The organism is Collinsella sp. TM06-3, assembly GCF_003436395.1.
Taxonomy (GTDB): Bacteria; Actinomycetota; Coriobacteriia; order Coriobacteriales; family Coriobacteriaceae; genus Collinsella.
Genome location: NZ_QSPG01000003.1, coordinates 57672 through 115342 on the forward strand (window position 1 = coordinate 57672; position 57671 = coordinate 115342).

At 60.9% G+C, this 57671-nt stretch carries 44 protein-coding genes (2 of these 44 cut by a window edge); 16 read left to right on the forward strand and 28 right to left on the reverse strand.

What is annotated here, in order from left to right; all coding sequences use genetic code 11:
- Together DXD56_RS02075 and DXD56_RS02080 are read right to left on the reverse strand one after the other, a co-directional pair.
- Window positions 1-112, reverse strand: partial view of an epoxyqueuosine reductase QueH gene (locus DXD56_RS02075; protein WP_117564473.1) — the 5' portion only. It extends 464 nt beyond the left edge of the window; the window shows 112 of its 576 coding nt (coding positions 1-112); its start codon is at window positions 110-112; the stop codon falls past the left edge of the window.
- Between the two features lie 67 nt (window positions 113-179).
- Window positions 180-749 (reverse strand): DUF3267 domain-containing protein, encoded by a 570-nt coding sequence (locus DXD56_RS02080; RefSeq protein WP_117564474.1) that lies wholly within the window; start codon window positions 747-749, stop codon window positions 180-182.
- Between the two features lie 133 nt (window positions 750-882).
- Between DXD56_RS02080 and DXD56_RS02085 the strand changes: the two genes are divergently transcribed.
- Both DXD56_RS02085 and DXD56_RS02090 read left to right on the forward strand, forming a co-directional pair.
- Complete coding sequence (locus DXD56_RS02085) at window positions 883-3033, forward strand: methionine--tRNA ligase (protein WP_089572112.1); 2151 nt, start codon at window positions 883-885, stop codon at window positions 3031-3033.
- Between the two features lie 37 nt (window positions 3034-3070).
- Window positions 3071-4174, forward strand: a complete 1104-nt coding sequence (locus DXD56_RS02090) for an RsmB/NOP family class I SAM-dependent RNA methyltransferase (protein WP_117639732.1) — start codon at window positions 3071-3073, stop codon at window positions 4172-4174.
- Window positions 4175-4198: 24 nt separating this feature from the next.
- Here DXD56_RS02090 and DXD56_RS10010 read toward each other — a convergent pair whose 3' ends face one another.
- The gene (locus DXD56_RS10010; RefSeq protein ID WP_158549278.1) at window positions 4199-4369 is read right to left on the reverse strand and encodes a hypothetical protein; all 171 of its coding nucleotides are present in this window, start codon (window positions 4367-4369) and stop codon (window positions 4199-4201) included.
- 190 nt (window positions 4370-4559) lie between these two features.
- On the opposite strand from DXD56_RS10010, the gene DXD56_RS02095 reads away from it, so the two are divergent.
- Window positions 4560-5651, forward strand: coding sequence for a hypothetical protein (locus DXD56_RS02095; RefSeq protein WP_117639734.1), 1092 nt, complete (start codon window positions 4560-4562; stop codon window positions 5649-5651).
- A gap of 80 nt (window positions 5652-5731) precedes the next feature.
- Here DXD56_RS02095 and DXD56_RS02100 read toward each other — a convergent pair whose 3' ends face one another.
- Window positions 5732-6622 (reverse strand): DegV family protein, encoded by an 891-nt coding sequence (locus tag DXD56_RS02100; RefSeq protein WP_117639736.1) that lies wholly within the window; start codon window positions 6620-6622, stop codon window positions 5732-5734.
- Window positions 6623-6940: 318 nt separating this feature from the next.
- On the opposite strand from DXD56_RS02100, the gene DXD56_RS02105 reads away from it, so the two are divergent.
- The 3 genes from DXD56_RS02105 to DXD56_RS02115 all read left to right on the forward strand — a co-directional run bounded on the left by DXD56_RS02105 (window position 6941) and on the right by DXD56_RS02115 (window position 9957).
- A complete protein-coding gene (locus tag DXD56_RS02105) occupies window positions 6941-8857 on the forward strand; it encodes a fructose-1,6-bisphosphatase (protein WP_117639738.1) in 1917 nt (638 codons plus the stop codon).
- A gap of 78 nt (window positions 8858-8935) precedes the next feature.
- On the forward strand, window positions 8936-9331 hold the full coding sequence (locus DXD56_RS02110) for a GtrA family protein (protein ID WP_006235398.1): 396 nt from the start codon (window positions 8936-8938) through the stop codon (window positions 9329-9331).
- Between the two features lie 218 nt (window positions 9332-9549).
- Entirely contained in the window at window positions 9550-9957 is a 408-nt protein-coding gene (locus tag DXD56_RS02115) for a GtrA family protein (protein WP_055250894.1), read from the forward strand.
- Between the two features lie 160 nt (window positions 9958-10117).
- Here DXD56_RS02115 and DXD56_RS02120 read toward each other — a convergent pair whose 3' ends face one another.
- The 7 genes from DXD56_RS02120 to DXD56_RS02150 all read right to left on the reverse strand — a co-directional run bounded on the left by DXD56_RS02120 (window position 10118) and on the right by DXD56_RS02150 (window position 20203).
- A complete protein-coding gene (locus DXD56_RS02120; protein ID WP_233504111.1) occupies window positions 10118-10993 on the reverse strand; it encodes a DUF4430 domain-containing protein in 876 nt (291 codons plus the stop codon).
- A gap of 9 nt (window positions 10994-11002) precedes the next feature.
- Window positions 11003-14116: an InlB B-repeat-containing protein gene (locus DXD56_RS02125; RefSeq protein ID WP_158549280.1), complete on the reverse strand. Its 3114-nt coding sequence runs from the start codon at window positions 14114-14116 to the stop codon at window positions 11003-11005.
- A 431-nt stretch (window positions 14117-14547) separates the two neighbouring features.
- Window positions 14548-16311: an AarF/ABC1/UbiB kinase family protein gene (locus DXD56_RS02130; RefSeq protein WP_117639742.1), complete on the reverse strand. Its 1764-nt coding sequence runs from the start codon at window positions 16309-16311 to the stop codon at window positions 14548-14550.
- An 8-nt stretch (window positions 16312-16319) separates the two neighbouring features.
- Window positions 16320-16736 (reverse strand): hypothetical protein, encoded by a 417-nt coding sequence (locus tag DXD56_RS02135; RefSeq protein WP_117639744.1) that lies wholly within the window; start codon window positions 16734-16736, stop codon window positions 16320-16322.
- A gap of 99 nt (window positions 16737-16835) precedes the next feature.
- The gene (locus DXD56_RS02140) at window positions 16836-18359 is read right to left on the reverse strand and encodes a C69 family dipeptidase (protein WP_117564483.1); all 1524 of its coding nucleotides are present in this window, start codon (window positions 18357-18359) and stop codon (window positions 16836-16838) included.
- A 354-nt stretch (window positions 18360-18713) separates the two neighbouring features.
- The gene (locus tag DXD56_RS02145; RefSeq protein ID WP_117639746.1) at window positions 18714-19568 is read right to left on the reverse strand and encodes a bifunctional 5,10-methylenetetrahydrofolate dehydrogenase/5,10-methenyltetrahydrofolate cyclohydrolase; all 855 of its coding nucleotides are present in this window, start codon (window positions 19566-19568) and stop codon (window positions 18714-18716) included.
- 2 nt (window positions 19569-19570) lie between these two features.
- Window positions 19571-20203 (reverse strand): cyclodeaminase/cyclohydrolase family protein, encoded by a 633-nt coding sequence (locus DXD56_RS02150; protein ID WP_158549281.1) that lies wholly within the window; start codon window positions 20201-20203, stop codon window positions 19571-19573.
- Window positions 20204-20579: 376 nt separating this feature from the next.
- Here DXD56_RS02150 and DXD56_RS02155 point away from each other — a divergent pair, with 376 nt between their 5' ends.
- The 3 genes from DXD56_RS02155 (at window position 20580) to DXD56_RS02165 (ending at window position 24820) form a co-directional block, all read left to right on the forward strand.
- A complete protein-coding gene (locus tag DXD56_RS02155; RefSeq protein ID WP_147325168.1) occupies window positions 20580-21179 on the forward strand; it encodes a hypothetical protein in 600 nt (199 codons plus the stop codon).
- A 243-nt stretch (window positions 21180-21422) separates the two neighbouring features.
- Window positions 21423-22016, forward strand: coding sequence for a hypothetical protein (locus DXD56_RS02160; protein ID WP_117639752.1), 594 nt, complete (start codon window positions 21423-21425; stop codon window positions 22014-22016).
- Window positions 22017-22321: 305 nt separating this feature from the next.
- Window positions 22322-24820: a phosphatidylinositol-specific phospholipase C gene (locus DXD56_RS02165; protein WP_117639755.1), complete on the forward strand. Its 2499-nt coding sequence runs from the start codon at window positions 22322-22324 to the stop codon at window positions 24818-24820.
- Between the two features lie 92 nt (window positions 24821-24912).
- On the opposite strand, the gene DXD56_RS02170 is transcribed toward DXD56_RS02165, so the two are convergent.
- On the reverse strand, window positions 24913-25182 hold the full coding sequence (locus tag DXD56_RS02170) for a hypothetical protein (protein ID WP_117639757.1): 270 nt from the start codon (window positions 25180-25182) through the stop codon (window positions 24913-24915).
- Between the two features lie 168 nt (window positions 25183-25350).
- Here DXD56_RS02170 and DXD56_RS02175 point away from each other — a divergent pair, with 168 nt between their 5' ends.
- The 3 genes from DXD56_RS02175 (at window position 25351) to DXD56_RS02185 (ending at window position 27509) form a co-directional block, all read left to right on the forward strand.
- Complete coding sequence (locus DXD56_RS02175) at window positions 25351-26400, forward strand: YhcG family protein (RefSeq protein WP_117639759.1); 1050 nt, start codon at window positions 25351-25353, stop codon at window positions 26398-26400.
- A gap of 63 nt (window positions 26401-26463) precedes the next feature.
- On the forward strand, window positions 26464-27252 hold the full coding sequence (locus tag DXD56_RS02180) for an ADP-ribosylglycohydrolase family protein (RefSeq protein ID WP_117639761.1): 789 nt from the start codon (window positions 26464-26466) through the stop codon (window positions 27250-27252).
- A 35-nt stretch (window positions 27253-27287) separates the two neighbouring features.
- Window positions 27288-27509, forward strand: a complete 222-nt coding sequence (locus DXD56_RS02185) for a hypothetical protein (RefSeq protein ID WP_117639763.1) — start codon at window positions 27288-27290, stop codon at window positions 27507-27509.
- Between the two features lie 509 nt (window positions 27510-28018).
- On the opposite strand, the gene DXD56_RS10285 is transcribed toward DXD56_RS02185, so the two are convergent.
- The 3 genes from DXD56_RS10285 to DXD56_RS10080 form a co-directional block, all read right to left on the reverse strand.
- Window positions 28019-28189, reverse strand: coding sequence for an SHOCT domain-containing protein (locus DXD56_RS10285; protein ID WP_089572150.1), 171 nt, complete (start codon window positions 28187-28189; stop codon window positions 28019-28021).
- Window positions 28116-28487: a DUF1499 domain-containing protein gene (locus DXD56_RS09945; RefSeq protein ID WP_147325169.1), complete on the reverse strand. Its 372-nt coding sequence runs from the start codon at window positions 28485-28487 to the stop codon at window positions 28116-28118. The genes DXD56_RS10285 and DXD56_RS09945 overlap by 74 nt, the downstream gene beginning before the upstream one ends.
- 116 nt (window positions 28488-28603) lie before the next feature.
- Window positions 28604-29941, reverse strand: a complete 1338-nt coding sequence (locus DXD56_RS10080; RefSeq protein WP_199411528.1) for a hypothetical protein — start codon at window positions 29939-29941, stop codon at window positions 28604-28606.
- A gap of 218 nt (window positions 29942-30159) precedes the next feature.
- Here DXD56_RS10080 and DXD56_RS02200 point away from each other — a divergent pair, with 218 nt between their 5' ends.
- On the forward strand, window positions 30160-31341 hold the full coding sequence (locus DXD56_RS02200; protein WP_089572153.1) for a cation diffusion facilitator family transporter: 1182 nt from the start codon (window positions 30160-30162) through the stop codon (window positions 31339-31341).
- 12 nt (window positions 31342-31353) lie between these two features.
- Here DXD56_RS02200 and DXD56_RS02205 read toward each other — a convergent pair whose 3' ends face one another.
- The 12 genes from DXD56_RS02205 to DXD56_RS02260 form a co-directional block, all read right to left on the reverse strand.
- Window positions 31354-32343 carry a hypothetical protein gene (locus DXD56_RS02205; protein WP_117639766.1) on the reverse strand — a complete coding sequence of 330 codons (990 nt, stop codon included), beginning with the start codon at window positions 32341-32343 and terminating at the stop codon, window positions 31354-31356.
- A 177-nt stretch (window positions 32344-32520) separates the two neighbouring features.
- Window positions 32521-34188: a formate--tetrahydrofolate ligase gene (locus tag DXD56_RS02210; RefSeq protein ID WP_117639768.1), complete on the reverse strand. Its 1668-nt coding sequence runs from the start codon at window positions 34186-34188 to the stop codon at window positions 32521-32523.
- Window positions 34189-34332: 144 nt separating this feature from the next.
- Window positions 34333-35400, reverse strand: coding sequence for a Holliday junction branch migration DNA helicase RuvB (ruvB, locus tag DXD56_RS02215; protein WP_117639770.1), 1068 nt, complete (start codon window positions 35398-35400; stop codon window positions 34333-34335).
- On the reverse strand, window positions 35400-36020 hold the full coding sequence (gene ruvA / locus DXD56_RS02220; protein WP_117639772.1) for a Holliday junction branch migration protein RuvA: 621 nt from the start codon (window positions 36018-36020) through the stop codon (window positions 35400-35402). The genes ruvB and ruvA overlap by 1 nt, the downstream gene beginning before the upstream one ends.
- A complete protein-coding gene (ruvC, locus tag DXD56_RS02225; protein WP_117639774.1) occupies window positions 36020-36541 on the reverse strand; it encodes a crossover junction endodeoxyribonuclease RuvC in 522 nt (173 codons plus the stop codon). Before ruvC ends, ruvA begins: the two co-directional genes overlap by 1 nt.
- 164 nt (window positions 36542-36705) lie before the next feature.
- Window positions 36706-38691 carry a hypothetical protein gene (locus DXD56_RS02230; RefSeq protein WP_117639776.1) on the reverse strand — a complete coding sequence of 662 codons (1986 nt, stop codon included), beginning with the start codon at window positions 38689-38691 and terminating at the stop codon, window positions 36706-36708.
- Window positions 38692-38808: 117 nt separating this feature from the next.
- Window positions 38809-39171: a desulfoferrodoxin family protein gene (locus DXD56_RS02235; protein WP_089572163.1), complete on the reverse strand. Its 363-nt coding sequence runs from the start codon at window positions 39169-39171 to the stop codon at window positions 38809-38811.
- Between the two features lie 150 nt (window positions 39172-39321).
- The gene (locus DXD56_RS02240) at window positions 39322-42786 is read right to left on the reverse strand and encodes an SNF2-related protein (RefSeq protein ID WP_117639778.1); all 3465 of its coding nucleotides are present in this window, start codon (window positions 42784-42786) and stop codon (window positions 39322-39324) included.
- Between the two features lie 38 nt (window positions 42787-42824).
- The gene (dnaE, locus tag DXD56_RS02245) at window positions 42825-46628 is read right to left on the reverse strand and encodes a DNA polymerase III subunit alpha (RefSeq protein WP_117639780.1); all 3804 of its coding nucleotides are present in this window, start codon (window positions 46626-46628) and stop codon (window positions 42825-42827) included.
- Between the two features lie 203 nt (window positions 46629-46831).
- Window positions 46832-50464, reverse strand: coding sequence for an exodeoxyribonuclease V subunit beta (locus DXD56_RS02250; RefSeq protein WP_117639782.1), 3633 nt, complete (start codon window positions 50462-50464; stop codon window positions 46832-46834).
- Between the two features lie 3 nt (window positions 50465-50467).
- Window positions 50468-53566 carry a PD-(D/E)XK nuclease family protein gene (locus DXD56_RS02255; RefSeq protein WP_117639784.1) on the reverse strand — a complete coding sequence of 1033 codons (3099 nt, stop codon included), beginning with the start codon at window positions 53564-53566 and terminating at the stop codon, window positions 50468-50470.
- A 157-nt stretch (window positions 53567-53723) separates the two neighbouring features.
- Window positions 53724-54023, reverse strand: coding sequence for a YerC/YecD family TrpR-related protein (locus DXD56_RS02260; protein ID WP_022094855.1), 300 nt, complete (start codon window positions 54021-54023; stop codon window positions 53724-53726).
- Between the two features lie 324 nt (window positions 54024-54347).
- Between DXD56_RS02260 and DXD56_RS02265 the strand changes: the two genes are divergently transcribed.
- On the forward strand, window positions 54348-54713 hold the full coding sequence (locus DXD56_RS02265; protein ID WP_055250947.1) for a phage holin family protein: 366 nt from the start codon (window positions 54348-54350) through the stop codon (window positions 54711-54713).
- Between the two features lie 140 nt (window positions 54714-54853).
- Here DXD56_RS02265 and DXD56_RS02270 read toward each other — a convergent pair whose 3' ends face one another.
- Window positions 54854-55282 carry an Rrf2 family transcriptional regulator gene (locus tag DXD56_RS02270; RefSeq protein ID WP_117564502.1) on the reverse strand — a complete coding sequence of 143 codons (429 nt, stop codon included), beginning with the start codon at window positions 55280-55282 and terminating at the stop codon, window positions 54854-54856.
- A gap of 253 nt (window positions 55283-55535) precedes the next feature.
- Between DXD56_RS02270 and cysK the strand changes: the two genes are divergently transcribed.
- Together cysK and mnmA are read left to right on the forward strand one after the other, a co-directional pair.
- On the forward strand, window positions 55536-56474 hold the full coding sequence (cysK, locus tag DXD56_RS02275; RefSeq protein ID WP_117639786.1) for a cysteine synthase A: 939 nt from the start codon (window positions 55536-55538) through the stop codon (window positions 56472-56474).
- A gap of 182 nt (window positions 56475-56656) precedes the next feature.
- A protein-coding gene (mnmA, locus tag DXD56_RS02280) for a tRNA 2-thiouridine(34) synthase MnmA (protein WP_117639788.1) crosses the window boundary here: on the forward strand, window positions 56657-57671 show its 5' portion. 86 nt of this gene lie beyond the right edge of the window; 1015 of the gene's 1101 nt are visible here — the first part of the coding sequence; the start codon lies at window positions 56657-56659; the stop codon falls past the right edge of the window.

Sequence of the window (57671 nt, forward strand, 5' to 3'; positions counted from 1 at the left end):
GAATATTGGGATTGGTCCAGCAAATCGTGGGCTCAAACCCCTCCTCGCGCAGCAGGCGAACCGGCTCAAGCGAGCATGGTGCACAGCACGCATGCAGCAACAACGACTTCATCGACATCCCCGTCCCAGAAAACTCACACCGACATCATGGCAGCTAAAATAGCCCCGTCCCAAAAAGACTACTTTGCGAAAAAGCGCACGCCAAAGGACGTATCCTCGCAGGCGACGATACGGCGGTCGCGCAGAATGGTCCGCACGTAATACCAATCACCCACACAGCCCGACAAGTGCAGACCAGCCGCCAGGTAGCACAGCAGCGGATAGTCCGAGAACGCAAACCCCAGGGCAAATGCTGTCGTCACAACAACCGTCGGCGCCAGGCAAACCGCCATGTACCGCCGGCGCGAATACACAACGCCCTCGGCGCAGGCATAGATCATCGCCGTCTCGCGATTCGCCCCAAAGGTCACCTGCGCGCCCGCAGGCGCCAGCAGCTTAAAAAACACCGCATGCACCAGCTCGTGCACGGCAAACGATGCCATTGAGACCGCAGCCAAGCCGACTATCCAGCCCACGACAGCCATCCAGCCGCCCGCCTCAGCCGCGTCCAAGTCCGCAGGCCCGCCCAACAGCATAAACACCGGCACCAGGCACACGGCAAACACCGCGATCACGGCCATCCCCCACACGAAGCAAGCGTGTAGAAAATCCTCGTCCTCAAACGCATGTATGTTGGAAATCTCATTCATAGCATCTTAGGATAGCGCCCCTGCCACGCACCCGCCCGCATGTGCGATAATGTCGAACGATATGCACGAATTGACCACCGCGCCGCCGAACCCCGTGCCCGGCCGCGCTCTTACCTATATGCGAAGGAGTCCCATGGCATCCAAATACTCCATGAACGACCGTCCCAGCTGGCCGCGCCGCGCCATCGTTACCGCCGGCGAGCCTTACGGCAACAAAGGCCTGCACTTTGGCCACGTCGGCGGCGTCTTTGTCCCGGCCGACTTCTTTGCCCGCTTCCTTCGCGACCGCCTGGGCCGCGAGAACGTCATCTTCACCTCGGGCACCGACTGCTACGGCTCGCCCATCATGGAGAGCTACCGCAAGCTCAAGGAGAATGAAGGCTACGATAAGTCCATCGGCGAGTATGTCGAGTCCAATCACTCCCGCCAGGCCGCGACCCTCAACAACTACAACATCAGCTGTGACATCTACGGCGGCTCGGGCCTTGAGCCGGCTGCGCAGATTCACAACGAGGTGACCGCGGAGATTATCGAGCGTCTGCACGAGCAGGGCACCATCTCCAAGCGCTCCACGCTGCAGTTCTACGATGCCAAGGCCGGCACGTTCCTCAACGGCCGCCAGGTCATCGGCCGCTGCCCCATCCAGGGCTGCAAGTCCGAGAAGGCTTATGCCGACGAGTGCGATCTGGGCCACCAGTTTGAGCCCGAGGAGCTCATCGCGCCCAAGAGCCAGCTCACCGGCGAGGTGCCCGAGCTGCGCCCGGTCGACAATCTCTACTTTGATCTGCCGGCCTACCTCGACTTTATGAAGACCTATACCGCCAAGCTCGCCCAGAACCCGCAGGTTCGCTCCGTGGTCTCCAAGACCATGGAGGAGTGGCTGCTGCCGGCTCAGCTCTACATCCAGAACAAGTTCCGCGAGGCCTTCGATGCCGTCGAGGACCAGCTCCCCGAGCACACCGTGCTGGAGCCCGAGGGCAACAAGAGCAGCTTTACCGTCACCTTCCCCAGCTGGAAGGAGCGCGACGACGCCCACGCGGTGCTCGCCAACGGCGGCGTGCGCTTCCGCAGCGGCAAGGCGCTCGTGCCCTTCCGCATCACCGGCAACATCGACTGGGGCGTTCCGGTGCCCGAGGTCGACGGCGTGACCGACGTCACCTGCTGGTGCTGGCCCGAGAGCCTGTGGGCGCCCATCAGCTACACTCGCACCGTGCTCGCACGCGATGCCAAGGCCGCCGGCGTGACCGAGGGCGTCGCCGCCCAGGATGCCGCCCTCATGGGCGAGCCCGCCGCCGATTCCACGCAGGTCCCCGCGCCCACCTACCAGCACAGCTCGCTCGACTGGCGCGACTGGTGGTGCTCTGACGACGCGCAGATCTACCAGTTCATCGGTCAGGACAACATCTATTTCTACTGCATCGCGCAAACCGCCATGTGGGAGGCCCTGGGTTGGGACCTTACGCAGAGCACCGTCAGCGCCTGCTACCACCTGCTCTACATGGGCAAAAAGGCCAGCTCGTCCTCGCAGACGCCTCCCCCGCCGGCAGACGACCTGCTCAACCACTACACCTGCGAGCAGATGCGCGCTCACTGGCTGTCGCTCGGCCTGTCCGAGAAGCCAGTGAGCTTTAGCCCCAAGGCATACGACACGCGTGTGACTGGCAAGGACAAGGACGGCAACGAGGTGCGCGCCTGCGACGACAAGCGCGTCATCGATCCGGCCCTTAAGGAGAGCGCCCTTTTGACCGGCGTGTTCAACCGTCTGGCCCGCAGCTGCTTCTACGGCGTCGCCGTCAAGGAGGGCGACGAGAGCCCCTACCGCAACGGCTGCATCCCCGCCGGTGCCGCTTCTGACACCGTGGTCGAAGCCGCCGAGCAGGCAGCTCTCGCCTTTGAGCAAGCCATGTACAAGTTCGAGACGCACCGCGCGCTCGCCGTGTGCGACGACTACCTGCGTGCCGCCAACAAGCGCTGGAGCGACGCCTCTAAGGCCGCCAACAAGCTCGAGGGCGAGCCGGCAAACGCCGCAATGACGCAGGCCCTCGTCGACGCCTTTACCGAGCTGCGCGTGGCGACCGTGCTCATGCACGGCATCGTCCCTGCCGGCTGCGAGCTCATCTGCGAGTACTTCGACGTTGACCCGGTCGCCTTCTTTAGCTGGGATAACATCTTCGCCTCCACGGATGAGTTTGTGGAGAGCCTGGGCGAGAAGCCCGGCGAGCACCGCGTGAAGCCGCTACCCCCGCGCTTCGACTTCTTCAGCAAGCACGAGAGCCAGTACTAAAACACTCGACATGTAATGGAATGGGAAGGAAAGACGGATGTCCAAGCCGCGTCGTCGTAAGCAGAAAAAGCAGGTCAAGGCCGAGCTCAAGCTCAGGCAGTTTGCCGCCACCGAGCTTTCCGACCAGCTTGCCGCCCAACACTCCGCCGCCGATCTGCCGCGCTTTATGGTCGACACGGTCGCCGGCGCCTATGCGCCCGCCGATGCCGAGCTCATGATCAAGGGCTTCGGCGCCGCGGTCACACGCCCGGTCACGCTGCGCGCCAACACGCTCAAGGCGACCGCCGAGGACATCGCCGCCGCGCTCGACGCCGCCGGCATCGCCCACCAAACCGTCGCCTGGTACCCGGACGCTTTCATCCTGCCCGAGGCCCAGGTTTCCGACCTGTGGGACCTCGACATCTACCGTGACGGCAAGATCTACTTGCAAAGTCTGTCGTCCATGATGCCGCCGCTGGTCCTGGGCGCACAGGCAGGCGAGGACATCCTGGACATGTGCGCAGCCCCCGGTGGCAAGACGACGCAGATCGCCGCCCTCACGCAGGGGCAGGCGCACCTTACCGCCTGCGAGATGAGCATTCCCCGCGCCGAGAAGCTCGAAGCCAACCTCCACCGCCAAGGCGCAAAAAACGTGCCCGTCATGCGCATCGACGCACGCGAGCTCGACGAGTTCTTCCGCTTTGACCGCATCCTGCTCGACGCCCCCTGCACCGGCACGGGCACCGTCATCAGCGGCAACGAGAAAAGCCTGCGCGGCCTGACCGAGCAGCTGCTGAGCAAGTGTGCCCGCTCGCAGCGAGCACTTCTGGACCGCGCCATGGGAGCCCTTAAACCGGGCGGCACGCTCGTCTATTCGACTTGTTCGATCTTGCCGCAGGAAAACGAGGACGCCCTGCAAGAGGCCCTCGACAAGCACATGGATTGCGAGCTTATCCCCCTCGACGGCACGCCGAGCGAAAGTGAAACGCGCCGTGCTCAGGAAGTTGGCGAAGAGCCACGCATCGAGTGCAACGCCCTCACCGAGGCCATCGCCGCCAGCCACGTCTCGTCCGTCGCCAACGGTATGCCCGGCACGCTGACCATTCCGCCTAGCCGCGACTTTGAGGGCTTCTACATTGCCCTGATCCGAAAACGCAGCTAGCGCACGGATCCAAAACTCAACAAGCTATCTCTGTGCGCGTTTGCCCTGCTGGTCGCGATGCTGTTTAAGCATCGCGCGCTCCTTGCGTTCGACCCTTTTGCCCTTAATGGCCGTGACCACAAAGTAGATGACCGCGGCGGCAACGATTGCGCCCACACACAGGCCAATCGAGCCCAACATTGCTGTCAATTCCATACCGCGTCACCTCTCTTTTAAACGGGACTTTCAAGATAGCACCTCGATCCCCGCCACCACAGCTCCTTCACGTTCGCCGCCCTTCGGTCTAACGGAGGACGCGGCGGGGAAAAATCAACTCGTCAAACGATTTAGCAAGCACAACGCTGCCGGTACCCTGCCGGCCGTCATCACATAGAATCGAGCCTCCATGGATACCCTCAACGATCTAAACGAGCGCGTCGACGCCTTCGTCGGCACCAGCTCCTTCGACACGCCTGCCGCGGCAAACGACCAAGCTCCCATCGATGTGCCCGCCGAGGTTCACGAAGACATCGTCGCCTCGGTCGATTTCTCCGAGGTCGAGCTCGCAGACGAGTTCACCGAGCCCCAGGTAGCCGTCACGCCCAACGGCCTGCTCCCTATGGAGCCCCTGCCCATCGACGGACGTCTGCGCAAGGCTGCCCTTCGCATGCCCGACGAGATCGAGGAGGCCAGCGGCTTCACGCTCTTCGGCCGCCGCATCAAGTCGCTCATTTACACCACCGATGTCGCGGTTATCCGCAACTCCAACGCCGATGCCGTCTTTGCCGTTTACCCCTTCACGCCGCAGCCGGCCATTACGCAGGCACTGTTGACCGTCGCCGAGTGCCCGGTCTTTGTAGGCGTGGGCGGCGGAACTACGACCGGTAAGCGCTCCGTTCAGATGGCAGCCGTCTCCGAGATGCAGGGCGCGGCGGGCTGTGTGGTCAACTCCCCCGCCACCGCCGAGATGGTCGAGCACATCACCAACATCGCCGACATCCCCGTCATCGCCACGGTCGTACGTTGCGACGACGATGCTCACGCAAAGGTGCGCGCCGGCGCCAAGATTCTTAACATCGCCGCTGGCAAAAACACGCCGCAGGTCCTGCGTGAACTGCGCGAGCACTATCCCAACCTGCCGCTCATCGCGCCGGGCGGCAAGACGCCCGAGAGCATCCGCGAGACCATCGCCGCCGGCGCCAACGCCATCATCTGGACGCCGCCTTCGGCACAGCAGCTACAGACCGACATGATGCAGCGTTATCGCAAGATGAAGGAAGACGCCACGCCCGTTATCTCGCGCGACGATGTGCCCATTATCGACCAGGTCGCCGCCGCCGAAGTCAGCCAGGTCGAGAACATGAATCCCGACGTGCCGATTCCCGACGAGGTCATCGAGCGCGTCGCTTCGATCCACGAGCGCGTCGAGGAGCGTCGCGCCAACCGCGGGCTCAAGCCCTCACTGCACGGCTTTTTCTTCCGAGGAAAGAAACGCTAGCAAAACATCTTGGCCCGCCCCACAAACGTGAGGCGGGCCGTTTTCGTTTGAGCAATCATGCAGCGATGTGATGGGGCAAATTAATCCACGCGCTTGTCGCCCATAAAGAAGAGCGCCACCGTACCAGGTCCGGTATGCGAGCCAATCAGAGTACCGATGTTATTGATCTCAATCTTGCCTTTAAGCTGCGGAACCTGTTCCTCAATCAGCGCCGCAACTGCTTCGGCATCCTCGCGGCACGCCGAGTGCGACATGATGCACTTACCCGAATAATCCGCACCGTCCTGCACGTGTGCCATCATGGTCTTAGCCATCTCGGAAATCGCGCGCTTCTTAGTGCGAATCTTCTCACGTGGCGACAGCTTGCCGTCGCAATCGACCGTCATAAGTGGGCAAATCTTAAGCGCCGTGCCGATGATCGCGCTCGCAGCCGAAATGCGACCGCCGCGCAGGTAGCTCGACAGATCGGTCGAGAAGAACCAGTGGTGCAGGTTGAGCTTATGCTCCTCGATCCAAGCGGCCGTCTCGTCGAGTGAAGCCCCGCTATCGCGCACGTCGGCGGCACATTCCGCCAGCAGGCCAAAGCCCGAAGACGCTGCCAGCGAATCGATGACGCGCACCTTGCCGCCCTGGGGATAGCGATCCGCGAGCATCTGCGCCGCAACGCAGGCCGATCCATACGTGCCCGAAATACCCGACGACAACGTCAGGTGCAGCACGTCTTTGCCCTCGGCAACAAGCGGCTCCCAAAACTCCTCGTACTCACCCACGCTCACCTGAGACGTCTTGGGCATGGCGCCCGCGGATATCTGGGCAAAAAACTCGTCCGGCGTAATCGACTGATACAGATCGTCCGCATAGACAACATCGTCGATCTCGTAATGAAAACACACGACAGGGATATTGCGCGATTCAAAGAACTCCCGAGTTCGATCGGCGGCGGATTCACAGGTCAGGACAAAATCACTCATATGAGGCTCCTTACGTATAGTTATAAAAATTATCGCACAGCAAGCATAAATACGGTACAAATGTCCACTATTTACCAAATAGAGCCAAAGGTGGTGAACATCTTTACCGTCATCATCTCTATCGATCCCGGAGGCATACGTCTGTAAAAGCGACCCTACGTCTCCACCCAACCGCCATATCTACCTCAACTAAATCGATTTACCAAACCGTTCGGCCAACAATTCGACCTCCCATCCCCAATCGAAACAAAAGCGGCGCATACTGATAAACGTTTGACGCTGTTTATCAGTTTTACCAGCTCCATCGGAAGGTGTTTCATGGTCGCATTCGATCGCAATCCGCAAGACTTCAAGTATCTGCGTCTGCTGTCGAGACAATTTCCCACCGAGCAATCCGCGTTTACCGAGATTATCAATCTCTCGGCCATTCTCAACCTGCCCAAAGGCACCGAGCATTTTATGAGCGACGTGCATGGCGAGTACGAAGCCTTTATGCACATCCTCAACAACTGCTCGGGCGTCGTGCGCGAACATGTCGACGAGATTTTTGGCGACACGCTTTCCTTTGACGAAAAGGGCGAGCTGTGCACGCTCATCTACTACCCGCGCGAGAAGATCGACCTGGTCCGCAGCCGGCGCGAAGACTCGCCCACCTGGTACAGGACGATGCTTGACCAGCTCATCATGGTCGCCCGCTCGCTTTCGAGCCGCTATACGCGCTCCAAGGTGCGTAAGGCCATCCCGCGCGATTACGCCTACATCATCGACGAGCTGCTGCACACGCATCCGGACGAGAACAACTATCGCGTGCGCTATCACGAGCGCATCGTGGAGTCCATTCTGGAGACCGCCAGCGCCGACGACTTTATCGAGTCGCTTGCCTCGCTCATCAAGCGCCTGGCCGTCGACCACCTGCACCTGGTGGGCGACATCTTCGACCGCGGCGGCGGCGCGGCCAAGATTATGGACCGCCTGCTCACCTACCATTCGCTCGACATCCAGTGGGGCAACCACGACCTGCTGTGGATGGGCGCCGCTGCCGGCGAGCCCGCCTGCATCGCCACGGTGCTGCGCAACAACCTACGCTACGACAACTACGAGATCCTGGAGAACGACTACGGCATCTCGCTGCGTGAGCTTGTCGCCTTTGCCGATGCCACCTACACCGACGGTGAGCCCATCACCCCGCTGATCAAGGCCATCAACGTGCTGCTCTTTAAGCTCGAGGGCCAGATTATCCAGCGCCACCCCGAGTTCGATATGACCGACCGCCTGTTACTCGACAAAATCGATCACGACACCGGCACGGTCACGCTCGCCGACGGCAGTGTGTGGCCGCTCACGACCAACGACTTCCCCACCGTCGACCCGGCGGACCCCTATACGCTCACGCCCCAGGAGCAGCACATCATCGACAAGCTCGTGTCCGAGTTTGTCACCGCCGATCACCTGCATCGCCATATCGATTTCCTCTTTTCCCATGGCTCGATGTACAAGGTCGCCAACGGCAATCTGCTCTTCCACGGCTGCGTACCGCTCAACGAAGACGGCACCTTTAGCAGCATGAACTGTCTGGGCACCTGGCACGCTGGCCGCGATTATCTCGATTTTTGCGACCACATCGCCCGCCGCGCCTGGCGCGTGGGCGACCGCGACGCCCTCGACTGGATGTGGTACCTGTGGATTGGCTTTAACTCACCCGCCAGCGGACGCCTGGTGCGTACCTTTGAGCGCGCCTATATCGCCGATAAGAGCACCTGGGTCGAGCCGATGGACCCGTACTTTACGCTTACCAAGTCGCCCTCGGTCTGCGATGACATCATGCGCGAGTTTGGCGTCGTGCCCATGGCATGTTCACCGACCGGCCACATCATCAACGGCCACACGCCCGTTAAAACCACCAAGGGTGAGCAGCCCATCCGCGCCGAGGGCAAACTGCTGGTCATCGATGGCGGCTTCTGCCGCGCTTACCATCCCAAGACGGGTATCGCCGGCTATACGCTCATCTCGAGCTCGCGCGGCTGCCGCCTCAAGTCGCACCGGGCCTTTACGACGGTTGCCGAGGCACTCACGCGCAACGTGGACATCGAAAGCGAGACCAACCGTTTTGACCAAGCAGACCGTCGCCGCATGGTGAGCGACACCGATACTGGCGCCAAGATTCGCAGCCAGATCCAGGATCTGCGCCAGCTGCTCGATGCATATAGAAACGGTGCTATCGAGGAGCGCGTCTAGCCCCACCCGCGGGGATTGGCTAAACTTGCTGAGTTTGTCATCCCCACGGCGCCCCGGCGCCACCATAAGGCAGGTACCATGCAAAAGCTCCTTGCGCAGATCATGAAGTTTGGCGTCGTCGGTGTCATTGCCACGGTCATCGACTTTGGCATTATGAATCTGCTCCACTACGGTCTGGGCCTCAACATCCTGATCGCCAATACCAGCGGCTTTATCATCTCACTCATCTTTAACTACCTCGCCAGCATGAAGTACGTGTTTGCACACAAGGAAGGCATGAGCCGCCGCCGCGAGTTCATTATCTTTGTCGTGCTGTCCGTGATCGGCCTGGCACTCAACGACGGTATCGTGTTGACACTCAACGCCGGTCTGGGACTCGAGGCCAATATCGCCAAGATCTGCGCCACCGCGCTTGTCATGGTCTACAACTTTGTGACCCGAAAGATCTTCCTGGAAGGCGACGAGACCAAGTAACTCGCAACCTTACAGCTTTACGATGCCCACGGATGACGCGCGTCGAGCGCTGTGTTGTTCGTGGGCTTTGCTCGTTTACGGGCAAATTTTCAACGTTTGCGGATTAGCTCTTGAAAATTTGGCGAGTTCGTATAGTTCTTGGCAAAGACCTTACGTTTCCCTTGCAAAAGCTCTAAAGTATCCTCTGCTCGATTCATCAACGCATTGGATGTGATTACGTGCGCAAGGCACTGGCACAACCTCATACCAAGCAGTTCCTCAAGTTCGCTGTCGTGGGTCTTATCTCCTTTGGCATCGACTGGGGTATGCTCATTGCGCTTGTCGAGCTGTTTCATCTCGACTTTTTGATGAGCACCACGGTCTCGTTTACCACGTCCGTCGTGGTCAACTACTGGCTCAGCATGAAGTATGTGTTCGACCACCGCGAGGGCATGAGCCGCAAGCGCGAGTTCACGATCTTCACCATCCTGTCGGTGATCGGCCTGGGCCTCAACGACCTATACATGTTTGTGGGCGTCACGTTTTTGAGCATCGGCTACCAGGCCATGAAGGCCATCGCCACGTTCCTCGTCACCTGGTACAACTACTTCAGCCGTCGCTTCTTTCTCGAGGGCGCACGGTCGTAGTCGATTCACTATTTGCTTGAATGTATAACCGGTTGGAATTCCCGTTCCAACCGGTTTTTTTGTTTGCCGAGAGACCCGGCGACCCAGTCCCATTCGCATGAAAAACGGGCGGCCCGGATGTTTGTCCGAACCGCCCGTCTGGCGCACTATGTCGAGGTCCCTAGCCTGTAACGTAATACCAGACCACGTTGTCGCCATTGGAGAGAACGTAGTTACTGCAGGCCGTCATGGGCGTTGTGCCGTTGACGGAGTACATCCAGCCGCTCGTGCCACCGTACTGTTTCTCGGCCAAACCACCAATCGCGGAGACATACGTGCCGTACGACGAGCCATGTGCGTTAACGGAAAGGCCCAGCGCGCACAGGGCATCATAGACGGTAGCGCCTTCGTTAAAGGTAAAGGTGCCACCAGAAGACACAGGATTGCCCACAGCGCTCGATGTGACCGAAACCGTCACTGTTACGTAGCTGGACTCCTGCGAGCCGCTCTGGCCGCCCGAGGAGGCGTTTCCACCATTAGAGGATGAGGCTCCATCAGACGACTGGCCACCGCCAGACGCATTGGAAGTATCACCGGCTCCCGTATTTTGGGCAGCGGATTTATCGCCAGACTTCTTGCCGTCCTGGTCCTCGGACTTCTTGTTATCCGAGTTCTTGTCCGATTCCTTGTTTGAAGACTCGGAATCGTCCTTGGACTTGGACTCATCTTTTGCGTCATTCGATGACTTGGAATCCTTGGAACTGGCCTCGCCCGAAGTCGTAGTCGAGCCAGACACCTTGGTGTCCTTGGTGACGACGCTCTCCCCCGTCACGGTCTGAATGATCCAGTCGATGGACCAGGCACCGCTCTCGGAAGGATGGACGAAACCCAGCGAGACGACGATCAGAATGGTGCACGCGGCAGTCAGGACGCCGAGGAGCGTCTTGCGACGAGGGGCGGACGCCGCCGAAGCGGCGCCCTGTTGCTTTGCTTCGTCGAACTGAATGAACGAGGAATCTGGTTGCTTGGGGTCAGCGTCCTTGGATTTATTGGACACAGCCCTCACCTACCGACGTTTGGTGAACACGAACACGCCGACGATGGCGAGACCGATGACGCCGGCGGCAACGCCAACAATGGCGAGCGGGTTGGTGCCAGTCTCCTGCTCGGAAGCACTAGAGGACTTCTTAGCAGTGGTCGTGGAAGCAGCACCCGTATCGGACTTGGAATCGGACTTGGAATCGGACTTCTTGTCGGACTTGTTGTCCTTCTTGTCAGACTTCTTGTCAGACTTCTTCTCGTCCTTCTTATCGGACTTATCGGTGTCCTTCTTGTCGGACTTGTTGTCCTTGGTCTCGGTCTTGGTCGACACCGTCGTCTTGGTCGTCGGCTTATGACCCGGGGCGATAGCGCCGCCGGCCTGCTGGCCCTTAGAGCCGGAGCCGGAACCCGTGCCAGTGCCAGCGCCAGCGCCGGAACCGTTGCCAGCGCCACCGTTGCCACCATTAGTGCCAGAACCGCCATTGCCGCCAGGGTTAACGGCATTCTTGGTCCACTTGGCATACAGTGTCAGATCGGCCGTCACTGGCGTACTGAAGTCATACGCCTGCGTGCAAGCCTCATCGGTGAACCAACCGCCGAAAGTGTAGCCCTTGCACTGTGGCTGAGTCGAGGGCTCCGTCGCCGCCTTGCCTTCCTTCACGCGTTGAGAATCGGGCATCGCCGCATCCTTACCGTTGGCGTCGAACGTCACGGTATAGCGTTTGACCCTTTGGCCATTACCCTTGACAGCAAACAGCTTGCCCGAGTCATTGACATAGTAGAGTGAACCATCGGATCCGACCGAAATAGAAGCCATGCAGTACTGCTGGTCGCCCGCCACGGGCGTATAAAGCAGTTCGGCCTCGTCATCGCCAATACGGTAACGATAGATGCCGCCCGGGTTGTTGTTGGACGTAAAGTAGACGTACGTCTCGCCATTCTGGACAGAAACGACCGGCTGCGACTTTACATCACCGCCGCCCGAAGCCCCCTGACGAATATAGCTACCGTCCGCCTTGCAAATGGAATAGTCCACGGAAAGCGTCTCGGCATCAATCACTGCAAGCTGACCGTAGTGATACGTGTACTTGTTCTGATAACCGCCCATAAAGGATTCGGTCGATGAGCCTCCGACCACAATCTTGCCGTTGGCCAGCACCGGCGTCGAGGTCGAGCTGCCACCAAACGTCACCTTGCCAAGCTCAGAAAGGGTTCCGTCCGTTCCAACCGAAAGCTTATGCAAAACGCCATCGGCGCTCACGACATAGGCAATCGATCCATCGACCAGCACCGTCGTGCGCACGCGCTCGGCAATCTTGAGCAACGCAACGGTCTTTCCAGTTTCGGGGTCGACCGTGCTCACCGTACCGGAATCATCTGCGATGACGCCATAATTGCCCGAGAACGCCAAGCCGGCCCAGTAATAGCCCTTGCTGTTCTCGTTCTTATGCTGCCACATAACCTTGCCATCGGAGATGCGCACGCAGAGCAGGTAGCCGTCGCTCGAGTCGGACCAGCTGGCCGATGCCGTCCCAAAGTAGGCAAAGCCGTCACGAACCGTAATGGACGCAAGAGACTGCTGAGCACCATCGGGGCCAGCAGGCAACTCATCGGTTACCCAAACCGTCGCCAGAGTATCAACCGTCAGCGCCTGCAGGCGACCGCTCGAAAGCGGCACGAGCATCACGCCGCCAGTGTATACCATACGCGAGGTCGAATCGATCTTTGCCGCCAAAGGCGATTCGGCAACGGTCTCACCCGTGTCGACATCTTTCTTGAGCAGCTTGGAACCAACGGCCACGTAGAGGTAGTCACCGACCAGCAACGGGTCGGAAATACCCTTGCTCCATTCGTTCGAGCCCTTGAGCTCGCTCACCCATTTTGCCTCAGCGTCTTTCGTGGGCACAGGAGCGTCGGTTACTTTGTCGGCGCTCGTATAACCAGGCCAATCGCTATCCCAGTTAGGACGTGCGGCACCCGGGTCAACAACAACACTGTCGACGCCGGGCACAGTATCGCCGGGAGCAAAAGCCCAGACGATTTTGTCGCCAGACTTGAGCACATAATCGCTATCGAGCTGAGACCCAGGAACGCCGTTGACAAAGAACGACCATGCACCCGACAGCTCGATGCCATCAAGCGGAGATACGAGACTATAGACGCCCCAATAGCCAAATTCGTCGTACATTTTTGACTTTATGCCAAGGGCATCGAAGTAAGCAGCGGAGGCATCCTTGATCGACGTGCCCTTAACAAACACCTGGATCGACGGGTTCGTCCAACGCTGAGCTATCCCGGTCTTTTTGCCAATAATCTCCATCGTGACGGAAACCTGCTCGGGCGCGGGGTCGCCGTACTTCGAGTAGCACCAGACGACGGAGTCGCCGTCCTTGAGCGTGTAGCCGCCCGCGCCGACCTCGGAGGCGCTGCCGTTGACGAACAGCTGCCAGTGCGCGCCGGTCGCCGAGTCGTAGCCGAGCTTGCGGTCCTTATCGAAGGGCGACGTGATCGTGTTGAGCGCCCAGCCCCAGGTGCCGTTGGGATCATAATCGGTGGTCAGGCCGGCCTGCTTGAAGAGCTGCTCGGAGAGGTCGGCCGCGGTCGAGCCCTCCTTCAGCGTGATCCGCTGCGCGGCGGCCCAGGTCTGCTGGGCGCCCTTGGCGTCGGTGCCGACGACGGAGCACGTGGCAGAGACATCCTGGCTCTCGGCCTTGGCAGGCTGAGTCTTGGCCTCTCCAGCGGCAGAGACAACGGCGGCGTCCTGCTTCGAGGCATCGGACGTCGATGCAACCGGCGCCTCATTGCCTGCAGCGCTATCGTCCTCAGTCTTGTCGGTAGGGCCCGAAGTTGTCGCGGCGGCATCTTGCTCGGCAGTGCCCCCATTCGCCACCACGCCGCTCGCATTGAGGTCGGCAGCGGGGCTTGTCGCGGACTCACCAGAGCCGTTCTCGGCAGGCGTCGCAGCCTGAGCCACAGCCCCGGCAATGCCCTCGGCGCCCTCGGCCCACAGCTGAGCCGGCGTGGTGCCAAAGGCCATCGCGAAGGCCAGGAATGCCACCAGGCCGCGCTTGGCTACGCCGCGCGCAATTGCGCCACGGCGATGCGAGACGCGCTGGCGCTCGTCCACAAACATATCCATTTGTCTCCCATTGTCTGTACTTGGAGCGTTGCCTTGAGGCTGCCCCACGTCATCGCGCATGTTGCGCTCGAGTTCCCCCATCGGGGTCCCCCTTCCCTCCAGAGCCCTATGCACACCGGCGGCATACGCCGCAGCCGCATGCAAGATGGGAGGCGATCCGACTTAACCTTAACGACTCGGGCACGTCGTCCGATCTGCGACGCGAACATCCCGAGCCAAGAGGAATTACGGTTACTGGTACAGCCGGGGACTTGCACCCCAATTCTCCCAAACGCGCAGGTAAACCGCGCATTCGTGCGTCTCCGCACCACCATCTAGGCCATCGATTATTACCGTCAAAATGGTATCACGCAAAAGGGCCTCGCACGCAGGCGAAGCCCAAGGTAAAAGCTATTGTTTGCGATAGGAAAATGCGGTGACGGTCGCGGCCTCTAGTGCTTGCCGCCGTGACTGTTGAGCCAGATATTGCGGCCCAGCATAAGCGCCAGCACCAGTGCGCTGACGTAGCCCATAAAGCCAATGACCGGGATACCAAACACAACCGGCTCGATGCGCGCGTAGTACACCACCGACGAACCGATAAACAGGCCAGCAATCACAATTGCCATCGACATACGGTCGATAATTCCGCCCAGCTGTCGCAGCGCTTTATCGCTGCTCATGATCTGCGTGTTCACCTTAAGCTGGCCGCGCGTGAGCATACGCGAAGCCAAGCCCAGATACTCGGCCGCCTCGAGCGAACCTTTTGCCGCGCGATAGCTGCTCGCGGCAAGATCGCGTCCCATATCACGCACGCGCGCATAGGTGCTTTTTTCGTTTTTGATGTGCGTCTGGATAATCTGGATCATGTTGACATTGGGCATATACTCGGTCAGCAGACCCTCGAGCGTCACCATGCCGCGGGCGAACATCGTCACCACGCTCGGCAGCTCAACGTCGTTTTTGCGCGCCAGGTTTAACAGCGAGGTCAAAAACTCGCCGATATCCAGATCCTTCAGGTCAAGGCCCGCAAAGTCAGCCACGATAAAGTCAAGATCGGACAAAAAGGCCGAATGATCGAGCTCAGCCGAGTCGCCACGCGTCACGGCGAAGCGCATGAGCGAATCCTTGAGCTTGGGCACGTCACCCTCGGCCACGGCGAAAATCATGTCCTTGACGATACCGCGATCGTGACTCGACATGCGTCCGACCATGCCCAAGTCGATAAAGTAAACGATGCCGTCCTTGAGAATAATGTTTCCCGCATGCGGGTCGGCATGGAAAAAGCCGTCGTCGAGCACCTGCGTCGAGTAGTCCTCGACAATCGCGGCACCGATCTTTTCCAAGTCATAGCCCTCGGCCACCAAGCGTTCAGGATCGGCGATCGAAATGCCGTCGACGTAGTCCATAACCACCACGTGCTCGGTGCACAGGTCCAGATAGGATTTAGGGCACGTCACGCCATGAACGCTCTTATGGAACTCGTAGAAGTCGTTGAGGTTTTTGGCCTCGGCCAAAAAGTTGGTCTCCTCGCGAAACGAAGTCCACAACTCCTCGACTACGCCGTGCAGATCAACGAATTGATCGGTGTTGACGAACTTGGAAACGATACGCACCACCGAGCGGATGATATCGATGTCCTGTGCCATAACCTGCTGCGCACCGGGGCGCTGCACCTTGACGGCCACGTCCTCGCCCGTCACCAGACGAGCGCGGTGCACCTGCGCGAGTGATGCGCTACCAAGCGGATTGGGGTCGATCGCATCGAACATCTCCCCCAGGCGCAGGCCGTATTCTTCTTCCAGACAACTGAGTACGACCTCGTACGGCACCGGCTCCACGTCGGACCGCAGACGACGCAGCTCGTCGCAAAAGCGTTGCGGCAGAATCTCGGACCGGTTAGCCAGAATCTGCCCCATCTTGACGAACATGGGGCCGAGCTCTTCGAGCAGGCGGCGCAGGCGCACCGGCGTGAGGTTATCCCACACACGATACTTTTTGACCAGGCGAACGATCTGACCGATGCGTTCGCGGCGACCTGCCGGTGTGAGCTGGTATTCCTCGTCCGGCGCCATCGCGTCGGGCTCCTCGGGGACCATATCGACAGCGCGCGGCTTCTTGCGAGCGCCCGAGACGGCGGCGTCGACCTCATCGACAACCGCCGCCTCGTCACCCAAGGGATCTAGATTGTTGTAATCGGTGGTGGAATCTGCCATCTGCGCTGCTACTCGGCCTCTTCGGTATCCTTCGCATCGTCGGGCTCAACGGACTCGACGGGCACCGAGGTCACGTTGTCCTCGACCGAATCGACGATGTCGCGCACATGGGCCAGGAAGGCCGTGCGCTCGGGGGCGGTCATGACGCGGACGCGGGCAAGGATGAGCTCGTCAAGCACGCGCTGGGCCGCGGTCTCGCCCTGCATGCCCAAGCGCTCGGTCAGATCGGAGATGGTACCGCCGGCCTGTTCGAACATGTCGGACACACTGCGGGCGATACCGGGGGCGCCTGCGTCCTTGCGCACCTGCTCGCCCTTGGTGTTAAGGTCGTCGAGAACCTTCTTGCTGCCCTCGACGGCAACGGCGGCGGCGCCGAAGCCCACGTTGATGGCGCCGTTAACAAGCTGATCGAGTTTCATAACCATGGTTGTCTCCAATCACAAACAACTGCATTGGCGTTCTTGTACCCAAGATTGAGTGAAAGCGACAAAGCGTTTAAGCGCTATTCGATCGACGGGAAATCCCTATCTCACGTTGTCGTTCATCGCGAAAGAGTTCTTCATGGCGCAGCTCGTGGTGTAGAGCACCTTGCCCAACAGGGCATCGGTCTCCACGCGCACGAGCTCGGCAAACTCCTCGTTGGCGCGTGCAAGCTCGGCAGGCACCTCGGCCTCGGGCAGAACGGCTACGGCAGCGTCGACGTCATGAATCTGCTTGTGGCCCATGCCGCCGACCTTCTCCTGATAATCCTCGACTGCGCGGCCGCACTCATGGAAGCGGACGTCGGCCAGCGCGCCGATCAGGCGGTTGGCCCAGTAGAAGTTTTCGGACGTCACGCGAGCCTGCGTGTCGGCAAAGTACTCGGGCATGGTCTCGACGTTGGCGTACAGCGGAACCAGCGCGTTAAACGAGTTGGAGCCAAAGGCCATCCACTGCACGGCGCGGTAGGCCGGATGCGCATAGGGGCGCAGCTGCAGCACAGCGAGCTGGCTGTTGCGGTTGATGCCGATGGGGCGATAGGCGCCACGCGTGGCGGGCGTGCCCTTGCTGCCGTAGCAGTCGTACTCCGTGCCCTGGTAGTGGCTCGAGAGTACGTACTTGATGTCCTCGATGGTCACCTTGCGCTCGGGCACGCGGCTCCAGGGAATATCGTCGCTCTCGGGCGTGTAGTCGGCCTCGGGACCGTCCCACACATCGCTGGGGTTAAGGCAGCGCTGCATATACCAGGCGCGCGGCGTGTTGTAGACGTGGTCGCTGTCGCTGTGCGAGCCAAAGGCCTCGCGCGGGTTGAAGACCGCGGCCGGACCGTCGCCCTCGACGCCCAGCGTCAGGTCCAGATGCCACTCGGCCATCCAAGCGCGCAGGTCGGCGGAGCACATGTGATCGGCCTGGGCGCCCTCGGCGTCATCCAGGTCAAAGCTGTCGATACCCAGCTGGTTGGGCATGGTCACATAGGCGTCGTCAGGCACGCGCTTGGCGATCCAGTGGTGACCGCCGATGGTCTCGAGCCACCAGATCTCGTCCACGTCGCTAAAGGCGATGCCGTTGTTCTCGTAGGTGCCATAACGCTCGAGCAGGTCACCCAGAATGCGTACGCCGTCGCGGGCGGATTTGGCATATGGCAGCACCAGGGTCACCATGTCCTCCTCGCCCAGACCGCCGGGCTGCGCCGGAACATAGCCGTCCTCGTCCTCGTTGCCCTTGGCGGGCACGTAGTCGACGAGCGGGTCGGCGCCGCGAACGCGCTCGTTGGTGGTGAGCGTCTCGGTTGCGGACATGCCCACATTGAGCTCGTTGAAACCGGCCTCGGCCCAGATGCCGTGGCCCGGGACAACATCGGGGACGCTCGTGTAGCGCATGGGGTTATCGGGCAGTTCAACGGTCAGGTGACTCAGGACGCTCGTATAGACGCGCGGCTGCTCGTCGGGATGCACCACACGCATACGCTTGGGCTCAAACACCCCGTTGGACGAATCCTCGTTGCGGGCGACCAACGTCGACCCGTCGTAGCTCGCGTTCTTACCAACCAAAATCGTTGTGCACGGCATGCGCATCCTCCTTGAGCGAAGAAATCAAACGATAACAGTGTATCGCTTCGGCGCAGAAAGGGCGAAACCACGGCGCTGGCAACCCCTGTGGTCAAAAAATGCCAAATATGAGTACTGTCACCAATTTAGTAACAGCAATTTTGCTACGTATGGGTGTCGAAAGTCTACATTTGTTCAAAAATTAGATGATGTAATTCCTCATAGGTCCAATAAAATAAGCTCTCTATCGATAATAAATATCGTTAGAGAGCCTATTTGACCTAAAATATATGTGACTATCTTGGCAACAGTACTCATATTTGGCATTTTTTGTCCACGGGGTATAGAACTAACCCCTCAAACAGCCCAAAACGCCTATTTCGATGCGCGCTCGGCCGCTTCGATCACGTGTTTGGCGAGGATCGCCGTCGTCACAGCGCCCACGCCGCCCGGCACGGGCGTGATGGCGTTAACGACCGGCTCCGCAGCATCAGAATCGACGTCACCCACCAGCTTGCCAGCGGCCTCGTCCCAATTAATGCCAACATCGATGATCGTCTGGCCCTCGCGAACCGCATCCACGCCAATCGTACGCGCGCGTCCAACGGCGGCAACCACAATGTCGGCAGCACGGCACTCGGCAGCAAGGTCGCGCGTATGCGTATGGCACGTCGTCACGGTCGCATTGCGCGCCGTAAGCATGGCGGCAACAGGACGCCCGATCACCAGCGAGCGCCCGACCACAGCAACCTTAGCTCCATCCAGCTCAACGCCGTAATGATCCAGCAAAGCAAGCACGGCTTCGGCTGTGCAGGGGGCAAAACCCTCGCCGCGCCCCGAAAGCGTGGTGAGCAGCGAAACCGGCGTCATGGAGTCAACGTCCTTGGCAGGATCGAGTGCCGCGGCAACCGCATCCTCGTCAAGGCCGGCGAGCAGCGGGCGGAACATCAGGCAGCCATGAACAGACGAATCGGTATTGATGTCCTCGATGGCCGCCAACAGCTCGTCCTGCGAAACATCGGCGGGAAGCAAAACGCGGCGAGCCTCAATGCCAACCTTTTCGCAGCGCTTGAGCGCACCGCGCTCGTAGGATAGGTCGTCCTCGCGTTCACCCACGCGCACGATAGCCAGCGTCGGCACAACGCCGCGCTCGCGCAAAGCCACGCAGCGAGCAGCAAGTTCCTCAGTCAAAGCGCGAGCAACGGGGGCACCCTTCAGCAGTTCAGCCATGGCTATCCCCTCTTCCTTGCGGCGTCGGCGGCGCGGCGCGCCAGCGCATCGGCGCGCGGCAACCACATGTCGAGCAACTCATCACACGCCGTCTCGAGCTCCTCAGCACGAGCGCGATCCTTCATAGACGTGGTGTTCGCAAAGAGCGTCAAGCTCGCGCCCTGCATAGCGGAACGGCAGAACACGGCGCCGCACGCCACATCGGACAGCAGCTGACGCGAACCCTTGTCGGCCATGTCCTCGAGCAGCGCCAGCGCGCGCCCGCAGGCATCCATAATGCGATACGGCGGCATAGCGGCCACATGCAGCGCATCCTGAATCGCGGTCGCTCGAGCCGGATCGTCACGCGGAATACCGTATGCCGCGGACACCTGCCCATAGGCACGAACGTCCTCGGCAACCAACTCGACAAGCTCCTGGGCCAGCTCATCAGCATGGGCAAACGCACGCGTCAGGTCATCCGCACGATCAGCAAGCGCGGGATTGGTCGCACCGTAGCGGGCAACCATTCCGCACAGCGAGGCGCCCAGCGCGCCCACAAAGGCGCTCGCGCTGCCACCGCCGGGAACCGGCTCGCGCGCGGCCAGCGCCTCGGCAAACCCGCGGCAGGTCTTGTCCATCATCTCTTGGCTCATGCACATGCACCTTCAAGTCATATACATCGGTCGGGTGGCAACCGCCGACCGACCGCATCGATCACGTAATGGTGCTAAGTCTAGCCCATAAGCACATGAGCGTCAGCGCACCTGGCCATCGCGGATTTCTATGGCACACGATAGGCGGCAGCGACACAAACATGGGACACATGGCCCACCTTTCGAGACTCCCGGGCAGCACAAGCTGGGGCATACATATAGGTAAGGAGCCCTATGTTGGGGCAAGCTCATCACGGCACCGGACGACGAATGGAAGAATAACCGCACAGTAAACAAAGACATCATGCGCATGCGTAACCGCCGCCCCAGCGATCCGCGGCACACGATGTCCCTGGCAGACAAGGAGGACGCCACCATGAAGAAAAAGACCCTATCGATCCTTTCCCTTTGCATCGCCCTCTTTGCCGCGTTTGCCCTTGTCGGCTGCGGCGGGAGCGCATCGGGCGGCGGTAGCGCCCCCAAGAGCGAGAGCAAGGAAAAGGCCCCCGTCGCCAAGAAGACCGACTTTATCTGGTTTAAGGTCGAGATGCCCGAGAACGTTGGCGTGAGCGACTCCGCCGGCAAGAATGCCGACAGGGTCCAGCTCACCTTCCCCGAGAACGAGAATGCCTCGCCCGATCGCTTTATCCCCGTTTGGAAAAAAGCGCTGACGGCCGAGGAGTCCCACGCCGACCAGGCAGAAAAGAAGGGGGATACGTTCCAGTGGAAGGATGGCGGGTCCGTCGAGTATAACGGCAGGACGTGGCTCGTCGGAACATACGAGGACAACAGCGGCATCTCAACCATGCTTTTTACCGACGTTGAGCCGGGAAGCGTCTGCGTCCTCATCTCGAACTTCGACCAGCACAAGAAAGAAGCCGAGACGCTCCTCAACTCCATCGAGTTCCCCGATGACATGGCAGAGGCAGTTTCCGAGGCGCGCGAAGTCGAGATTTCGAGCATCGAGCTCAAGTAACGGGACACCCGCACGCGCCTACGCGCACCTGCGCACATGCGCCCCATTAAAGCAACGGGCACCCAACCCCGGGGAGGGCCGACAGGCATCGGCCCTCCCCTCTTTTGGACCCGCGCATATTGCCACTTGTCGGCGCAAATCCGGCCCTCAGAATGGGACACATGGCCCACCCTAGCGAGCCGTCCACGCGTACAGTAAAGGCAGGTAATCCATGGGCGGTTACAGATCGAGGAGGACACGACCATGAAAAAGAAGGCCTTTGCGATTCTCACACTCTGCATCAGTCTCCTTGCCGCGGTTGCCCTGGTGGGTTGCGGCGGAAGCGGCGGCGCTACCGGCAGTGGCGGTGGCGGCGGCGCAGAAAAGCCAGCCGTGGATATGAGGACCGACTTCATTTGGTTTAAGGTCGAGGTGCCCGAGGGCGTCGAGATCACCGACGTTGCCGGCGACACCGCCGACAGGGCCCAGTTTAAGCTCACCGAGAGCGAGCACGCCAGCGATCGCTTCATCCCTGTCTTCGACTCTGACAAGAACGCTGACGAGCTGTTCGACTACGAGACCAAATGGAAGGCCAACTTTGAGTGGACCGAGAATGATCCCGTCAAGTACAACGGCAAGACCTGGCGCAGCGCCTACTTTACGCACTCGGGCGGCGTGACGACCGAGTACTTCACCGACGTTGACGGCGGCAGCGTGTACGTGCGTATCGACAACGTCGAAGAGCACAAGGACGCCGTCGAGACCATGATGAAGTCTCTGGAGTTTGCCGACGACATCGCCGAAGCCAAGACCGAAGCCATGGACGTCAAGCTCGACGATATCGAGATCAAGCGCTAAACGACTGGCGAGCGCAGCGGGAAACACGGGCACAGTGCAAACAAGCGACGATACCCGAGCGCTTCGCACCAAGGGAGGATCGGCTCGCCGGCCCTCCCTTTCTTATGCCGATAGCCGGCGAACGCGAGGGTGCCGGACGCCGGAACCGCCCCAAATGTGGCAACAGTACGAAAACGACAAACACCTCAACACGTCCGCCCACCGATTTATTGCGCCGCGCAGACAATTAAACCAGCATCTTTAAACATCTGGGCAGTATAGTGACCAAAACTATCGCATAACCGCACGCTGCGAATGGAGGAGTTATGACCGAACACCATGCCATCAGCCGCCGAGCATTTACGCTGGGCTTAGGTCTTGCGGCGCTGTCGCCGCTTGCAAGCCTGCCAGAAACCGCGGCACCGGGCATTCCCCTGCGAGCGGCATTTGCAGACGACACGCCCAAACCGGCGGAGCACCTCGGCAATTTCGTCATTCGCCTTCGCCCCGCGGGCTATTTTCGCACCGCGAGCGTCAACCAAGACGGCAACGTTCGCGGCAACGTCTGCCACTTGTTTAACGACGGCACGTCCAGCAAGCTCATCCTTGAGAACGTAACGACCAAGAATGACAATACAAACTGGTATGCCATCCGCACCTTGCTCAATTTCGAAGAGCATAAAAAGACGGGCTACAGCATTTGGTCGGTCGATGGCGACTCGGACAAAGATGGAAAGGTCATCCACGTATGGGGCGGCGAGTATGACAACAAGCCCAGCCGCGCTTTTGCGTTCGAGCGTCAATCAAACGGAACCTATATCATCCGAGACCGCACGGTCGAGAAAGAAACCGAGAAAAAAGACATTAAGTACCTGGCAATAGAATCGAACGGCAAAGACCAGGACAACAATAAGATCTGCCATAAGAGTAAGAGCATTCCGTGGGAGCTCGAACTTATCGGTTACGACATGAAAAAGAACGATGCCACGGTTAGCAGCCTCGACTGGATCACGTACAGCAGCTACGTCGATGGACCATGTTGGATGAAATACGTCAACGACAACAAGTTCCTCGACGAGCTGAGCATCCCGGGCACGCACGATTCGGGCACCTGCAGCGTGGACAACGACACTGAGCCCCAATCCTCGCAAGTAAAATGCCAGCAGGATTACATTCCCACGCAGTTGCTCGAGGGAATCCGCTATTTTGATATCCGACTCGGAAAGGGCGACGACCCCGGCATCGACCACGGGATTTTCTACCTACTCAAAAAAGACGGGAACTATCTGCATCTCTCCGATGTCATCGGGTACTTCAAAACGTTTTTGAACGAAAACCCGTCAGAAGCGCTCATCATGCTCGCATCGCGCGGCAACGATGAGGCTACCGACGAAAGCATAACAACGGCCTTCGCCAAGGTTATGGACGATAATCCCGATCTGTTCTACACGTCGAGCCATGTCCCCACGCTGGGCGAGGTTCGCGGAAAGATCGTTCTGCTGCGTCGATTTAGGCTCGCCGGCAACAGTGTAAGCGGCCATACGTGGGGCCTCAACCTTACCGAATGGGATGACAAGATCAAGGCTCACTCCGACAGCACCACTATGTGTCTCGTCCAAGACGCGCGGGGCTTTGAAGCCGCGGGGGGAACAGGCGACAAAGAGCCCTATTGCACCAAGGTATACGCCCAGGACAAGTACAAACTCACGGGAACCGACAAGCTCAGCTGGGTCGATAATGCGCTGAAGGAAACGACCGGGCGCACGCGCAACGAGGTAGATGTCGAGGACGATAACGGGGCCAAGGAGCAAGTCCTGGAGCGCTGCTGGTCTATCAACTACACCAGCTGCACGGGCTTGTCGCACGGAGGCAATCCTTTTACCTCGGCACGAGTAGTCAACGAGCATCTGTATAAGAGCCCGTACATCAACCCCAGCGGCACCGAGGATACAAAGTCAGATTACCTCAAGCACATTGGCATCATCGCATCCGACTTTGTTGATGCGGCGCTGGCCCGGAGCATCTACCAGCGCAATTACGATACGGAGCACAAGCAGACGGCTTCGTACTATCTCCCGTACTATCTCCCGACCCGCATGCGCATGACGTACGGCGACTCGCTGAGCGATGCCTCATTCCAGGATGGCAAGACCGTTGGCGAGGGTCATTTCCGCCTTGCCGACAGCAGCAACGCGCTCAACGCGACAGCTTCGGGCCATGCGTTTGCCATTGAATACGTGGATGTCGACGCCCTGGGCAACGAGACCGTTACGGGGCTGCAGGGCTCTGTGCCCATCGATATCGATCCACGCGCGCTGACGCCCCATTTTGAGGGACTCGAAGGCCTTAAGGCCGGCGAAGACGTGCGCGCCAAAATTGCGGCATCACTCGAGGGCAAGCTCGAAACCGATGCCTGCACGGCCCAGCTCGAGTTTGTGCACGACGCGAACGGCGCTCCGGGCACGGCAATGGCCGAGGGCGAAACATTTGCCGCAGGAACGTACTGGGTGCGCGTGAACGGTCTCTTGGGCGACGCGGCGCAGAACTACACGCTCGCCAGCGACGGAGCCGCAAGCTTTACCGTAGCGGCCTCGGGCAGTGCAGGCGGCACCGGCAGCGACACGGGTTCCAACGCAGGCGGCGCCGACAAGAACGGCAAGAGCAACAAGAGAGGCCAGGGCAAGAGCTCGGGCGGAAAGCTCGCCAACACGGGCGACGGCTCTGGCGTTGCCGCCGGGCTCGCTGCCGCCGCCGTGGCGACAACGGTCGCAGGTGCAGCAATGCTTGCCAGTGACCGCGACAATACCGAGGACGTTAACGAATAGGCAAGCCAGTCTTTTGGGCGCATTAACTCAATCGGGGCGCAGAATACCGTTCTGCGCCCCGATTTTTACCTTGGCCCGAACGCCGCTATCGGCTACATCACCATGTTCAGAGCTTTCACAAATTCCTGGGCCTTCGCACGGCTACTCAGGCTAAAGACGCAAGCGGTCAACAGCCTGTTACGCAGGGAAACGTCGCGACCCTTGATCCTGTTGACCCCCGTGATGTCCTTAAGGTAGACAATCTCGGTGTGCCTGTCGCCAAAAGTGCCCTTCTTGAGCACCTCGATACGATTGGGGTAGATCTTAACGTCTTTAAACCTACCCGAACCTTTGTCCTGGAATAGCAGCGTGTTGTTGTCCATACGCGTCACTCCCGTGGGGTTCGCTAAAACTGTCTCTATTGCCACATTTTAGTCACCGCAAGGCTCCCATGCGAAGGTGCCAGACAGCACAGCAATTCGTGTCCGCGCGAGGCTTTAAACTAGATGCGATAAAGATGCATTCCACAAGAGGAAAGTGGGGCGACAGTGATGGGCGAACTGGTAAACCGTGGAGAATCGGCAATCGTGCCCGAAGGTTTTTACAAGCAGGGTTCCTCGATTCTCAACGCCGCTCGCGACAAGGCCTATACCGCCGTTAACTTTGCGATGGTTGAGGCGTATTGGGAGATCGGCAAGAGCATAGTTGATGAGCAGGGCGGAGAGGAGCGCGCCAAGTATGGAGAGGCGCTGCTCAAGGCCCTCGCAATCAGACTTACCAAGGATTTTGGTAAAGGTTTTGGAGCAAGAGAGCTGCGCAAAATGCGTCAGTTCTATCTTGCATTTCCAATTCGGGACTCACTGCGTCCCGAATTGAGCTGGACACATTACCGCAGGTTAATACGCATTCCTGACCCCGAAGCTCGCACCTGGTACATGAACGAATGCGCCGACTCTCGCTGGAGCACGCGCCAGCTCGAACGCCAGATCAACACCATGTTCCGCGAGCGCCTACTTGCCAGCAAAGACAAGGAGGCTGTCACCCAAGAAATCCAAAAGAGCGCCCCAGCTCGTCGCCCCGAGGATATCATCCGCGATCCATATGTACTGGAGTTTTTAGGTTTCTCGGACGATACTGCGTTTCGCGAGAGCGATCTAGAGCAGGCGCTCATCACACATCTTCAGAAGTTCCTGCTGGAGCTTGGCCGTGGCTTCGCTTTCGAGGCGCGCCAAAAGCGCATCACCTTTGATGGGCGCCATTTCTATATTGACCTTGTTTTTTACAACTATCTGATGCGCTGCTTCGTGCTCATCGACCTTAAGACCGATGACCTTACGCATCAGGACCTGGGCCAGATGCAAATGTATGTGAACTACTACACGCGTGAGCTCATGAACGAAGGCGACAATCCGCCCATAGGCATCGTGCTCTGCGCGGACAAAAGCGATTCGATCGTCGAGTACACGCTGCCCGAAGACAACGACCAAGTGTTTGCCGCCAAATACCTGCCGTATCTTCCAAGCAAGGAAGAGCTGGCGCGCGAGCTGAGTGCCGAGTACCGCGCCATCAACGAAGCGACCAATGGCGAAACGCAAGGGTAGCAGCACGTTGCGACCGAAACGCCCGACGGCGCTCCACATCACCCGGGAAAAGAGGAGCTTTCCATGACACACAGACCGAAAACAACACTGCGCGACTGCATCTATGGGCTTGCCGTCGGTGACGCGCTGGGCGTTCCCTACGAGTTCAGACCTCGTGGCACGTTCGAATGCACCGACATGATCGGCTACGGCACGCACGAGCAGCCCGCCGGCACCTGGAGCGACGACACATCTATGACGCTCGCCACCTGCGACTCCATCAGAGAGCTCGGCCGCATTGACACCGAGGACATGCGCGACAAGTTCGTAGGCTGGATTGCCCGTAGCGAGTATACGATCGACGGCGTTTTCGATTACGGCGGTACGACCGCCCGCGCCCTGCACACCGGCAAAGGAGGCTCCGGCGAGCGCGACAACGGCAACGGATCGCTCATGCGCATCGCTCCCCTGGCGTTCACCGATGCGACAGACGAAGAGGTCAGCAAGGTCTCCGCGATTACGCACGCCCACAGAACGTCGACCGGTGCATGCGTCATATTTGTCGAGCTGATGAGAGATGTGATGAACGACGTGCTCCCCTCGTGGGCACTCCATCTGAAAGGCGTGCCTGAGCAGGAGATCAGGTCAGGTGGCTTCGTGCGCGACACGCTTAAGGCAGCCACCTGGTGTTTCGTCAACACTAACAGCTACAAAGATTGCGTGCTTGCCGCCGTCAACCTGGGCGACGACACCGACACCACCGCAGCCGTCGCCGGCGCCCTCGCAGGCACGGCATACGGTCTCAAAGCCATCCCGCAGGAGTGGGTCGACACCCTACGCGGAAAAGAGCTGATTGAGCAGTGTTTGTTTTAGGGCGCACTTACGATAGAAACTGACCAGGGGGCATCATGGAAAGAGAGGTCGCAAATATAGACGAGTTCCAAGTGGACGAAAACGGGATTCCGCTATTTCCAGTAGGACTGAAGGAAGAAGCCAGCCTCTATATCCTCCCCGACGGGCGTTACCTCCCCTGCGGGGTCTACAGGACCGCGGACGGCGGTTCGATCATTTATGAGCCATCCGAACTAAGCTTCTTCGGGCAGATGCTTGCTCAATTCAAAGAGTACTAGAGGTTTGATCGCCCGTTAGATCGACACTGCTCAAAACCAGGGGGCAGGCTATCCTCCACCGCGGCCCGTGAGGTAGAATTATGCCTGCCGCGGAATCCGCCTGCGGGCAACGCTCTAATCTCTGATTGGGGTGAAGCCTATGAACTTGTTTCTTGAAATCCTGCGCCTCTCGATGTATGTAACCGGCATCGTCCGGAACCTCTACTCGATCTGGCGGGAATATAAGCAGTAACGGATAGCGAAGGGAGTCATGCAAAGGGCCGGTTGCACCCGGCCCTTTAGACGATAATACCTGCGTTGCCCGCGCTTCCAAAGTTGACCGACTGAGGAGCGGGTTCCGCGGCACATCCTGATTTTACCCAGTGGCAAGGCTCTTTTACAGCCGTTCCACCGTTTATTTACATCTGCCAATCAAGACGAGACTACTACGCACCTTTATTACACACGATATTTTCAGCCTGGTATAACCAAGTTCAATAATAGAATGCAAATCCAACCACCGTGTCTGATTACAAAAAGATTTTTGCCTTTTCTGCAGCAAACTCTTCCTCGGTAAGCACTCCACTATCACGCAGCGTTGCAAGCCTCTCAAGCCTTGCAACTACATCAATCACTATCCGCCAGCGTCTCAATAGTCTGTGAAACCTGCGGATACCGCTCAAGCTCCTTCGATAGGGCATCGACTATCTCGGCAATGTTCTTTGCATTTTTGCCCCCGTTTAATACGTTTGCCCTGACCTTAGATGACGACTTGACAGTAACACCAGATCCGCCTTCAACTGGAACAACCGAAATACTGATATTTTCGCCCCAAGACCAAAGGCTCATACCAATCTCGGCTGCAACTGTTCTTGTTGCGGGCGATGCACTATCAACTTTTACTTTAGGCAGCTTTTCCATAGCTGCCTTCAAGGCATTAAACGTGTCGTCAGGAGAATACGGTACCTGAAGCTGAAGCTGCTGATCCGCAAAACCCATAATCTGGCCTCCGCTTCTTACAAGATTAAGGCTATCGGCAATGGTAGCACGTTCCCAGCAGTCTTAAATTCGTCTCATGACTTTGCGATGCAGCCCGACGCCCCGGCTCCGCTTCCCTACTTCCCAAAGATCGCAGCGAACAATCCCTTGCGCTTGGGTTTTTCTTCTCGGTAGGAACCCTCGGCAGCCGCTGCCACCTGACGTGGCTGCTCGTCGCCTCCACGGCGCACAATTTGGTACAGGAATGGCGATTTGATGTATTTGACCTCGACGGGCGTGGCGTGAACGGTGCTTTCGCCGGACAGATGCAGGCTCGGATTGAGCGGCGCCACAATATGCGTCTCGCGCTTGTCGCTAAACACCACCGCCGCCGCACGGCCCGTCTGGCCGTTCACGGCAATGCGCACCTGCTCGCCATTACGTCCATCCGACGCGGGACGATCGACAAAGTAGACCGGCACCATAACCAGGCCGTCCTTGTGCTTGCGGGCCTTGCGCGCCCAGGTGCGGATGCTCTTTTTATTGAGCCCCAGGAAAGTCTCGGCATCGTTGCCAACAATGTCGAGCGCCAGCTTGTCAATGACCACCTGGTCCTTGGTGGACGCATCGACGGAGACAACGCGGAAGTCGCCTTCCTGCATGGCCGGGTCGAACGACCCAACCTTGGCAAAGTCCCATGGCTCCAGAATGCCCATAAGGCGAACGTCCAGGTAGTTTGCCCTGGGATATGCCCAGTCGAGCACCTCGTAGTACACCAGGGTCTCCTTGCTCAGGCCCTTGCCCGGGAAGGACGCCATCATGCGCAGGTCCGCGAGCGCCATGGGGAAGTAGAAGAGCATCATGTCGTTTTGAATCGCGTCTTCCACATCGTGACCGGCAAAGGCGTCTAGATATCGGCGCACCAGCTCAAGCGCATTGGCGCGCGCCTGCTGCGGCGTTATCTCGCAGGGAATACCCTGCTCGGGCACATATTCCGCACCAACGCCCATGGTCAGGCGCTTGCTAAACGTCCCCGGCTTGAGCAGGTCGGCGACACCGATCTTATTGCCGCAGGACGGGCACTCAAACACGCGCTGGGTCGACTCGCCCTCAAAGGACGCTCCGCAGAAGGGACAGGGGATGCTCACGTGCGTGGCCTCTTGGAACTCCTGGGCCGTGCCGCGGTCTTCCCACAGCAGATGCTCCAGAACCGACTGATTGCGCCAGTGCTCATTAAAGAAATACCAGTCGGGGTCCACCGGGCGCTCGAGCTGCGACACATGCGTGAGCTTGAGCAGTCCATCCACCACCGTCAACGGCGTATGGCGAATGCCCAAAGCGCTCTTGGGCTCTCCGGCGTCCGCCTGCCACGGAATGACCGCACCGCAATAAGCGCACTCAAAGCTGCGCTTAGCTTGGTGCGAGTACATAGGGCCGCCGCAGTTTTGACATTTAATGGCAAACATCTCGTCCATGGAAACGTCCTCCTTTGCACAGGGGCTGTCGACATTGAGTATGTCGAGCAAACAGGCACATGCCCATACCCATGTGGCCCAAAATGGACCACCCAGGCAGACGAGAAGGCTCGCTCGTTAGCACCGGCAGACTATTGCTGCATTTTCTGAGCATCGGTGCACGGCGCCCCCGCGCGAGCTACACTATCCCCTTAAACATGATTGTGAGGACGACCGCTATGCTATTTGTAAATCGGCTGGTACATACGCTTGTTCCCGGCAGCGAGGGCGAGCCGGTCGATACCTCCCGCCGCACCAACGCGGGCTTCGCCGCAAGCCTCATCTGCATTGGCCTCAACATCACCTTGTGCCTGGCCAAGGGCATCGCGGGCCTGCTCGCTGGCTCCGTCTCCCTCATCGCCGACGCTTTCAACAACCTCTCCGATGCCTCGAGCAACATCGTGAGCCTGCTCGGGTTCCGCCTCGCCAGCCGCCCGGCAGACGAAGGCCACCCCTATGGCCACGGCCGCTACGAGTACCTCGCCGGCTTGTTTGTCGCCGTCCTGGTTTGCGCCGTCGGCATCAACCTGATCCTCGAGTCGGTCACCAAGATCATCAAGCCTTCCCCCACCGCTTACACGCTCGTTTCCCTTGCGGCACTGGCTACATCCATGCTCGTTAAGCTCTGGATGGCCGCATTCAACCGCGCGCTGGGCAACCGTATCGATTCCGAAACACTCATTGCCACAGCACAGGACTCCAAAAACGACGTCATCACCTCGGGCTCGGTCTTGGTGGCGGCGCTTATTTCGCAGACGACCGGCTTTGACCTCGATGGCTGGGCAGGCCTGGGTGTGGGCATCTTCATCTGCATCAGCGGCATGGGCCTAGTGCGCGACGCCATCAGCCCGTTGCTGGGGCAAGCGCCCGACCCCAAGCTCGTCCAGGCAATCCGCGACAAGATCATGTCCTATCCGCAGGTCTTGGGCACACACGACCTGATGGTGCACGACTACGGCCCCGGTCGTCAGTTTGCCAGCGCTCACGTGGAGATGCCCGGCGAGGGCGACGCATTTGAGCACCACGAGATCCTGGACACCATCGAGCACGACATCAAGCGCCAGATGGGCATTGGCATCACGCTGCACTGCGACCCCATCGCGACAACCGGCGATGATTTGCGCGGCTGGGTCAAGCGCGGCGTTATGCAGATCGACCCCGCGCTCTCCATCCACGACCTGCACGAGCACGACGGGTTCGTTTCGTTTGACCTGGTGCGCCCCGACGGCTTTGACATATCCGACGAGGAGCTGCTGGAGCTCGTCACGCGCATCGTGCACGAGCGCCGACCCAATGCCTCATGCGTCGTTACGTTTGACTCGGGCTTTAGCTCGCCCGACCGTCCGGCTGAACAGCTGTAGCCCGCTTAACAGCTAGTTTCCCTGCGCGCCCGAGATGCCGTTTTGCAGTGCATTCCAGGCACCCGTCGCCATGTCGCCCAAGTTCTGCGCGGTGTCGCCCAGGTTTTGTGCCGTATCGCCCAGCTCTTGCGCCCTGTCTCCCAACTCCTGTGCCTTGTTGCTCAAGTCCTCCAGCGTATTGGAACTCGAGCTGTCGGTACCGCTTTGGCCGTCGGGCGAGTTGCCCGAGCTATTCTTGTGCGTGAGTTGAATTTCGAGGTTGCCGCTGTCGTTATAGTAAGCAGAAGTAACGACCCAGTTGGCATCGATGACGGGCGTTGAGCCATCATCAGTCAGGACCACGGCATTCGAAAGATTGGCGCCGCGCGACTTGAGAAGTTTCTTGGCGTTGGACCAGTACTGCCCCGGGATATCGCTCAGATCGACGGTGCTAGACGAGGCGGACTCGGTTTGCTCGGCAGCGGTATCGGCCGTTGAACTCCCTCGCTTGTTGAGCATGCCCGACACAATGGCAAACACAACCGACAGCGCAAAGAAGATCGCCAGCACGATGAGGATCTTCTTGATCACGCTCGACGAACGCGACGGCTTCTTCTCCTCGTCCTCGCCATATTGCGGAATCGACTTGGGGTACTCGCGATACGGCTCGCGCGACTCGTAGCGAGGCTGCGCCGTGCGAGGCATATACGTCGTCTGCTGAGGCTGCGGAATGGGATTTTGCGGCAGGTCATCATAGGGATTCGGCGTCGAGGCGGCATAAGAATCCTGCGGCGCGTAATCAAACGGGTCCGGAGCTGCGTCGCCATAGGAGCCTTGCGAAGATACAGCATAAGAATCCCGCGCTGTGTCGCCATAGCCCATAACCCGGGTTGGCTCGGCAGAAGGCTGCGTCGCGGCGGGGTCGGTATAACCGGGGTTGGGAACAACGCGGGTCGCATCGGCGCTATCGCCAGCCTGCGCGGAACCGTAGCCGCCCATCACGGTTGTCTTGTCCTGATCCATGCAACGATTCCTTTCCGTCGCCCGTAAGCATCAAGTTATCCATGCATTCTACCCGCGCAAAAGCCCATGATGGGCAAAGCCCGTCGGTATCTACAAGACAAGCGCGGCTAGAAACAAAAGCCCCGCCGTGCTGTGGGGCACGGCGGGGCGGACAGGCGGCAATAACGTCGCTCTTGCCTAGAACAGACCGGTGATGTTGCCGTCGTTGTCGACGTCGATGTTCTCAGCCGCGGGCACCTTGGGCAGGCCCGGCATGGTCAGAACGCTACCGGTCAGCGCGACCACAAAGTGAGCGCCGGCAGAAACCTTGAGCTCGCGCACGGTGATGCGGAAGTGCTCGGGAGCACCCAGTGCCTTGGCGTTATCGCTAAAGCTGTACTGGGTCTTGGCGACGCACACCGGCAGGTTGCCAAAGCCGTTCTCGCGCAGCTCGGCGAGCTGACGCTTGGCAGCGGGCGTAAAGTCGACGCCATCGGCTCGGTAAACCTTAGTGGCAACGGCCTCGAGAGCGTCGGCAATATCGGCGCCGTCCTCGTAAGCAAACTTGAGCTCGCTCGGCTGCTCAATCAAGCGCATGACCTCATCGGCCAAGTCGAGCGCGCCCTCGCCGCCCTTGGCCCAGACCTCGGAAAGCTTAACGTTGACGCCGAGCTTCTGGCACTCGGACTCGATGAGCGCAAGCTCAGCCTCGGTGTCCGTCGGGAAGCGGTTGATGGCGACCACGCAGGGCAGACCATAAACGTTCTGGATGTTGTCGACGTGACGCAGCAGGTTGGGCATGCCGGCCTTGAGTGCCTCGAGGTTCTCCTCGTTGAGGTCGGCCTTGGCGACGCCACCGTTGTACTTCAGCGCACGAGCGGTGGCGACGACCACGACGGCGCTGGGGCGAACGCCCGTCATGCGGCACTTAATGTCGAGGAACTTCTCGGCACCCAAATCGGCACCGAAGCCGGCCTCGGTAATGGCGACATCGCCAAAGCGCATCGCCATACGCGTGGCCATGATAGAGTTGCAGCCGTGGGCAATGTTGGCGAAGGGGCCGCCGTGGACAAACGCAGGCGTGCCCTCGAGCGTTTGCACCAAGTTGGGCTTGAGCGCGTCCTTAAGCAACGCGGCCATGGCACCCTGGGCCTTAAGGTCGCGGGCGCGGACGGGCTCGCCGGCAAAGCTGTAGCCGACGACGATCTCGCCCAGGCGCTCCTTGAGGTCGTTAATGCTTGTAGACAGGCACAGGATTGCCATGACCTCGGAGGCGACGGTGATATCGAAGCCGTCCTCGCGCGGCACGCCCTGGGCCTTACCGCCAATACCGTCGATGACGTGGCGCAGCTGACGGTCGTTCATATCGACGACGCGCTTCCAAGTGATGCGCTTAACGTCAATACCGAGCTGATTGCCCTGCTGAATATGGTTGTCGAGCATGGCGGCCAGCAGGTTATTGGCGGCGCCGATAGCATGGAAGTCACCGGTAAAGTGCAGGTTGATATCCTCCATGGGGATGACCTGAGCCCAGCCGCCGCCGGCAGCGCCGCCCTTAACGCCAAAGACGGGGCCGAGCGAAGGCTCGCGCAGGGCCACGGCACTCTTGACGCCGCGTCGGCGCAAGCCATCGGCCAGACCGATGGTCGTGGTGGTCTTACCCTCGCCAGCGGGTGTGGGGTTGATGGCAGTCACGAGGACGAGCTTGGCCTGGTGGTCAGTCGGCTCGTTGAGCAGTGAATAGTCGACCTTAGCCTTGTCGAAGCCGTACGGAATAAGGTGCTTAACGTCGACGCCGGCGTTCTTGGCCACCTCGGTAATAGGCAGCGGCGTGACAGAACGTGCGATTTCGATGTCAGTAGGCATGGGCGGTCCTTTCGTTACCGAATGAGAAAAAGACCAATTCAGCATAGCACGGGCGCGCAATAGTAAAACGCCCATAACCGATGAACGGCGATATGTTTACCCGATGCCCAGCGATAGCCCAACAGCCCGCCAAAACAAATCGCCCTAAACGGTAGGTTCAATCCCCAGGTGCTCAAAGGTGCGAAGGGTTGCCTGACGGCCCTGCGGCGTACGAATCATCAACCCGCACTGCAGCAAATAGGGCTCATAGACATCCTCGAGCGTGCCCGGGTCCTCGCCCACCGCGCTGGCAAGGGTCGTAAGTCCCACGGCGCGACCGGAGAACGTCTTAGCGAGCGTCTCCAAAATGCGAATATCCATCCAGTCCAGACCGAGCTCATCGATCTCGAAGAACTCGAGCGCCTGGCGGCAGATATCGAGCTCGATAGGGCCGTTGCCACGCACCTGTGCGTAATCGCGCACGCGCTTGAGCAGGCGGTTGGCAAGACGTGGCGTGCCGCGCGAACGCGAGCCGATCTCGAGCGCGCTCGGATGGTCGATCGCCACGCCAAGGATAGTTGCCGAGCGCGTCACAATCTGCGCGAGCTCTTCGACCGTGTAGTAATCCAGGCGATATGAAATGCCAAAGCGGTCGCGCAACGGGCCGGTCAACATGCCTGAGCGGGTCGTTGCCGCTACCAGCGTAAACTTGGGGATATCCAGGCGAATCGAGCGCGCCGCCGGACCCTTGCCAATCACGATATCGAGGGCAAAGTCCTCCATCGCGGGGTACAGGACCTCCTCGACCGAACGGTTGAGGCGGTGGATCTCGTCGATAAACAGCACATCACCCGGCTGCAAGTTAGTAAGGATGGCCGCCAGGTCGCCCGTGCGCGCGATGGCAGGGCCACTCGTGGTCTTGATCTGAGCGCCCAGCTCGTTGGCGATAACGGTGGCCAGCGTGGTCTTGCCCAGGCCCGGAGGACCCGAGAAGATCACGTGGTCGAGCGTCTCGCCACGACTCTGCGCCGCTTCGATAAGCACGCGCAGACTCTGCTTGATGTGCTCCTGGCCGCAGTAGTCATCCAGGCGCTGGGGGCGCAGGGTACGGTCGACATCGAGGTCCTCGGCCGTCAGCTCCGAGCCCACCATGCGTTCACCGTGCGCCATGGATGCCGCCGGCGAGTTGCCGGGCGTCGCCCACAGGTCCTGAGAGTCATCGGCTTCCCACATCACGAATCCATTCCGAGTCGCTTAAGCGCCGCGCCGAGCAAATCCTCGACACGCATATCCTGCCCATCATACCCGCTCAGGGCAACATCGGTCTCCTGCGGACTAAAGCCCATGGAAAGGAGTGCCGCACGGGCGTCATCGATCGCCGAAGGAGCGGCGGCGGGCACGGGCATCGCAACCTGCCCCGGGATCACGTCGACCGGCACAAAGCCCTTGTCCTTGGCAAAGGTGCTCTTGAGCTCCAAGATGAGGCGCTGGGCGGTCTTTTTGCCCACGCCGGGCACCTTGGCCATGCCCTTGTCGTCCTCGGCCATCACCAGGGAATACAGCTGTCCCACGGTATAGGTGGAAAGTACGGCGAGCGCCAAGCGCGGGCCAACGCCCGAGACGGACACGAGCCGGTCGAACATCGTGCGCTCATCCTTAGAGGAAAAACCGAAAAGTGTCATGGCGTCCTCGCGCACCTGCATACGCGTGTAGAGGCGGACCTCGCCGCCGGGCGTCGGCAACGTGGCCGCAGTGCTACCCGAGATGCCGAGTTCAAAGCCAACGCCCGACACGTCGACGACAGCGGAGCTCATCGTGGCCTCGACAAGCGTTCCGTGGAGCTGGGAAATCATCAGTATCCGGTTCCTCTCTGTTGATAGAACTCGCCACCGGTAAGGGCGCGGGTGCGGCTGAGGTTTACGTGGCAGATGGCACAGGCCAGGGCATCGGCGGCATGGTCGGGATGCGGGTCGTGATCGAGCTGCGTGAGCGTGCGCACCATATAGGCGACCTGCCGCTTATCTGCGGCACCGGTACCCACCACAGCCTGCTTAATCTGCATAGGCGTGTATTCGCCAATTTCGAGCGCGCACTCCGAAAGCGCCACGAGTGCAGCACCGCGGGCATGCGCCGTAGGGATGGCCGAACGGACGTTGGCGCCAAAGTAAATGCTCTCGATGGCGGCGGTATCGGGGCGGTAGCGCTCGACGACACCTTTGAGGTCATGGGCGATATGCGACAGGCGCACCGCGAGCGGACTTCCGGCACTGGTCTCGATGCAGCCATAGGCACGGCAGCGAACCTCGCCACGCCGCTCCTCGATAATCCCCCAACCCGTATGGGCCAAACCGGGGTCAATGCCCAAGATAACCAAGCCAACCTCCCCTCGCCACAAGTACGGCGCAAGACAAGGCCTCGCGCACTATTCACGAACGTCTGTTCTAGAATAACACAACGGGGGCAAAGTGCTTAAAGCAAGATAGATTCGGCAGAAGCAATGTGTGTAAGAGAATCTCTCCCGCAATGTTTCCGTCTGCCCTAGTTCTGGCTAAAGAACGGGAACTGCCTCGGATCCACCGGCGGATGCGGCATCGGCGTGCCTTGGGGCCCACTCTGCGGTCCGCCCTGGCCGCCCATCATCTTATCGATGGCGTCCTGAACCTCGCCCTCGAACTTTTTCATTCCCTCGTGTAAACGACGCTGACCGTCTTCAGAGCGCAACTCCTCCATTTGTTCGGGCGAAATACCCAGTAGCTCGCCCAGCACGCCCATCATCTCGTTTCGCACGCGCTCGCTCGTATCCTCGTCAGCAAAACGGCGCACCTCGGCGCGCGCCAGCGAATCGACCGTCATACGCTCCTTGCCGTTAAGCCCCAGGTCGGACCACGCGAGCATGTACGGCCAGGAGCGCTCGGCAAACGAACGGGACGAAACGATCGGCGCCGTCGGCAACATGCGGCGGGCAGCCTCACCCTGTCGAACGAGCATCAGCAGCAGCGAGCAGGCCTCAGGCTTGCCAGCGGCCATCGGGATGTCGTCGAAAGATCGATTGCGGTCCACGTGCGCCTCGAGCGCGCCATCGACCTCACCCGGCTCAAGCCCGCCGAGCAGCTGTGCCGCGCGGTCGAGCATATCGACCGGACCGTCGAGCGTCGAGAGCGCCTGCGCCAGCACTCGCTCCATATAATCTTCCACCGCGTTGAGCGTCACGAGCTCTTGGGGCACCACGGCAGACGTGCGGTTGCGCACACGCGCCACAAACTCAAGCGTCGACAGGTACACATCGCCAAAGGGCGCGTAATCGCCCTGGTAGCCGCCGCAAAGCGCCGGCGCCGCCAGCGCGTACTCGGTTTTGGACAGCGGGCTCAGCGCCATCGCACCCAGCTCGAGCGCCGTGTCCTCCAGCATGAGGCCCAGCGTGCGCGAGCGCAGACGCTCGGCATCGCCCGCCGACACGTCGCGATCGAGCACACGCGCCGCATCCGGTGCATCGCGCTCGACGGTGCGAATGTGCAGACGCTCGGCGATGGCGCGGACGGCGGCACAGCGGGCAGCCTCGGCCTCTTCCTGCGCCGGCGTAAAGATACGGTTGCGCCCCAGCACCAGGCCAATCACATTACGCGGGCCCAGAGCGTCGACGGTCAGCGCCGCCAGCAGGGACGACGGCAAGTCGCCCTCGAGCGCCACCACAGCACGCGACGCACCGTGGGCTCGGGCGTTGTCGCGCACGGCGAGCACCAGCGCCTGCCACAGCCACTCCTCGGAACGGAACTCGGGCAGTTCGTGATCTTCCAGGGCATCGAGCATCACGCCGCGCTGAATCTCCTGAACCAGCAGGCTCTCCTCAAAACACGGCGCCTGGGCCACCACGCGACCGCAGTCGTCGAGCACAAACGAACCGCCGGTATACACCGACTCGTCATAAGCACCGACCGGCGCCATGCAGGCAAACCACACGCTGCGCTTGGATGCGATCTTGCGGTAGGCGCCGCTGCGTACGGCGGCAATGGCAGCAGTCTCGCGGTCGGTCATGTCAAACGCGTTGAATTGGAAATACGCAATGAGGTCAACACCGGTCGGCAACATCTCGAGTTCGCGGTCCAAGTCAAAAATCACGGCAATGCGCACGCCGTCCACGTCGAACACCGGCGGCGCCCAACGCGTGTCGTTGTTCTCACCACGCTGCAGGGCAATGCTCGAACGCGCCGGCACCACATGACCGTCCTTGAGCATCATGTAGTCGAGCAGCGGCTGGCCCTCAAACGAAACCGCCGCGGGCACGATGCAGATCATGTCAAGCTCCTGGATACGCTCGGCGACACCAGTCAAGCCGGCAAGCATGTCGTGCTCAAAGTCGGCAGTGCCCACCAGGCCCCCGGGCATGGCGCCCATAAAGAGCGGAGCCGGAACGCACAGCACGCGCGCCCCGCGCTCGTGGGCCAGACGAGCCTGGTCCTCGATGCGGCCGCAAATGCCCTCAATATCACCCAGGCGCATATCGATCTGTGCAAGCGCGAGCTTCATGGCTCAGCCCTTTCCGTCGTAAACCATCGAAATCGTAGTAAAAGCGCCGGCCGCATGATGCAGTCGGCGCTCGCATGTGCATATGCTAGCTATGATACCCCGAGCGGGGGCGCGCTCCTAGAACGTCGCGGACCACAGCCCGTGCAGGTTGCAGTAGGCATAGACGGTACCGGTCTTGGAACCGCCGGCAAAAAACGTCGCGGGCTTCATGCCGGGCTCAAGGTAATGGACCTCTAAGCGGCCCTCGGCCTCAAGGGCGATCCACTCAATATAGTGCTCGGGCAGGCTGGGGTGCTCGACCGAGCCAACGCGTGCGCGAATCACGTGACCGTCGCGCTCGGTCTCGACAACAGGCACGTGCTTCTCGTGCGCCGCGTCCTCAGTGTTTGCGGTCAGTTCCGTGCAACCGGCAGGGGTTGCAACGTCGTTGCCAAGGGCGGCAATGAGCTTACCGTCGGGGTCCTTAAAGAATTTCGCCATGATGTTCTCCTTTGCTGACGTGCCAATGTTCTTGATGGTTCTTATGCCCAAAGGCAGACAAACCATCCACGGCATTGCAAATGAACACATAACGGGCGGGGACGATGGGGCAGCGTGCGCTATCCGCCCTGGCGGCCCCACCCGAGCGGGTTAGCGCCCGTCGCCGCCCAGCAGCGCCAGAACATCTTCGCGGGTAAACAGCGCCGACGAGATGCCGTCGCCGCCGAGCACGCTGTTGACCAGGTCGCGCTTGGACTCCTGCATCTGCATAATGCGCTCCTCGATCGTGTCCTTGGCGATGAGCTTGTACACGGTCACGGTATGTTGCTGGCCAATACGGTGCGCGCGGTCGGTCGCCTGGTCCTGCGCTGCCACGTTCCACCACGGGTCGTAGTGGATGACCACGTCGGCCGCCGTCAGGTTAAGGCCCACGCCGCCCGCCTTGAGCGAAATCAAAAAGACCGGAACCTCGCCCGCTTGGAACTGCGCGACCATCTTGGCGCGGCTCTCCTTAGACGAAGCGCCCGTGAGCTTAAGGAAGGCGATGTCCTCCTTGGCCAAGCGCTTACCGATGATATCGAGCATACCCGTAAACTGGCTGAACAACAGGATGCGATGCCCGCCGTCGAGTGCGCCGTGCACGAGCTCCATACACGTATCGAGCTTGGCGCTCCCCGCCTTGTAATCCTCGTAGTGTAGACGCGGGTCGCAGCAGATCTGGCGCAGCTTGGTGAGCTCGGCGAGCACCTTGAGCTTGTCCTTCTTAAACTCCCCAGCCTCGCGGTGCTGCACCTGCTGGGCGATGCGGTCCTGGTTGGCCAGGTAGAGCTTGCGTTGCTCGCCGGTAAGCTGTGCCATCACCGTGTCTTCGATCTTTTCGGGCAGGTCGGCCACCACGTCTTCCTTAACGCGACGCAGCACAAACGGCGACACGAGCGCCTGCAGGCGAGCGGCGCTATCGCCCTCGGCATGCTCGACGGGGCTCTCAAAGCGCTTGGCAAACGACTCGCGCGTCCCCAAAAGGCCCGGCATCAAAAAGTCGAAGATGCTCCAGAGCTCGGACAGGCGGTTTTCGATGGGCGTGCCCGTCAGGGCAAAGCGCACGCCGGCAGGCAGGCGCTTGGCGGCGCGCGCCACCTGCGTGAGCGGATTTTTAATGTACTGGGCCTCATCGAGCACCACGCGGGCAAAATCCTGCTCGACGTACTCGTCGATATCGCGCCGCATAAGGTCATACGACGTCACGACCACGCTATGCTCGGCCACGCCGGCGATCTGCACGCGGCGTTGAGCCTTGGCGCCCACAATGGCGCACACATCGAGCGACGGGGCAAAGCGCTCCAGCTCGGCAGTCCAGTTGTACACGAGTGAGGCCGGGCATACCACGAGCGTGGGCTTGGTGTCCCCCGCCTCCACGCGCGCCAGAATATGCGCAATCATCTGGAGCGTTTTGCCCAGGCCCATGTCGTCGGCCAAGATGCCGCCAAGGCCCAGGTGTTCGAGCGAGCCGAGCCACTGGTATCCGTCGACCTGGTAGCCGCGCATCGTTGCCTTGAGCGATGCCGGCACCGTAAAGTCCATCTTGCCGAGCGTATCCAGGCGCTCGACGGTACGGCGGAACGCAGCGTCGCGATCGGCCTCGAGCGCCGGCGTGCGTGCGAGCATGCTGTCGACGAACAGGGTACTCGACGCGGGAAGCGACACGCCGTCGAGCAGGTCGACGGCATCGACACCCAGGTCCTCGGCAAGGCCAAACGCGGCGCGCGCCCCCTCGTCCAGGCGAATGATGTCGCCGGACGTAAGGCGCGCAAACGTTTGATGGCGCTTGTACGAATCGAGATAGACGGCAAGGTCCGCGGCCGAAAGCCCGCTCGCGCCCAGCTCGACATCGAGCAGATTGCTCTTAACGGTCGCACGAACCGAGAGCTTGGGCGCGGGGCGGACCGAGATCTGGCGCAGACGGTCGCTAAGCATGACCTCACCCAGCTCGGACAGGGCGGACAGGCCCTCGGTCAGCAGGCAGAACAAGCGGGCGTCATCGCGCTCCTCAAACGCCAGACCGCCCTCGTAGAAATCGAAGTACAGGGCCGCCGTATCCATAACGCGAAACTCCGCCACCTCGTCGCGGGGTGGCACACCGGGGCGCTGCTCTTCGAAGGGGCTGCCCGGAGCGCCCAGGCCAAAGAGATCCGCCGACCAGTCACCGTAGGTAACCGTAATCTTGCAGGTCACGAGCCCATCGTCGACGCCGATTGCCATGGCAAAGCTCGGCTCGGGCGCCACGGTATCGAGCGCAGCGGGCGCGGTAAGGTCGGTATAGTCGCGCAAAATGGGCAGCGCCATACGGCAGAACTCCCCCACCTGCTCGGCGGCAATATGGGCGGGCGTGCGGCACGGCAGCAAGCGCGACAAAAAAGGTGCGGCATGCTGAGCAAATGCAGCGTCGGTACGGCGCGCGCGGCGCGTGTCAACCAAGTAGGCGGCATCGCCCGACGCAAAGCAGTACATATCGGCGGGCAGGCGCAGGTCATAGCTACCACCAGCCGCCGGCGCGATTTTGGCGGCAAGCAGCGGTGGACGCTTAGCGGATGCCCCGTCCTCCCCTTGCGGAGACAGCTCAACCGCCACGTCGTAGGTGCGATGCGTCGTCGTCCCCCGCGACCAGGCGGGCTCAAAGGAGATAGTCTGGCCACGCAGCAGGTCCAGCACATATACGATGCTATGCTCGGACAGCGGCAATTGACGCTCGGCAACAAAACCGCTGCGGGCAAAGTCGTACGACGCCGAACGCGAGCTTGTGATGTCATCAAGATAGGCAACTGTCGTCACAACAAGGTTGAGCAGCTTTGTCGACACGTCTTCGAAGGCTTCGGGCGTATGGACAAACGTGAGCTTCTTGCCGTACGAAAAGGTACCGCCTCGGACATAGGCGTCGGCCATGCCGTCGATATCCTTGACCACGTAGGACACCGAACCGCAGCGGATGCGGAACTCGAGCGCCCAGCTAAAGCGGTCGGCGAACAGCGGATTGTAGTACGGCACCAACGAGGGCTCCAACGCCGCTTTGGGGGCGTCGGGATCAACGGCACCGGCAAGCTTGCGGCGCATGCTCGCCAGCTCATCCATGCGCGCGTCCGAAAGATCGGAGAGCGCCGCCATGAGGCTGGGACTCGTGGGGACGGGCGCCGGAAAGGGAAAGTTGGGATTGACGGCCGGCGCTTTGGGCGCGGTGTGCGCGGGCTGTTTCGGCTGCGCCGTAAACGTGCGAACCGGTGTGCGCAGCCCCTCAACAGGCTCAATGCCGCTGGCGTCCAGGTACGCCAGCGCCGTGGCGATGGCGTGCTTGCACATGCCGGGGTAGCGATAGGCGGCGGGGCAATCGCAGTCGTAGTCGATCACCTCGTGCTCGTCCATGTCGAGCGCCACGTGCGTCTTGTACAGGTCGCCGCGCGAGCCGCGCACCGAGCCCTCAACCGTCACGTTTTTGGAGAAGCGCGAGCCGCTGTCCTCGATCGACAGCACGGCGCCGTTGAGCATGAGCGAGCGGCCCTTCATAAAGGTACCGCTCAGCGCCGCCTCTTTCCGGAGCGCCTGCACAAACGTCCCCTGTGCCATCACTTCCTCCAATCTCGCGCGGACCTGCAACGCCGTCCCTAGATAACCGTTACTCTGCCCTGGTTACCCACAATGGCCTTGGCCTCGGCCAGCAGCGGAATCGAGCGCGCGTTGACCTTGGCCGGCACCTCGGCACGCAGCACGCGCCCGTCGACTTGCTCAATAAAGATCTCCACGCGATCGCCGCCCGGGTTGGTGGTGAGCACCGTGGCCAAGCGTGCCATGTTGCCCTGGCTAAAGCGGCTGTTGGGCACCATGACCTCAAAGACCTTGGGCTTGTTGTTCTCCTCGTTAAGCTCCAGCGGCACGATCTCCTGCGCGATGATCTGGTCGCCGCGGTCCGAGCGCTCGAGCTTGCCCTTAATGCGCACAAACGCGTCGGACAGCTGCGCGCCGGTCTCGGGATCGACCTCGCCGTACAGGTACCCCTCGGCCTCTTTATAGGTCTTAGGGAACACGACGACGGTGGCCTCGCCTTCCATGTCCTCGAGCTGCACGATGCCCATGGGGTCGCCATTTTTGGTCACGCGCTTGGACACGCTCGAGACCATGCCGGCCCACCACAGCGCCTTGCCCTCGGGAATCTCCTGGTTGATGGTGCCGCCCGTGGGGTTTTGCACCTCGTAGCCGGTATCGATCTGCGAGAACGAGAAGTCGCGCGCCTTGCTGAGTGCATACTCAAACGGGCGCAGCGGGTGGTCCGAGACATAGATGCCCAGAACCTCCTTCTCCTGGCTCAGCTTGAGGTGGCGGTCCCATTCCTGGCCGTCCGGATCGGGCACGCTGACCTCGAAACCCGAGCCCTCAACGTCGCCAAACATATCGAAGAACGACGTCTGGCCGCTCGCGCGATCCTTCTGACGCTTTACCGCGGCATCGATGATGTTCTCGGGGTTGTTCTTGTCCACAAAGTGCATCATCTGGCGACGCGGATACCCCGTGGAGTCGAAGGCGCCTGCCTTGATGAGCGATTCGATCACGCGGCGGTTGGCCTGGCTCGAGTCCACGCGCTCGACAAAGTCGTGCAGCGTCTTAAACGGGCCGCCCGCCTCGCGCTCGGCGATAATCGCCTGCGCCACGCCGGTGCCCACGCCGCGGATGCCGGCCAGACCAAAGCGCACGCCCTCTTTGGTAGCCGTGAACTCGGTACCGGACTCGTTGACATCTGGCGAAAGCACGGGAATGCCGTCGTGACGGCACGCCGAGACGTAGTGCACGATCTTGTCGGTCTTGCCCGTGTAGGACGTCAGAACGGCCGCCATGTACTCGTGCGGATAGTGCGCCTTGAGCCACGCCGTCTGCATAACCAGAATGGCGTAGCCGGCGGAGTGCGACTTGTTGAAGGCGTAGGACGCGAACTCGAGAACATCGTCCCAAATCTTCTGGGCGACCTCGCGCGTGTAGTTGTTCTTGATGGCGCCGTTCATCCAGTGGTCGTAGGTGGTCTCGTCCGAGCCATCCTCCCAGTGCAGCACCGTCGAGGTGAGCAGCTTGATCTTTTTCTTAGCCACGGGCTTACGGATACGCGAGTCCGATTCGCCCTTGGAGAAGCCGCACATCTCGACGGAGATGAGCATAACCTGCTCCTGGTAGACCATAGTGCCGTAGGTTTCGCCCAGGATGTCGTCCAGGCGGTCGTCGTAGGAAACCGCCGGCTCCTTGCCGTTCATACGGTTGATGTAGGACGAGACCATGCCGGCGCCCAGTGGGCCCGGGCGGTACAGGGCGATCAATGCCACGACGTGCTTGTACTCGGTGGGCTTCATGTTCTTGATCGTGGCCGTCATGCCGGCGGACTCGACCTGGAAGACGCCGGCGGTGTGGCCGGAGCCCATGAGCTTAAAGATCTCGGGGTCGTCAAAGGGAATCTCTTCCTCTTTGATGTCGATGCCGAAGTTCTTTTTGATGTTTGCCTTGGCCTTGGAGATAACCGTCAGCGTGCGCAGGCCCAAGAAGTCCATCTTGAGCAGGCCCATGTCGGCAACGGTATGGCCCTCGTACTGGGTAATCTCGACGCCGCCCTTGGTGTCGAGCTTGGTGGGCACGTGCTCGTTGACGGGGTCGCGGCAGATCAGAACGGCGCACGCGTGCACGCCCTCGCCACGGGTGAGGCCCTCAATCGAGAGCGCCGTGTCGATGATGCGGCGGGCGTCGTCGTCCTTTTTATAGGCCTCGGCAAAGTCGGGGTTAAACAGATCCTCTTTGCCGGGTTGCTTGTCGAGCACCTGCTTGAGCTTGACCTTGGGGTCGCTCGAGACCATCTTGGACAGGCGCTGGCCCATGTAGACCGGGTAGTCCAGGACGCGCGCGGCGTCGTTGATGGCCTGCTTGGCCTTAATGGTCGAGTAGGTGATGACGTGGGTGACCTTCTCGGGGCCGTAGAGCTGGCGAACGTGCTCAACGACCTCGAGGCGCCGCTCATCGTCGAAGTCCATATCGATATCGGGCATCTCGGTACGCTGCGGGGACAGGAACCTCTCGAACATCAGACCGTTCTCGAGCGGGTCAAACGCGGTGATGTTCATGGCGTAGGCGACGATAGCGCCGGCGGCAGAACCACGGCCGGGGCCGACGCCGATGCCGTTGTCCTTGGCCCATTGCACGTACTCGGCAACGATCAAAAAGTAGGCGGCAAAGCCCTTGTCGCAAATGACCTTGTATTCGTACTCAAAGCGCTCTTTGATGTTGACGCCACCGATCTCGCGCGTGGCCCAGTCGTCACCATAGTGCTGGCGCAGGCCCTTCTCGCACTCGCGGCGGAACTGGCTCTCGTGCGTCTCGCCGGGATCGAGCAACGGGAAGCGCGGCAGGATGATGGAGTCCCAGTCCAGTTCCACGTAACATTTGTCGGCAATCTCGAGCGTGTTGTCGCAGGCCTCGGGGCAATACGGGAACATCGCCCGCATCTCCTCCTCGGTCTTCATGTAAAACTCCGAGCCGGTCATGCGCATGCGGTTGGGGTCGTCGACCTTGGCGTTCATGCCAATGCACATGATGACGTCCTGCACGGGCGCGTCCTCGCGGCGCAGATAGTGGAAGTCGTTGGTGGCGATGACCTTGACACCCACCTGTTTGGCGATGTCGATGAGCGTGCGGTCCATCTGCTCATCGGTCAAGCCATTATCGGTGGTAATACCGTGTTCCTGGATCTCGATATAGAAGTCGCCGGGGTCGAAGGTATCGCGGAAGGTCTCGGCCCATTTGATGGCGCCCTCCATGTCACCGCGGTCGATGTACTTGGGGATGATGCCCGCGATGCAGGCGCTGGTGCAGATCATGCCCTTGGCATGGCGACGCAGGTTGTCGAGTGTCACGCGCGGTTTGTAGTAAAAGCCCTGCACGGCGGCCTCTGAGACAGTCTGCATCAGGTTGACGTAGCCCTCCTGGTCCTTGGCCAAAAGGATCATGTGGTAGAGCTCGGGCTTATGGTCGCGGGCGAGCGTCTCGTCCGGCGTAAAGTAGACCTCGCAGCCAAAGATGGGCTTAATGACCAGGGGCGGCTTGAGCTCGTCGATATTGCCCTTCTCGTCCCACATGGCTATGTCCTTCACATACTGGGCATGCTCGCGCGGGTTTGCCTCGGGATCGGGCTCCACCAGCTCGTCGCGGCGGTCCTTTTCCAAGAAGGCCTTGTCGTGGCTCCAGGTTTTGTACTCGGGCGTGTTGTGGTTGACGGCGTCGCAGGCCAGCGCCAGGTCGGGCACGCCATACATGTAGCCGTGGTCGGTAATGGCCACGGCGGGCATGCCAAGCTCAACGGCGCGATTGACCATATCCTGGATACGGGTTGCGCCGTCGAGCATGGAGAAAACAGTGTGATTGTGCAGATGGACGAATGCCATGTGATGAGCTCCGATGCGGGTTCGTGTTCTGACTGAACGATTTTACCGCACGGCGCGGACGGCACCCGAACCTAGCCAAACCCACACGGGCAGTCTTTTTGGGACGGGGCTTTTTTAGCTACTTTTGCCACCCCAAGAAAACCATCCTCAAAGTAGCTAAAAAAAGCCCCGTCCCAAAAAGACTGCCCAATCGCAGGTGCGGGCTAGAGGTTGTAGGTGACCACTTGGGGCTCGGCGGGTTCGGCAGAGGAAATCTGGTCAACTTGTTCCACGCGGACGAACTTGACGGTCACGCCCTCAAAGCCCGCCTTGTGCAGAACATCCGAATAGACACGCGCCTGCAGGGCATGCTTCTCCAGCAGCTGATCGGGCGTCTCGTCCGGCGCGCCACCCGTCTTGTAGTCGATGACCAGCGCGCGCGACGGATCGGCCGGGTCGGTTGCCAGCGCATCGATGGCGCCCTCGGCATACGCACCGTAGCGAGCAATGTCATCGTCCTCGCAACCCAGCGAGAAGAACGGCACCTCGGCACGGACACACGGCCAAGCAAGCAGCTCGGCACGGACCGATGACCCGAGCCAGCGATTCAAGGCGACGTCAAAACGCTCGCGCTGTTCCGGCGTCAAGCGCCACAGACGCGCCAGTGCATCGGCGCGCTCGGCGGGCAGCGCATCGGCACCCATCTCGATGAGCCACTGGCAGGCGGCATGGAAGGCCGAGCCCAAGGCCATGGGATTGCCGGCAGACTCGACAGCAGCCACGTCCGCATCGGTCATCTCCGAGCCATCCGATTCTGCGTCATCGCCGGCCTCGTCCATGGGCACACGCGTCTCGACAGCACGATCTTCCGTCTCGGCATGCAGGGCCGCGGCGATCGATGAGTAGCTATACGAGTCACGCGCCGGGAGCGGACACGTGCCCATGCGCACGCCCACCGCCTGGGGATACACGAGCTCAAACGAATCTGGCTCGGGGTCGGCAGGGCCGGGAACGGTGGCGCGAGCGTGCTCGCCGTTGTCCTCCGCCTCCGCATCACCGCGAACGAGCCTTCCCTCGACATCCAGCGAAGCGTTGGCCTCAAACGCCTGCTCGCCAAACGTAAAGTCCGCCAGCGAGATAAGTTCGTAGTCGCCCGGCTGGGAGTTGTCGAACACCAAGCGGTCGGCATCGAGCTGCGGCATGTCCAGGGCGCCCGTCGGCAAAATACGACGCAGCACGTCGTAGGTCAGATCGGTCTCGACGTCGAAGGTCGGCGCACGCACCTTGCCACGGCTCACGCCGGCATCCATCGCCAGAATAACCAACTCGCGCGCACGCGTCATGGCGACGTAGAGCAAACGAGCCCGCTCCTCGAGCGAAAGCTGAAGGTCATCGTTGCGCAGACGGGCAAATACCTCGGCGGGAGAACCCGTCGCGCACACGTCCTCCATAAGCTCCGACGGCAGCCACAGCGACGTGCCCTTGCCCTTAAACGCGTGCTCAAACTGCTTTTTGACGTCATCGCCCTTCACGAATGTGCCGTCCGCGAGCTTAACGCCATCGAAGCGCGCCGGCAGCGCCACGACTTGCGCTCCGCCCTCGACGCGACCCATCTGCGCCGCACCGGACGACTTGCGCACGCCAAAACACTCGGCAACAGCAACGACCGGGTATTCCAGGCCTTTAGACGCATGCACAGTCATGATGCGCACCGTGCCCTCGCCCTCCTCGTTGAGTGCGCCCGGCGCCTCCTTGCCCGCCAAGAAGCGATCGAAGGCGAGGGCGATGGAACGCGGGGAGTTGCCGAGTTCGGCTTCTGCCTCGGCCACAGCGTCGAGCGCCTTGAGTACATTGGCGGCAATGGCCTTGCCCTCGGGACCACGCTGCGCCAGGCGCACAAACCAGCCAGAGGCATTGACCACGTCACGCGCGATGACGGCAAACGAATCGCGTCCCACGCGGCGAAGCGCATAGCGCAGCACCTCGCGGGCGCGCGTCACCAGTGGCAAGCCCTGCAAGCCGGGCACATCGGAATCGCTCATGATGCCCGCATCGATGTTGCGGCGCGACGTCTCCCCCGTCTGCTCGTCCAGCTTGGTCGCCAGCGCCAGGAATTCCTGAGCGCCGAGCGCAAACATCGGTGAGGCCAGCAGCGGCATAAGACCCTGCGCCGTATCGGCCGGGTTAGCAAGCGCGCACACCAGGGCACGCACCGTTTGGACCTCGGCAGCCTGGGCAAAGACCGAACCGCCTGCGATCACGCAGTCGAGCCCCTGGTCGCGGAAGGCCTGGGCGTAGACGTCGGCGTTGGTCATGCGGCCCAGCAGCAGCACCATGCCACCCTGGGGCTGGCCCGCTTTAACGAGCGCTTGGAACCGCTCCGCAATCGCACGAGCTTTCGCCTGCGTTCGCTCCTGGGTGCTGCCGCCGGCAACGAGCAGCGCCTGGCGGCGCGAAGCCTTTGCCTTGAGCTTGTCCTCGCGATCGTCACTCGGCTCAAGATCCAAGAACCCCTGCATCAAACCACCGGTATCGCCGTCAAAGACGCGTGCCACATAGCGCAGCACCTCGTCGTGGCTGCGGAAGTTGCGCACGAGCTTGACGAGCTCGCCGGCAGGGGCATCGGATGCGACGGAGGTCTCGGGCGCAGCAGAGGAGCCCACCTTGCGCTCCTGGCGACGGAACACCTCGACCTCTGCCCCACGAAAGCGATAGATGGACTGCTGCGCATCGCCCACGGTGCACAGCGCGCGCTCCCCCGCACCCGTCAGATAGCGAATCAAATCGACCTGCATCTGGTCGGTGTCCTGGAACTCGTCGATCATAACCATCTTAAAGCGGCCCTCGTACGCGGCGCGAATGGCCGGGTAATCGCGCAGCGCCTCATAGGCCATGCGCAGCAGGTCGTTGTTATCGAGGGCGGACTGCTCGGCCTTGAGTGCGCGATACTCGGCCTCGACGGAGCGAGCCAGGCCCACCAGCGCATCGAGCGCCGGACCGCCGCAGGCAAGCACGATATTGATAAACGCATCGGCCGCCTCGGCCTTGAGCAGCTCCACCTGCTCCTTAGGGAATGCCTTACTCGCCCGAGGCATGGTACACGACATCATGAGTCGCGCCGCATCGGTCATGGTCTTGCCGCTCGCCTCGAACGCGTCGATGGCATCGAGCGCCGTCTGTGCCTTCTCGGTCGCGGCCTTGCTTGCGCCCAACGCCGCGCGATAGGCATCGGCGAGTGCCGAGGTATCGGCCTGGCCGCGCGCCACGCACACGTCGTCCATACCGCCCGGCAGCTGGCTCGATAGCTCCAACAGATCGCGCACCAGGCCTTTGACGGTCGTGCCGGCGCCAAAGGGACCGCCCTCGCCCGCCATGGGATACCAGGCGTAGAGGGCCTTGAGCGATGCCGCGAGCTCGGGGGCGGCATCGGGCGCCGTCGCGCGACCCAACACATGCTCAACAGCCTGATCCATGAGCTCGTCGGTATCGGTGAGCACCGTGAACTCGGGATCGATGCCCAGCTCCAACGCATGTGCGCGCAGGATACGCGAGCACATGCCGTGAATGGTCGAGATCCACGCGTCGTCGACGGTCAGTGCTTCCTCGTCCATGCCCTCGTCGATAAGCGCACGGCGCACGCGGTCGCGAATCTCGGCCGCGGCATCTTTGGTAAAGGTGATGGCGAGCACCTGGTCCAGATGTTCAACGAACGGACCGGATTCGGGCGAGAGCGCGTAGACGATGCGGCGCGTGAGGGTAAAGGTCTTGCCCGAACCGGCGCCCGCCGAGACAAACAGCGGACAGTCGAGCGTCTTGACGATCTGCAGCTGTTGCGGCATCAAGGTCGAAAGATCCATGGTCTACACGTCCCTCCTTACAAACGTTCCTTCATGGTTATACGAGCAGCGCGCATGCGCGGCCTGCGTCGACGCCGGGTCGACAGCGGCGACGTCGCCCGCCTCGAGCTCATGCAGGCGCTCGGCGATACCGGCCTCCACGCGGTCGAGCAGGGCATCGAAGTCCATGTTGCCGCCCTCGCCGGGAAAACCCTTCTTAAGCCCCGGAATGCGGCCGTCACCACGTTCCTCCTCGAGCAGCTCGGCACTCGCGGCGCCTCGCAGCGCCGGTTTGCCGCCCTTGGTCGAAAAATAGAGCGCCGCACGGGTATCCAGATCCAGCGCCCGGCGCATGGCCTGGGCGTAGATGAGCGTTTGGGTATGTGGCGGTAGCCACCGCGGGTCGTCGATGGCGGCCTCACCCGATTCCTCGTCGCGCACCGTAGGGTCGGCGAGTTTAAACTCCTCAACGCCCGTGCGGTGCTTATAGTCGATCACCACGGCGCGTTTCTCGGCATCCACGTCCACACGGTCGATGCGCCCGCCGAGCGGCCAGCCGGCATACTCAACGTTAAGATCGTTAAAGGCAAACTCCAGGTAGCGCGGAGCAAAGGGGGTCAGCGCCTCGGCTTCATAGGCAAGCACGCCCTCCAGCTGCGGCAAAATCTCGGCCACCTGCCGCTCCTCTACCGGAGAGAGCGGCACAAGCGGGCCCTCGTTGCCACGCTTGGAGGCATGTTCGGCCAAGGTCTCGTCAAAGACCTCGCGCAGCAGCTCCTGAGCACGTGGCAGGTTCTCGGGCGTCACGCGTTCCATGCCCTCCTGGGGCAGACGGGCGTGCAGGTGTTCCAGCACGTCGTGAACAAAGTTGCCCTTCTCCATGTTCCCAAAGCCCGCGTCGATGGACTGGGGCTTGACGCGATACGACACGAACCAGCATAGCGGGCAGGTGGAATAGGCCTCGATCTGCGAGGCGGACGTCAGGCGCGGCACGAGCGGCGCGTCCTCGCCCTCGCCATCGCGACGGCGCAGGACCAGATATGGCACGGCCTCGGCACTCAGATGCTGAGGGGCTTCACAGGTCACGCGCTCGCGCTTGAGGCCTTCGCCTGCCGCGGGATCGAAGTCCCTCACGATATCGCCCTCGCCCACGCGCGTGGGCTTAGCAGCATCAGCGGCCTCGGCATGCGCTCGCAACTCGGTCCACACGGCAGCCGGATAGCACTCGCGCGCCTGGCGATCGTGCGTCACGCGGGCGAGCGCAAGCGGGCCGCGCGCCGCCTGCATCGCGTGGCCAAAGCGCACGCGCAGCAAGGCCGCGGGCTCAAGCGTCACGCCCTCGCGACCAAGGCTCGCCGTCAGCGTGGCCAGCGGACCCTCCTCATGCGAGAGCGGATAGCTGTCCAGATCGACATCGGCAAACAGGACGGCATCATAGCTACCGGGGCGCAGAGCTGCTGCATCGGCAAGCGATGCAAAGCGCACCTGGGCGCGCGGCGCACGGTCGACCTCAAATGTCTCGTAGTCATATGCCGTACTGCGCTTGTCCACCTTGGTTCGAACGCCATCGAGAACCGGTACGGTCGCGGCCTGCGACACGTCGAGCGCGCGAGCATCGTTCATAAGGATGTCGATGACATGGCGCAGCAGGGCCACCTCCGCCTGGCGACGGGCTTGGCCATCCAAGCTGCCCAGCGAGCGATCGGGCAACGCCTCGGCAACGGCAAGCATGGCCTTGAGCGCCGTCACGGGCCTGTCACGCCACAGCGCCTGGAACACGTCCGAGACCACACACGGCACATTCTTAAACCAGTTTTCGTCGCTCGCCGCCTTGCGCGCGCCCCTCACCTGGCCCTGAACGCTCTGCAGCAGGCTCTTAACGCCCGCGGTAGTCTTGCTGCGCGAGAGACGCATATTCTTATCGAAGGTACAGGCATTGACGGCATCAGCGCCCGAAAGCGGACTGTAGATCCAGTCGGTAAGCTCCGGCGCGGGCCACCACTCGGTCTTTGACGCCATGCCCTCATCGGCGGCTTTCATACGCTCGATCAGGTTGGCGAGCGCCGTAAACTGCCTGCCTGCGATGGACTGGGAAAACGCCGTGAACTCAGTCGTCTCGGCCGCAATGTGACGCGCCGCCAAACGGGCAGCGAGCTCGCCGAACAGCTGGGGCGCCCGGGCGGACACCACGAGCACGCGCACGGGATCGGCGGGTGCGGAGGCGGCATCGTTGACCTTGGACTCCTCGTGCGCTTTCACCATCTTATCGATGACGTCCGCATAGACACGGGCACGGGCATGGGGCCCGGCGACTTCCACAAAGGCAGGACGTGCGACGGACTTTGGAGCAGTCGCGGGAGCGCCGGCATCCTCATCCAGCGGTGCAACCTCAAACAGCACGCCGCAGGCATCAAGGGCCGAGGCCAGCTCCTCACGCATCGCCGCTTGCTCGCGGGCGAGCAGCACGACAACCTCTCCCCCGTTGTTTGCCACGGCGGACAGCAGCTCGAGCAGGCTATACGTAAATGACGTGACGCCGCGCACGCAAACGGCACGGGTGCACCCCGGCAGGTTATCGGCCAGGGCACCGGCCATCATGTCAGCCGCCTCGCAAGGCTCGACCATGCCTCGGCGGTCCAAACCGCTCGCATGGGCGCACAGAAGCTCGAACACACGGGCCTCGGCGTCGCTTTTGGGCTTTGGCTGGCAAACGTTGCCGCGGCAGCGTTCGTCGCCCGCCCCCGCCACGCCCGGCAACACATCGCGGGCCATACGCGCAAGCATGCGCACCGTGCCCTGGCTGCGCGAGAGCGGCTGCAGAGCAGCGTCGTCGCAGCGGTCGATCATGTCCGAGAACAGCATCTGGCGCTGAAGGTTATCCACAAAGCTGCGGCCATCGCCCATAAGCTCCCACAGCGAACGGAGCCACGACGAAGGGGTCTTGTAATCGATACCCAGTGAAATCCCAGCTTCCGCCGCATCATGACGGCACAGATCGAGCTCGGCAAACGTAGGCACCAGCAAAACGGCACGCCCGTGGCGGGCAACCAGGTCGGCGAGCAGCGCCGCCTCGGCATCGCTCAAATCCGCGCCGGCGTTGGTGGTATAGATTCGAACAGGCATGGTCCTCCACTCAAACCGTTCGCAATAATCAATACTTCCATCCTACCCGCCCACGCGGACAGATTTGCCCCACGCCAACAGATTTCCTCCGTCCCCAAGGGATCAAAAAACCGCCCCCGAAGGGACGGTTCTGCGCAATTCGTTTGTCGCCGATGGCCTACTCGCCATCCTCCAGTTTGATGAGGATCTTGCGATAGCCACCGTACTCGCCATTAAGCGCCTTGGACACGCGGCTCACCGTAGTGGACGAAGCGCCGGTGCGGGCCTGAACCTCAACATAAGGCTCGCCCTCATCCAGATAACGCGCAACCTGCAGACGCTGCGAAAGATCGCAGATCTCGCGCGGCGTGCAGATATCGGTTAAAAACGCCTGGATATCCTTCTCGTCATCCAAAAGACTAAATGCGTGGACTAGCTGCTTGACATCAGGCTTGTCAAACATGTTCTCGATATTCATCGATCACCGCCAAACCCGCCAAAAGGCATCGAAGTTGATACTGACATCGGGCATCGTTCGCCCGTTCTATGCAATAGGGCAACGCCTGTGGCTTTTGCCCGTAGCAGTGTAGCACACCACCAAACTAAAGCGACAAGACTCTCTGTCAGCGGCGCGTTTTTCAGGACGAACGCCGTTTAGAAACCGAATGCGCACGTAAGCTCCACGAATATTTGAGACAATGGGCGTCCAAACACCGCGGCGCACCCGCGCAACCATCCAGGTCGCCGCCGCAAGCCGCTTCACGCGACGCCAGCAACCCCGGCGCAAGAAAGGATTCACGCCATGCGCTTTATGCTTAACTGGCTCTTCACCTCGATCGCCATCGCGATCGCCACGTTCCTCGTCCCCGGCATCCAGCCCTTCGGTTTTGCCGAGGCCTGGGTCTGTTTCGCCTTCGTGGGACTGTTCCTGAACATCGTCGATTCGCTCGTCAAGCCGTTTCTGACGGTTATCTCGCTGCCGCTCACGATCATTACGCTGGGTATTTTTCAGCTCGTAGTCAACAGCTTTATGCTCGAGCTGGCCAGCTATCTGTCGGTCAATCTGCTGGGCGCGGGTATCTCCATCGCCAGCTTTGGATCGGCCTTTATGGGCAGCATCCTGGTGTCCATCATGCGCAGCATCCTCGACAGCATCGCCGAGGGCTGAAACGGCCATTCCGGCCGCGCCCGTCTCAACAGCCCAAAACGAAGGCCGCCCATCACAAAAATGGGCGGCCTTCTTATTTGCCAAGTCTCAAAGGGCGAGAGAATCTGCCATTTCCACCCCGTCCCCAAATGGCAGGTGGGCTAGATCACGTAGTCGTAGCCTTCGTTGGGAGCGACAAGTTGATCGAGCGTCACACCGTCGAGGTAGTCGTTGATAAGCTTGTCCAGGTTCTTCCACACGTCGAGCGTGGGGCACTCGTCAGAGCGCGAACAACCCTTGCAGTCGCCATCCAGGCAGGCGACCGGCGCCAGGCTGCCCTCGGTCAGGCGCAAGATCTCGCCCACCGTGTACTGCTCGGGCGGGCGCGTGAGCACATAGCCGCCGCCCTTGCCGCGCATGCCCGAGAGCATGTTGGCGCGCACGAGCGTAGCCAGAATATTCTCGAGGTACTTCTCCGAAATACCCTGACGCGCCGCAATCTCTTTAAGCGGGATACGGCCTGTCGCCTGGTGCTCGGCCAGGTCGACCATAACGCGCAGGGCATATCTGCCCTTTGTGGAAACCAACATATATATAGCTGCCTTTCGGTCTTTTAATTCGTAGAAATTCTAGCCGAAAAATTGGTTTTGAAAATACCTATTCCCGTCAAGATGGTTAATCGACTCGTAATAATCTTCTATTTCCTATTGCGTTACTAGGCTTTACTGTCTACTATGCTTGCCAACAGCAAAACGAACAACCCATAAGGTTTGTGGGTTTCGCTGCCACACACACCGTAAAACCACACGGTATCCAGTCATTTGAACACTTTGGAGGTTCACCATGAGCAATGTTTACACGTCCATCGATCAGCTTATCGGCCACACCCCGCTTCTGGAGCTCACCCACTTCGAGGCCGACGAGGACCTCAAGGCCCGTGTGCTCGTCAAATTGGAATACTTCAACCCCGCCGGGTCCGTCAAAGACCGCGTCGCCAAGAACATGATTGACGAGGCCGAGAAGGCCGGCAAGCTCGTGCGCGGTGGCGACTACACCATCATCGAGCCCACGAGCGGCAACACCGGCGTCGGCATCGCCTCGGTGGCGGCGGCCCGCGGCTACAAGGTGATCATCACTATGCCCGAGACCATGTCCGTCGAGCGCCGCAAGCTCATGCAGGCATACGGCGCACAGCTCGTGCTCACCGACGGCTCCAAAGGCATGAAGGGCGCTATCGCCAAGGCGGAGGAGCTGCAGAAGGAAACTCCCAACAGCATCATCGCCGGCCAGTTTGTGAACCCCGCGAACCCGGCCATTCACAAGGCCACGACCGGCCCCGAGATCTGGGACGACACCGACGGCAAGGTCGACATCTTCGTCGCCGGCGTCGGCACCGGCGGCACCGTGACCGGCGTGGGCGAGTTCCTCAAGGAGCAAAACCCCGAGATTCAGGTCGTCGCCGTCGAGCCCGCCACCTCCCCGGTGCTCTCTAAGGGCCAGGCCGGCCCGCACAAGATCCAGGGTATCGGCGCCGGCTTTGTGCCCGACGTCCTCGACACCCAGGTCTACGACGAGATCATCCCCGTCGAGAACGAGGACGCCTTTGCCACCGGCCGCGCCGTGGGCCACAAGGAGGGCGTGCTCGTGGGCATTTCGTCAGGCGCCGCCGTGTGGGCCGCGCTGCAGCTGGCCAAGCGCCCCGAGAACGAGGGTAAGACCATCGTGGCCCTGCTTGCCGACACCGGCGAGCGCTACCTGTCCACGGCACTGTTCCAGGACTAAGGGCCCGTCACTTGTCGATAGACCCAAGGCACGCCGGTCTGCCCTCTCTTCTGGCTGCCTGAGCCCATCCCAACAGGGTGTCCCACACGACGCCCGAACTTGCTACAATGTCTGCGGCGCGGAACCAGCCTCCCGTGCCGCTTTTCTTTTTTTGGCCACATGCCACCAAGGAGAACCTCCCCATGCACAATAAGCGCGTGCTCGTCGCCATGAGCGGCGGCGTCGATTCCAGCGTGACCGCGTATCTGCTCAAGCGCCAGGGCTACGAATGCATCGGCGCCACCATGCGTCTCACCTGCCCCGCGCCCGACCCCGCCACGGGTATGAGCAAAGTCGACTGCGACATCGCCGATGCAAAGGCCGTCGCCGAGCGCCTGAGGATACCCCACCATGTGCTCGACTTGCAGCAGACCTTCGACCGCAACGTGATCGAGTGCTTTGTGAACGCCTACCAGGAAGGACTGACGCCCAACCCGTGCATCATCTGCAACCGCCACATTAAGTTTGGCGCGCTGCTGGATGCGGCGCTGGATATGGGCTGCGACTACATCGCAACGGGACATTACGCCAAAACAAGCCAGGCGGCAGACGGCACCTGGCAGCTACATCGCGGCGAAGATCCCAAAAAGGACCAGAGCTACTTTTTGTATTCGCTTACGCAGGAACGCCTGGCACACACGATCTTTCCGCTGGCAGGCCTAGACAAAGAGCGCGACGTGCGCCGCATAGCCGCCGAGCAGGGCTTTACCAACGCCCAGAAGGCCGAAAGCGAGGACATCTGCTTTATTCCAGACGGTGACTACGCGGGCTATATCGAGCGCCGCTGCGGACATCCCGCTGCACCGGGCGACATTGTGTGGCGCGACGGCAGCGTGGTCGGGCGCCACAACGGCGCGCTGCGCTACACCATCGGCCAGCGCAAGGGCCTGGGCGTTGCGATGGCGCATCCCGTGTACGTAACGGGCGTCGACGCCGCCAACAACACCGTGCATCTGGGCGAGGCCGAGGACCTGGCGGCCACAGCGCTCACGGCCAACGACTGGATCTGGAGCGCCCCCGCCGACCACATGGAGGCGGAGCTCGACGCCGGCGGCATCCGCGTGGGCGCCAAGTACCGCTACCGTCAGAAAGACCAGGCAGCAACCCTTACACGTGGCGCCGGCGGACAAATGCTGCTAACTTTTGACGAGCCGCAAC

Excerpts from the sequence above, each read along its gene's own strand:
- DXD56_RS02130 (WP_117639742.1), bottom strand. The coding sequence starts at position 16,311 with ATGGCAGATTCCACCACCGATTACAACAATCTAGATCCCTTGGGTGAC.
- DXD56_RS02170 (WP_117639757.1), bottom strand. The coding sequence starts at position 25,182 with ATGGACAACAACACGCTGCTATTCCAGGACAAAGGTTCGGGTAGGTTT.
- ruvA (WP_117639772.1), bottom strand. The coding sequence starts at position 36,020 with ATGATTTCCCAGCTCCACGGAACGCTTGTCGAGGCCACGATGAGCTCC.
- DXD56_RS02240 (WP_117639778.1), bottom strand. The coding sequence starts at position 42,786 with ATGGCACAGGGGACGTTTGTGCAGGCGCTCCGGAAAGAGGCGGCGCTG.
- DXD56_RS02205 (WP_117639766.1), bottom strand. The coding sequence starts at position 32,343 with ATGGATCAGGACAAGACAACCGTGATGGGCGGCTACGGTTCCGCGCAG.
- DXD56_RS02210 (WP_117639768.1), bottom strand. The coding sequence starts at position 34,188 with ATGCCTACTGACATCGAAATCGCACGTTCTGTCACGCCGCTGCCTATT.
- DXD56_RS02180 (WP_117639761.1), top strand. The coding sequence starts at position 26,464 with ATGACACACAGACCGAAAACAACACTGCGCGACTGCATCTATGGGCTT.
- DXD56_RS02265 (WP_055250947.1), top strand. The coding sequence starts at position 54,348 with ATGCGCTTTATGCTTAACTGGCTCTTCACCTCGATCGCCATCGCGATC.
- DXD56_RS02175 (WP_117639759.1), top strand. The coding sequence starts at position 25,351 with ATGGGCGAACTGGTAAACCGTGGAGAATCGGCAATCGTGCCCGAAGGT.
- DXD56_RS02250 (WP_117639782.1), bottom strand. The coding sequence starts at position 50,464 with ATGGATCTTTCGACCTTGATGCCGCAACAGCTGCAGATCGTCAAGACG.
- dnaE (WP_117639780.1), bottom strand. The coding sequence starts at position 46,628 with ATGGCATTCGTCCATCTGCACAATCACACTGTTTTCTCCATGCTCGAC.
- DXD56_RS02235 (WP_089572163.1), bottom strand. The coding sequence starts at position 39,171 with ATGGCGAAATTCTTTAAGGACCCCGACGGTAAGCTCATTGCCGCCCTT.
- DXD56_RS02230 (WP_117639776.1), bottom strand. The coding sequence starts at position 38,691 with ATGAAGCTCGCGCTTGCACAGATCGATATGCGCCTGGGTGATATTGAG.
- DXD56_RS09945 (WP_147325169.1), bottom strand. The coding sequence starts at position 28,487 with ATGGGTTTTGCGGATCAGCAGCTTCAGCTTCAGGTACCGTATTCTCCT.
- DXD56_RS02080 (WP_117564474.1), bottom strand. The coding sequence starts at position 749 with ATGAATGAGATTTCCAACATACATGCGTTTGAGGACGAGGATTTTCTA.
- DXD56_RS02185 (WP_117639763.1), top strand. The coding sequence starts at position 27,288 with ATGGAAAGAGAGGTCGCAAATATAGACGAGTTCCAAGTGGACGAAAAC.
- DXD56_RS02165 (WP_117639755.1), top strand. The coding sequence starts at position 22,322 with ATGACCGAACACCATGCCATCAGCCGCCGAGCATTTACGCTGGGCTTA.
- DXD56_RS02100 (WP_117639736.1), bottom strand. The coding sequence starts at position 6,622 with ATGAGTGATTTTGTCCTGACCTGTGAATCCGCCGCCGATCGAACTCGG.
- DXD56_RS02160 (WP_117639752.1), top strand. The coding sequence starts at position 21,423 with ATGAAAAAGAAGGCCTTTGCGATTCTCACACTCTGCATCAGTCTCCTT.
- DXD56_RS10010 (WP_158549278.1), bottom strand. The coding sequence starts at position 4,369 with ATGGAATTGACAGCAATGTTGGGCTCGATTGGCCTGTGTGTGGGCGCA.
- DXD56_RS02105 (WP_117639738.1), top strand. The coding sequence starts at position 6,941 with ATGGTCGCATTCGATCGCAATCCGCAAGACTTCAAGTATCTGCGTCTG.
- DXD56_RS02260 (WP_022094855.1), bottom strand. The coding sequence starts at position 54,023 with ATGAATATCGAGAACATGTTTGACAAGCCTGATGTCAAGCAGCTAGTC.
- cysK (WP_117639786.1), top strand. The coding sequence starts at position 55,536 with ATGAGCAATGTTTACACGTCCATCGATCAGCTTATCGGCCACACCCCG.
- DXD56_RS02110 (WP_006235398.1), top strand. The coding sequence starts at position 8,936 with ATGCAAAAGCTCCTTGCGCAGATCATGAAGTTTGGCGTCGTCGGTGTC.
- DXD56_RS10080 (WP_199411528.1), bottom strand. The coding sequence starts at position 29,941 with ATGGACGAGATGTTTGCCATTAAATGTCAAAACTGCGGCGGCCCTATG.
- DXD56_RS02090 (WP_117639732.1), top strand. The coding sequence starts at position 3,071 with ATGTCCAAGCCGCGTCGTCGTAAGCAGAAAAAGCAGGTCAAGGCCGAG.
- ruvB (WP_117639770.1), bottom strand. The coding sequence starts at position 35,400 with ATGTGGGAAGCCGATGACTCTCAGGACCTGTGGGCGACGCCCGGCAAC.
- DXD56_RS02145 (WP_117639746.1), bottom strand. The coding sequence starts at position 19,568 with ATGGCTGAACTGCTGAAGGGTGCCCCCGTTGCTCGCGCTTTGACTGAG.
- DXD56_RS02155 (WP_147325168.1), top strand. The coding sequence starts at position 20,580 with ATGAAGAAAAAGACCCTATCGATCCTTTCCCTTTGCATCGCCCTCTTT.
- DXD56_RS02095 (WP_117639734.1), top strand. The coding sequence starts at position 4,560 with ATGGATACCCTCAACGATCTAAACGAGCGCGTCGACGCCTTCGTCGGC.
- DXD56_RS02200 (WP_089572153.1), top strand. The coding sequence starts at position 30,160 with ATGCTATTTGTAAATCGGCTGGTACATACGCTTGTTCCCGGCAGCGAG.
- DXD56_RS02140 (WP_117564483.1), bottom strand. The coding sequence starts at position 18,359 with ATGCCGTGCACAACGATTTTGGTTGGTAAGAACGCGAGCTACGACGGG.
- DXD56_RS02085 (WP_089572112.1), top strand. The coding sequence starts at position 883 with ATGGCATCCAAATACTCCATGAACGACCGTCCCAGCTGGCCGCGCCGC.
- DXD56_RS02125 (WP_158549280.1), bottom strand. The coding sequence starts at position 14,116 with ATGGATATGTTTGTGGACGAGCGCCAGCGCGTCTCGCATCGCCGTGGC.
- DXD56_RS02255 (WP_117639784.1), bottom strand. The coding sequence starts at position 53,566 with ATGCCTGTTCGAATCTATACCACCAACGCCGGCGCGGATTTGAGCGAT.
- DXD56_RS02150 (WP_158549281.1), bottom strand. The coding sequence starts at position 20,203 with ATGAGCCAAGAGATGATGGACAAGACCTGCCGCGGGTTTGCCGAGGCG.
- DXD56_RS10285 (WP_089572150.1), bottom strand. The coding sequence starts at position 28,189 with ATGCCCTATCGAAGGAGCTTGAGCGGTATCCGCAGGTTTCACAGACTA.
- DXD56_RS02135 (WP_117639744.1), bottom strand. The coding sequence starts at position 16,736 with ATGGTTATGAAACTCGATCAGCTTGTTAACGGCGCCATCAACGTGGGC.
- DXD56_RS02270 (WP_117564502.1), bottom strand. The coding sequence starts at position 55,282 with ATGTTGGTTTCCACAAAGGGCAGATATGCCCTGCGCGTTATGGTCGAC.